Here is a 57671-nt window from a genome sequence, read left to right as displayed (position 1 = left end):
ACGCAATATCATCGCAGAGGTCCATCAATTGCGCTTCCAATGTGGAACAACCCACAGGCATTTTCCAAATGTCACGCAGCTCCTGAATGACGTCCCACTCTGCCCCGTAGACACCCTTGAGTCGACCCTCTTCCTCGATCAAAAAAGGATACTTATTGATACCGAGAAGCACGGCCGCCGTTAGGTCCAGGCCACTTTCGCTGCCCGCTCGTTTTTCTAGAAACATGAGAATTCGGAAGTTTTGCGCATTGCCCTCATATTTCAAGCCATGATCCTTCATGAGGATATGGTTAAGTACTTCTTCGCCCTTATGTCCAAAAGGTGGATGGCCAAAGTCATGCGCAATCGATGCACATTCGACCACGGTCGGATCGATGATCAGACCTGGATGCTCTCTTTTGCTTAAAAAAGGATTGGTCCGTTCCAAACGCTTCGCAACTTCCCGAGCAATCTGTGCGACCTCCAAGGAGTGGGTCAGACGTGTCCGGTAGTAATCTCCCGAGCCAGCTCCGAACACTTGAGACTTCCCTTGTAGACGCCGAAAGGTTGGCGATTGAATCAACCTCGCATAATCCCGTTCAAACTCATCGCGTTCTTCACTCCATTTTGAGGAAGCTGCCTCACCAGGCCGAAATTTCCGTATGTTGTTCATATGCTTGCCTCCTCTAGCCCTCTAGCGCTGTAGGGCGCCGTTCTCATCTGTATCCTGCTGTTCAAGCGTTCCTCACACTGCTATCAGTTTATGCGAGAGCATGTACGATAGACACTATTCGAACTCCCGATGCAGCAAGATTATTAATTTAAAAGGATACTATATTCTACATGCCCCAACAAGCATAAGTTCTCGCACAAGGGAAAAAAGGGAATGATGCACAAGACCATTGTCTTTGTGCACATTCCCCGGTGCTCTTATTATTTTAATAGGGATAGAAATTCCGAACGCAGTGTAGCGTCTTTACGGAAAGAGCCGCGTACTGCGGAAGTTACGGTTTGACTGCCGTATTTCTTCACGCCTCTTGCACACATACACATATGCTCGCCTTCAACGACAACCATAACACCATGCGGCTTCAGCACATCAAATAGGATGTCAGCAATTTCAGAAGTAATACGTTCTTGTACTTGCAACTTGCGTGTTACGACGTCAACCAGACGGGCAAATTTGCTAAGACCCGCTACTTTACCGCTTGGGAGGTAACCGACATGAACTTTGCCAAAGAAAGGGGCCATATGGTGCTCACACTGGCTGTAGTAGACGATATCTTTGATGATAACCAGCTCTTCATGCTGCTCATCGAAGGTAACCCCTAGAACTTCCCGAGGATCCGCTGCATACCCTGCGAATATTTCCTCATACATGCGCGTGACACGTGCTGGTGTGTCTAATAAACCTTCGCGATCTACATCTTCACCAATTAAACGTAAAATCTCACGAACATGCTTTTCAATCTGTTCGCGATTTTCCGCAACTAACTCATTTTTATAGTCGATGGATGCCATCTTCTCTACCACTCCACCCTAATTCTTATTTCCGTTTTTGATTGAAGTTCTGGTTCTTCATCATTTGTTGTGCTTTATTCAATTGTTGTTTATTCATGTTGTAGCCCATTTGCTTCGCCATTTTGGCCAGCATCTCAGGATTGTTCTGCATGGATTCCAGTTGTCTCTTTAGATAGAATACACCAATAAAGAATCCGCCAACCAAACCAGCAATCAATGTGAGAATGGGAATGATATAACTCCACATAACTTATGCCCCCTGCTTGTACTTATTTAGAATAGAATGCCTGTTCTATCTATCATATCATTACTGTTCAACGGTTTACAAATTAAAGTACCTGCTCAATGAACAAAGTGGTTTCCTTTGCTAGATCGATTTCTTTGATCTCCAGTACTTTATCCGTCGCATCCTGCTTCACGATCCGAATAATCGGCCGCGTAGGAAGCCCTCTGTGCTGACCAACGACAACACCAGTCTCGCGATTCGTTAATCGAACCGATGTACCTGTTGGATAGATCGAGACAATTTTCAGAAATTGGATCAAAACATCACGATCCAGCTTCGTCTCCGCGAGCGCCAGCATATATTCACAAGCTTCATGCGGCAGCTTGCGGCTCCCCGATGACATATCAAAGAGCAAGTTGTCGTACATATTGGCAACGGCCGTTATTTTGGCATAGAGATGTATGTCCTCACTCATGAGCCCCCTAGGAACACCCGCTCCATTTAATTCCTCATGATGCTGGAAGGCTACATGTGCAATAAGCAGACTGAACTCACGCTTGCTTTTCAACAACTCAAACCCACGCCAGGTATGATGTCTACGCGGATCCTCCGACTCATCGTCGGTTAATAACTCCACTTTGCCTATATCGTGCAGAAGTGCGCCTATGGCCAATTCTTTCAGCTGTGTCGCATTCATCCCCACATTCATCCCAATCAGCACGGACATCATACACACGTTCATGGCATGGATGTACATCTGATTGTCCTGAGACCGAATATCATTCAACTGTACAAGGACATCTCGGTTCTTCATAATCTCATCCAGCAGCGTATTAATGGTCATGCTGACGTTGCGCGAATTAAACTCTTTACCTGACTGAATCGCCGCGAACGTCTGGCCCATTTGGGTCATCACAAGCCGCTTCGTCTCATCCGAAAGTATCTCCGGAATTTCCACATCCGCTAGGTTTGGGTCCTTGATATAAATCATCGTCACACCGATTCGATTCAGCGTATTGATCATAAATACGGTTAATTGCACATTCTCCGAAAGCAAAATAGCCCCATTACTGGCGTAAATCGTACGTCCCAGATATTGACCAGGCTCCACAGAATCCAAATGTACATATTTCATAGGATTCACTCCACATGTTGTAGTTGTTAAACGTCTAGGTTAGCCGTGTTCGTTGTCTCATTTGTTCTAAATCTAATAAGTGCACTTTGGTCGGAAGCCCTCCGCCATAGCCTACAAGATCGCCGTTCGCGCCAATAATACGATGACACGGAATGATGACGGGAATCGGATTTTGATTATTCGCGCCGCCTACAGCTCTTACAGCCTTCGGAGAACCAATCGCTTCAGCAATGTGCTTATAGGATGCTGTCTCTCCATAGGGGATGGTTCGTAACGCTTGCCACACACGCTTTTGGAAATCCGTTCCGTGTAAGTCTATTTCTCCTTCAAAGTCCTCGCGTTCTCCGCCAAAATACTTCATCAACTGCTGCGCGATAGATGCCAATTGCTCGGCACTCTCTTTAAATTCATACTGACCATACCATCGGCTAGCCCATTGCTCACGTTGCACTCGGTTGGTCTCATAACTGCCGAACTCCACCTTACACAACCCTTGTGGGGATGCCACGAGAACAAGAGGACCGATCGGAGAATCCATCTCCGTATAAGAAAGCATCTGGGTCTCCTGAGGCAACTTCATCTTATTCCTCCTGTACGGCCACTGCTTGGCCGTTCTGTGCTGCGATGGCCTTCTCTACGTCCTGCTGCACCTGTGGTTCTTGCTCCGTCGCAGCAGCTCTCTCTAACGCGGCGAAAGCTTCCTCACCGCCGATTCGCCCTAAAGCCCACGCTGCGGTAGCCCGGATCTCCGGGCGAGGATCGCTCCGCAGCAGCTCGCTCAGGACCGGCACCGCGCTGCGGTCCTTGAAATTCCCGAGCGCGATAATCGCGTTGCGCTGGATCGGCTTTTTGCCCCGCCAGGACGCAGCGATGCGTCCGTACTGCTCTTTGAAATCCTTGTTCGACATCGTGAGCAAGGGAATGAGCAGCGGCTTGACCTTCTCGGGGTCAGGCGTAAGCTCGGGATGCTGCGTCCAGTTCATCCCCTTGTTCTTCGGACAGACGACTTGGCACGTATCACAGCCATAAAGTCGGTTGCCGATCTTACGTTTGTACTCGTCATCCACATACCCTTTGGTCTGTGTGATGAAGGAGATGCAGCGACTCGAATTGAGCTGTCCTGGGCCCACTAGCGCCCCTGTGGGACAGGCATCGATACAAATGGTGCAGTCTCCGCATTGGTCCATGATAGATATATCGGATTCGAATGGGATGTTCGTGATCATTTCGCCCAAATATACCCACGATCCCCATTCGGGGGTGATGACGGCGCAGTTTTTGCCGCTCCAGCCGATACCGGCTCGTTCGGCTACGGCACGGTCGACCAGGGCACCGGTGTCGACCATGCTTTGTAATCTCACCCCCGGCACGCGCTGGGCGATGAAGTCCTCCAGCTTCGCGAGCCGATCGCGAAGCACGTCGTGGTAGTCGCTCCCCCAGGAGGAGCGCGAGATCATGCCCCGATACGCCCCCGGCTCAGATCGGGGCGGGTTGGTCAGCTTCGACGGGTACGCGACCGCGATCGATATGATCGACCGCGGTGCGTCGAAGCTCAGCTCGGGGTGGACCCGCTTCTCGATATCCGGCTCCTCAAAGCCGGATTCGAAGCCCTTCTCCCTGTGGCGGAGAAGGATATCCTTCAATGCGTGAAATGGCTCCGCGGAGGTGAAGCCGATCTTATCTATCCCAAGAGAGGGCGCGGCTTCCACGATCTCTTGTTGTAATTGTCGCCAATCTATATGCGCTGCCATGGAAACCGTCAACCAGCTCACCTCTCTCTTCATCCCACTCACTCGTATAGTTACACTTATAGCTTTCCGGCCATCTCGAACGGCCAAAGCACAAATTCAGCCCGACCTTGGACAAGACTGGTCGGTATCACCCCGAACATGCGGCTATCCGCACTCGCCGATCGATGGCGATTATCGCCCATGACGAAGATTTGTCCTTGTCCGACAACTGTCGGTCCAAAATCTCCATCTTCAATGGGCGTATCCGCATACGGCTCCGTCACTTTGTCACCGTTTATGTATAAAACCCCTGCACGACCCTGCACCTCATCGCCGGCGACTGCAACCACCCTTTTGACCAGCAACGGGTGTCGGGGTAACGCCAACTTCTCCGGCTCCTCTAGAATAACGATGTCTCCTCGCTTCGGTGCCTTCAGATACGTAATGGCCTTATTCACAAACAGCCACTCACCTTCCCGAAGTGTCGGATCCATCGAATGACCGCGAACCGTCGAAAGGTTGAAGCCGAATTGATGAACGAGGATAACAACAAGAAGAGCTACGAGAATGGATTTCGTCCAATCCCACAGCTCATGCGTAAAACTTTTCGTTTCTTGTACATGCCCTTGCGCAGAAACTGCTTTATTCGAATCTTCTCGTTCTACGAAGAAGCTCATTCAACCGCCTCCACTCTTAAACTTTTCCCATTGTTCATAATAATGGATCACCAAGTCATCTTGAAAAGGAGGCTTGTCCGCATTCACTAGCGCGAGCAGCGCTGCAAGTCCTGCCTTCACTTTCGTATCGACAAGCGGCGAGTAATGATACACGAGTTTGTGACGCTCATATTCTTCTTGATCTACAATATGTACGGTCCGATCCGGCAAGCGAATAACATCCAAATCATAGTCGATATAGGTAAGGATGTGCTGATTCACATACAAGGGAGAGGCGACATTACAGTAATAACGCACGCCGGTCTCCTCCATAAGTGCCACGATGTTAAACCACATTTTCGGAATAAAGAAAGAAACCCCTGGAATGCGACTGACCCACTCCTTGCCGTCCGCCTCTTGAATTTTAGTCTGGCTATTGATGAACACCATCATGCCTTGTTTCTGATGCTCTTCATGGAGCATTTCATGAGGAACCCGCCAATTCGTCAACCACATGCGATGTAGGTGCCCGTCGTGTTTGAAGCTTTTTATCACATACGGCGTGAAATTATTCATGTTCAAAGCTCCTCTGTAAATGGCTGCCGTAACGTACGAAACTATGACTATCTTACCTTCTGATTCGAAGTAAATCGATTAGAAATTTTTCTCATATTTTAAGAAAAGCATATCTGACCCCCAATTGCAATGGCGGCACAGATATGCTTCCTTTAAGGCAAACCTATTTATTTATGGATTATGCCCCAAGTAAACGACTAGACGCTTACTTTCTTTACAATACTCAGCCGATGAGCTGCTCTGGAAAAGTCATCTGCGCTATAGCCAGCAGACTCATACACAGGCAGCACCATTTCATTGTGCACATCTACGGTCACCATAATTTTCTTCACATTCCGCCCGAGAAACCGCTGCTTCATTGCCTCGATCAAAGCTTTGCCAATACCCTTACGTTGATATGCTGTTGCGACTGCGATCCTATAGTAGTAGCCATTGTTATTATCAATCGTGCCGATAATCATGCCTACGACTTGCTCTTCTTCCTGAGCGATTAATACGAGCTCCGTGTCCCACGATAGCTGACGAGCGAAAGCTTCAATCGTCTCCTCATAGCAGGTTTCCGACAGAACGTCTTCTAGAAGTTCTTTAACCGAAGAGGTATCACCTAGCTGAAATGAACGAACATGCATACGGTTCTCTCCCAATTCCATATTAATTTGTAGAGATTAATTTTCTGGTAAAGAAGTAAATACGACAAAAAAACTCGAAATCCTGCTAAAAATGTGGTGAAATTCACAAAAAACTTTGTTTTTTTCGTTTTTTCTCTTGAAAGCGCTTAAATGCAAGCGTTTTCAACAAATTGCCACACAATATACTTAGTTCGTAAGACCTCTCTAGCACCATGTGCATCAGACTTAAATGCGCATAAAATATCGTAAGTCAAGGAACAATGAAAGACAGCATCGTGAAATTGAGAATTTATGGGATGGTGCACATGGAATTAATCCGCCGATTATTTAAGACCGCATCTCGGTTGATCGAGATCAGCTCAGAACATGGTCTGGAAGCACCTGTACCAGAAATGGCCGAAATTTCCCCTAACCTAATGGCAAATATAGAACACCTCGCAACGATTTTCAGCGATACGCCTGATTTAATCGTTCGCACGTTTACTTATAAACAATCCAGCGCTCCAGCAGCTCTTGTCTATCTAGATGGGCTAGTGGATAAAAACGCCATCAATAATAACGTTCTCCACGAACTCATGTTTCACACGACTGCGGATGACAGAGATGAATTGCCTGTCGCTTTAGGACAAATCAAAAGCCTTCTTTCTTGGGAATCCGTAGAAAATGCAATTTTACGAGGTTACAGTATTCTTTTTATTGATGGTCAAGCCCATGCCTTTTCCTTAGAAACCCAAGGTTGGCCTCAGCGAGCTATTGAGGATTCCCAAATAGAAGCCTCGCTGAAAGGCGCACATCAAGGCTTTATTGAAACTGGAAGTCAAAATATTGCCTTAATTCGTCGATACATCTCAAGCCGTGAGCTTAAGATTAAAGAACTTTATGTCGGGAATAGGACCAAAAGTAAAGTTTCCATCTTATATTTGGAAGATATTGCATTGCCAGAGATTCGTCTTGAATTAGAGCGCCGCATCTCCAGCTTGCAAATCGATTGTATCTTAAATACAGGGGAGCTTGCGGAGCTGATTGAAGATAACCCCTTCTCCTTATTCCCGCAAATGATTACAACCGAGAGACCGGATACGGCCGCTTCTCAACTCCTGCAAGGCAGATACTGTCTCGTCGTAGATCGATCGTCGAGTGTATTGATTGCCCCCGTTGGCCTAGCTGCTTTCTTCCAGGGCATTGATGATTACAGTACGCGTTGGCCCGTAGCTACCTTCTTTCGACTGCTTCGTTTCTTCGCTTGTATTATCGCTGCTTTTCTTCCGGCATTTTATATTGCCTGCATTTCATACAATCATGAACTGATTCCCTTAGACTTGATTCTATCCATTGGAGAGTTTCGTTCGGCGGTTCCATTTCCGCCTTTCATTGAAGCACTCATCATGGAGATTATGCTCGAAATGTTAAGAGAGGCTGGCGTCCGTCTTCCTGCGCCGGTTGGCCAAACTGTCGGGATTGTCGGAGGTATCGTCATTGGGCAAGCAGCGGTTGAAGCTGGCATCGTGAGCAATCTCATGGTCGTCGTAGTTGCCTCTACGGCTGTCGCCTCTTTCATTCTCCCCAATTATGATATGGCGGCTTCCGTTCGTTTAATTCGCTTTCCGATGATGACCCTTGCATCCTTATATGGAATCATTGGAATTATGGCAGGTGCCATGGTCATACTGGCTCACCTCATTAGTTTAAAGTCTCTTGGGGAAGCATACAGCACGCCTATAGCACCGCTGCGAATGGCCGACTGGAAGGATGTTTTCATCCGCTTGCCGCTCAAAAAAATGGTTCACCGTCCCAAAAGTGTACGAACGCTTCAAAAACGTCGATATGGCAGTATGAAAAAGGAAGGAGACGACTCTTCATGATTCCAGGCAAAGGCACTCAGATTACACTGTTTCAATATATTTTGATTATTCACAGTGTTCAACTAGGCATTGGCCTTATCCCTCTGCCTGGCGATCTTGCGAGGGGCTGCGGAACCGACGGGTGGATTGTTCTCATCATCGGATGGCTTATTTCTATGATCAGCAGCCTGATTATCATTCAAATTATGAGGTATCACCCCAATGGCACGATTATTGATTTACTGCGTCACTACTTTGGAAAATGGGTTGGAAAAGTAGGAATGGTGATGTTTGTCGGCTATTTCCTCCTCTATATCTTCTTAATTTATAATCGTATGGGGCTGCTAGTTCAGAATTGGATTATGCAGCAAACGAATGTCTCTATACTCATGCTGCTTTTCCTTCTTCCCGCTTATATGATTGCCAGAGGTGGATTCCGCATCATTGGCCGCTATTCGGAAATCATCCTTTTTCTTTCCATCGGCTTAATTTTAACTTCCCTCTATTTATTCAAACATGCGCAATGGATTCATTTGCTTCCCATCCTGAAACATGGCTGGATACCCATCTTACAAACGCTAAGAACCAACATCCTGTCTTTTGTCGGGTTTGAAATTGCCTTCTTTCTATATCCCTACTTAGAAAAAAAAAGTTCAGCTTCCCTCGGCATCTTAATTGCGAATTCAACTTCTTTTTTTGTTTACATGCTGTTTACTTTACTTGCTTTTGTCAATTTCAGTCCAGACGAGATTACACAATACCATAATACGCTCATCTCCTTATTTAAAATCCTTGAGTTCCGTTTTCTGGAACGCTTTGATATTCTAATCCTCTCCATCTACTTGCTGATTATCATAAGAACATTCCTTCCTGTTCTATATGCTGCAGTTATTTGTACGCAGCAGCTTGGGCTCAAAGGACAGCCCCGACTGCATATCCTCCTTATACTTACCCTTATGGTAGGTGTCACATGGGTTTGGAAACCTGGTTGGAATGACAGTATGCGTTTAAGAGATGTTGTTCAGAATATCGGAATCGGAATCGCTTTTGTTTTACCGCCGCTCTTATGGGTCATTCTTATAGGCATGCGTCGATTAAGGAGGTCTTCCCCATGAAACCGATGCGTACAAGCCTTATTTTATTTCCGCTTTTCGCTTTCTTCATTGGGATATCCAGCTGTAAAGATCAAATGCCTTTAGAAAATGTAACGCTTGTACTTATGGTCGGGTTGGATTTGGATAAGGATAATAATCTCGTCATTTATGCATCAAGTCCGGTCTTTAACAAAGAAGCGAAAGAAAAAAATGAAGTGACCAAAGTAACATCGATTAACGTAAGGGATAGTCGCAACGAACTTGACTCGCGCGCTTCAGCACTTGTTAGCGCCGGTAAGATCCAAAATGTGCTCATCAGCAAACGAATCTTAGCTCATGAAGATTGGTTTAAGCTCCTGGACGTCTTCTTTCGTGACCCCAAAACATCAGAAACGGCCAGAGTGATCGCTGTTGAGGGTTCTGTCGAGGAGATTATTAACTTTGCACCACCAGATAAACGGAGACTGTCCATGCATATTGCCAAGCTCCTAGATACCGCTCATATGCGTAACCTTGTGCAAGTCACTACGTTATTTGACCTTCATCGGCAAATGTATGAGAAAGGAATTACCCCCTATTTAACTGACCTCCGCAAGGATACGGAAGTTGTGGCAGCGGGCACAATGCTTTTGAGTAAAAAAGGAAAGTTTGCCTACGCCATAAATAATAAGGAGAACCAACTTCTTCAGATGCTGCAAAAGGAGAAAAATGGTGCTCTATCCTTTACCGTCAAGCTGCCAGATGAGAAAGGCGACTCGTTGTTTGAAACAGGCGCGCTCAGCTTCTATGCTTTGCGTATTAAAAGGGACTTGAAAGTCACCTTCGAGCAGAATAAGTTCGTTTTTGACATCCAATGCTCCATGCCCATTCAATTGACTGATAAACCTTTCACCTTCGATGTGAGGAATGATGCGCCAAAGCTAGAAGCCGAGATCAATCAACAGCTAGAAGCCCAGATGAAATCTTTAGTAAAAAAAATGCAAGAGCATGAAGTTGATCCCATCGGTCTAGGCCTGTATGCACGCGCCTATCAATTCAAGGCTTGGGAGCAGGTACAGGATGAGTGGGGTCACGCGTTCTCGGAAGCTGATGTACGTATACACGTAAAGACGCAAATAAAGAATATGGGGGAAATACTATAAAGCATGTATGAGATGTGTGAAAAAACACCATCTTATAGGAGGATATTCCAATCAGAAAGAGGGTGACCCCTATGTCAGATAACAAGAACGAATTAGATCATGAACTTACGGCGCACGAGTACCCCCGTAATATTCCAGATTTCCAATTCCTAAGCACCAAGAAGCCTGAGGAATGGACCGAAATCGAGCTGCTTCAGCTCCACAGGACCATGAGCGACTTATCTCCCTACCTTCATGAACAAGATACAGCCATGCACAATCAAATCACACGTGAGATGGAGCGGCGCGGTATTTAATAGACGACCGACTTAGTAAACACAAATGTTGCTTTATTAGCTGTGTTCCTTCATAATGAAGTTGAAACTACATAATTTTTAGGAGGTATTTATTCAATGGCACATCAACTACCAGCTCTTCCGTACGCAAACGAAGCTCTTGAGCCGCACATCGACGCAAAAACTATGGAGATTCATCACGATCGTCACCATAACGCTTATGTAACTAACTTGAACGCAGCTTTGGACAAACATCCAGCTCTTCATGACAAATCCCTTAATGACCTGATCGCTGACCTTAACAGCCTTCCTGAAGATATCCGTACAGCAGTTCGCAACAATGGTGGCGGACACGCTAACCACTCCCTATTCTGGGAAACAATCGGACCAGAAGCTGGCGGCGCACCTACAGGCGCACTAGCAGCTGCAATTGACAGCGAGCTTGGCGGCTTTGATAAATTCAAAGCAGATTTCGCTGCTGCTGCAACAACACGTTTTGGATCTGGCTGGGCTTTCCTAGCTGTTGACAAAGCTGGTAAATTGAAAGTATACAGCTTGCCGAACCAAGACAGCCCGATCATGGAAGGCGAAACGCCGGTTCTTGGTCTTGATGTTTGGGAGCATGCTTACTACCTGAACTACCAAAACAAACGCCCTGACTACATCGCAGCTTTCTGGAACGTTGTTAACTGGAACGAAGTTGGCAAACGTTACGACGCAGCGAAGTAATACGGATTTGAGTGGAAGCGACCCCTTCGGGTCGCTTTTTTCGTGCGAGGATTTAACTTAATTTGATCAATCGGAGAGAGGCATTAATAACAGTCACACCATCCACATTGTCTGGAAGAATATCGTCTGATACCCCAACGTTCCTTAATGTGACAATTCCCATTGCTGGTACCGTCACGATCGCCGAACCCGTCATTAAACGATCTAGACTTATACCCTCATCAGCATGAATACCATATTGCGTTGTTGGTTGCACAACGCCATTCACGAAAACGGCATAAGCGCTATTCAGCGAAGAATCTACACCGTAAGTTCTAGTCAGAACCTCGTAGACCACATTATAATCTCCAGCAGTCGTTACAATGAGATCCGTAGAGTTTACAATGTGCGTCATCCCTACCAAAATACCATTGTTATTAAAAATAATGCTATCACCCGAATCAATTTTTCGCGCCGTATTGTTATAGATCTGACCGTAGGTTGGCGCAAAAGAACCTGTCGCCCCAGTGGCTCCTGTTCCCCCAGTTGCACCCGTAGCTCCTGTGGCTCCCGTGGCACCTACGCCTCCAGTTGCACCCGTTGCACCTGTCGTTCCTTCATCTCCCGTTGCCCCCGTCGCTCCTGTACTTCTTGTGGGCCCTGTTGACCCGGTCGACCCGGTTGCGCCCGTAGCGCCTGTTGGTCCTTCATCTCCTGTCGCTCCAGTGATGCCCGTCATTCCGGTTGCCCCTGTCGCTCCAGTTATGCCGGTCATTCCTGTACTTCCTGTGGGTCCAGTTGCTCCTGTGGCTCCTTCATCACCTGTAGCTCCTGTATCGCCTGTGGCTCCTGTCGTTCCTGTAGATCCTGTCCCTCCTGTGGCACCCGTAGCTCCGGTAGCTCCAGTCGCTCCAGTTCCGCCCGTTGGACCTGTTGGGCCTCCTGGATCTCCCGTTGCTCCCGTACTTCCTGTGGCTCCTGTCATTCCCGTGGCGCCTGTGGCGCCTGTCGCTCCCATTGACCCAGCCATTCCTGTCATGCCAGTCGAGCCTGTCATACCTGTGACACCCGTTTGTCCCGTGGCACCTGTAGTTCCTGTCGCACCTGTCATGCCTGTAGCTCCTGTGGCTCCCGTATATCCGTCATATCCGCGCGGGCCCGTTGCTCCAGTATCTCCCTTGTGCCCATGGTGTCCAGTTGCACCCGTAGCTCCTGTTACCCCTGGCATGCCTTGGGGGCCTTGAACACCTGCGACACCCTGAGGACCCTGTACACCTCCAATACCCTGTGGACCCTGAGTTCCTTGTTACTCTAAACTTACTTTGACAACACAAGGAGCGGATTTCTTCCTTCTTGGTTTGCAGCTTGACATCCTTACCTTCTTCTCCTCATCTGAGCGTGAACTAATTCGTGCTGTTCTTTTTAGTTGCCCTTATCACTCTTGTAACACAATGAGTTACACCTCCTGAAAGTTATTGTCCATTATATTCTCACTGTAAAATGCTTGTTTGGGTAAATATAACCATGTAAATGCCCTATTCGACATATTTATCAAAAAATTGGTAATTCATTAAGACTTTAGACTCAGTGCCGAGCGATACTCTTTACGTCGAATCATCTGCGTTGTACCATAAAGTAAATCACCCTACAGCGAAATGAGTTGACGATCCTTGAAGACCATCGTTCCTTTACTTCAACATATTCCCCTTTTTCAAGAGCTCGCTGAAGATGATTTGTTCGGAATTGCCCCTTTGTTTGCTGAAAAGAAAGTGAATAAGGGTACTATTCTTTTTGTCGAAGGTGATGTTGGCGAGGAACTATATTTGATTCAATCCGGTGTCGTGAAGATATACCGCGTTGACGAAGCGAAAGAAATTACACTCGCTTTGTTCCGTGATGGGGATTTTTTTGGCGAAATGTCTCTGCTTAGCAGTGGTATGACTCGTTCAGCAACCGCCGAAACGTTGGCTTCCAGCACCTTTTACGTCCTAAACCGCACGTCATTTACATCATTCTTAGAAAAAAGCCCTAAGCTATGCCTAAAACTCCTAGAAATGACGATGCAGCGATTACGGCATGCCAATGATCAAATCTTTGATTTGACTTTCCTAGGCGTTCGCTCACGCATTATTAAGACGATGATTCGCTTGTCCGAACAGCACGGCATTATGACACCTACAGGTCTTCTAATTGATGTGAAGCTCACTCATCAACAACTGGCAAATTTAGTAGGCACTGTGCGTGAATCCGTCACAAAAGTACTTCAGGAAATGCTGGATGACGAGCTTATTTACATTGACAAAAAGTTAATCACATTAAGAAATATCGAAGCCATTAAGGCTGAAATTCGGTAGTTTCCCATCTAATCATGCTAAGATAATAAAGAAAAGCGACCCAAAGGGCCGCTTTTCTTTATTATAAGTAAGCTGTAAAGGAAACTATCTCTTCGGATTTGGACCATATTGATTATCGTCGGCATCACTATCCTGACAGAAAAACACGAGCAAGATGATGGAACCAATTAAGGGAATTAAGCTTATTAACAGCCACCAGCCACTTTTACCCGTGTCATGTAGTCTTCGAAATGCAACCGCAAGTGAAGGCAAAAGGATAGCTAATGAATAAATAAAGGATAGGACCTGATTCGTTCCGATAATAGCTTCAATAATACCAAGTGCAATTGAAATAATAATATTGATAAGCACAAACATCCAATATTCTTTCCGTCTTGCTCTACCTTGAAAACCAACGTAATTCGATAAGACTTTGAAATACCATTCCATGAACATCAACTCCTTAGTGTTTGTTTACAACGGCATTCTGCGATATCTACACGCCAGCTTTTCTCCTCCATTGATATTCCTTTCAAAGGAATCTCATTCATTTTGTTTTGATATTAACGCAAAAAAGCGACCCCCTCGGGTCGCTTTTTTATGATTTACGCTGTCGTTTTACGCTTCATTACCTTCTTGCCATTCCCTCATAATTCGTACAAACACATTCGGAAAAGCATAATTCTGAAGATCCTCCGGACCTACCCAGCGGTAATGAAAAGGAATCCATTCCTCCCCAGTGCTCGGACGGTTCGCGTCGCCAAGCTTCGCGCGATATACCTTCATTTTCCATACAATATGGCTAAAAATATGCTCCGTATCCATGAACCAGTCCTCAGGCTGGATCCCGATCTGTTCCTGCTCCGCAAGTGCCGCACGAAGTGCCTCCTGGTTGTCCTCATCAGACTGCCAAGCCGTTGTCGCCCATTCGACATGCGGGAGCTCCCACATCCGAGCTAGCAAGCCCTCTTGCGGGCGCTGTCTGATCAACCATTTGCCTGCATGCTCGCCAGTGCCCTCGATCAGTGCGACAGCGCGCAGCTCAGGACGTGGCGGCTTCGCTTTCTTTTTGATGGGCAGCGCTTCTTCCATGCCAGCTTCACGTGCTGAACAATGTGCCATGACAGGGCACGTCAAGCAGTGTGGTGACCGTGGGGTGCACACCATGGCTCCGAGCTCCATCAGCGCCTGGTTGAAGTCGCTGGCAGTTCCGTCCAAGATAAGCTCGCGCGCCAGCTTTTCCATAATCGTCCGTGTGGACGGCTTCATAATGTCTTCTTCAATGAGAAAATAACGCGAAAGCACGCGCATGACATTGCCATCGACCGCAGGCTCAGGCTTATTGTAGGCGATGCTCAGGATCGCTCCTGATGTATAAGGCCCGACGCCTTTGAGCGCGGAGATATCCTCTTTACTCGCAGGGACAACTCCGTCGTAACGTTCGTGTACTTCTCTGACGGCAGATTGAAGGTTCCTTGCTCGTGAATAGTAGCCGAGTCCTTCCCAGGCTTTAAGGACATTTTCTTCTGGTGCGGTCGCAAGCGCCTCGACAGTTGGAAATTGATCAATAAATCGATGAAAATACGGAATTACGGTATCCACACGTGTTTGCTGCAGCATGACTTCGGAAATCCATATATAATAAGGGTTTTTACTTCTTCGCCAAGGTAAATCACGTTTATGTGTCTGGTACCAATCCAAGAGGTTCTTAGAAAAATACATCTTCTGTTCTTCGCTGTACATGAGCTCTCCTTCTCTATGGGGCACGTTCAAGTTATAATGGATGAATGGATATGGTACCATTATACGAGAAGTTCGGAACATAAAACTAGAGGTGAATGTATGCAAACGTCGAAGCAAACTAATTTGACTAAACCAGGGCAACAACAATTAACAAATAAAAGAAGAGATTGGCTGCGCGAAGCTCAGGGACTTATTCCCCTTGTGTTCATTTGGGGCGCCGAGTGGGTGTTTAGCGCTGGAGTTGATTTCGCCCTTTACTGGCGCGATTTGGATTGGTTGAAGCAAGCAGCTTTCATCACCGCTGTAGTGGCTAGCTTGATCCAGATTTGGGGGATGCGCAAATCCTTGAGTCCTGGAAGCACAAGTGATACGGAGGATTCTGTGAAGCATGGCTGGGGGCATCCTATATTTCTAGTGCTGCCAGGAGCACTACTCGTTGCCGCCGTTGCATTATTGGATGCGATCGGTGCTGTAAGTCCGCTGTTTGCGCCTATCTTGCGGGCATTCTTACTCGCAGTCGGGTTCGTTCAGGTTGGCATGTTGCTCGGCAGATCGCTTATTTATGTGGGATTGTGGCTTTTCACGCTAACTGCGGTGATGGCCGTGTGGTATTTAGGCTATTCGGATGTGATTCTCGAGGGAATGGGTGGCATCAGCCTGCTCGTGAGTGGGTATATGCTGCGGGTTTGGGCGAGGTAGAGAGTTAGTTAAACACCAACCCAAACTAACTGGAAATCCTCCAGCTATTTTGAGAGAAATACACGTTTTTCAACGATTAGATGGATTTTCTGCATCTATTTTCGCCGTAAACAGCCACTTTGGCTCCATCGGCTGAAATTAACTGTAGAAAATCCATCTATTTGCTTTTAACTGCCAAATCCCGTGCAATTAACGGCAGAAAATCCAGTTATTTGTTCCACGTAGGCAGACACTCACACCTGCTCAACAATCGCATAAGCCGCAGCCATTGACGCAGTATGCGTAATGCTAATATGTATGCGGTGACTGCCCTGAAGACCTGCTCGCAGCAAAGCCTCCTCTTTCACCTGGCAGACGGGTTTGCCAAATAGGTCAGGCAGCACTTCGATATCTTGAAATCCAATCTGCTTTCCGATCCCGCAGCCAATCGCTTTCACGATCGCTTCTTTCGCAGCGAATCGTCCTGCAACGAATTCCGCGAGCCGTCCGCGACGCTTCTGCGCCAACTCCCGCTCCGCCGGCGTCAAAATCCGCTCCAGAAACCGATCGCCAGACGACCCTTCCAGCATTTTGCCTATCCGCTCAATCTCAACTAAATCCGTTCCAACCCCAATGATCATCGCTATAATGGCCTCATTTCTACTAACGATTCGCTTTGCGTACAATTTAACCGATTCCTCGGCTAAGGTCAAGGGAACCGCCGCGCACAAACACCACAGGTTACGTTAAGGTAAGTAAGTAACCCTATTTTCAGCTCTTATGTCATCCGGCCGCAAGCGTTATACTAGGCATAGAAATTATAGCTAGGAGGCCATCATAGTGAAAATCATGCCACTGGAAAGACGCGGGATTTCAAACAGCCGCATTGTCTTCGGATGTATGGGATTAGGCGGAGATTGGGCCGGCAATCCATTAACCAAGGAAGATTACATCACCGCTGAAAAAGCTGTAGAAGCTGCATTATCAATTGGAATTACGATGTTCGATCATGCTGACATTTATAAAAGAGGGAATGCCGAGACCGTCTTCGGTCAAGTTCTCAAGAATAGACGAGATTTGCGGGACCAAATCATTTTACAATCGAAATGCGGGATACGCTTCCAAGATGAACAGGATCCGCAGCGTTTTGATTTTAGCAAAAACCATATCCTCAGCTCCGTCGATGGCATTCTCGGTCGTCTTGGTGTGGAGCACATCGATATCTTGCTGCTGCATCGCCCGGATCCGCTCATGGAGCCTGAAGAGATCGCGGAAGCTTTCAATACACTGCGCTCAGCGGGTAAGGTTCGCCATTTCGGCGTGTCTAACATGACCTCTGCACAGATGCGCTTCATCCAAAACTCCCTGCCAGAGCCGCTTGTCGTGAACCAGCTGGAGCTGAGCTTGGCGCGCTTGGATTGGATTGAGCAAGGCATTCTGGTGAATCAAAAGGTAGGAGCCAGCGTTAACTTTGCCGATGGTATCCTTGAACACTGCCAGATGAACGATGTTCAAATTCAAGCATGGGGCCCTCTTGCTAAAGGTAAGTTCTCCGGCGGCGCTGCTGAGGATGCGCCTGAAACCGTCAAGAAAACGGCTGCACTCGTTCAGAAGCTGGCAACGGAAAAAGAAACAACGCCAGAAGCCATCGTGCTTGGCTGGCTCATGAAGCATCCGGCACGCATTCAGCCGGTCATCGGCACGTCCTCCGCGCAGCGTATCGTCGCTTGCGAGGACGCGGTTCGCATCGCGGACAACATGACGCGCGAAGAGTGGTACGCGCTGCTCGAAAGCTCCCGCGGCTTGCGGATGCCTTAGCCCGAGTGGCTACTGACAAAGCGCGAGGGAACGAGAGGCCGCTATTTACGAGGAAATGAGCATTATGGACGTCGAAGGGAACGTGAGTGTCTTATTTGACCGATAAATCGCCAAATGTGCTAAAAATCGAACAAATAGAGTACCTACGTTCCTCTCGGAGTAAATTTCGTAGCTTAAGTTCGGATCCCCTTTGCTCAGTTTGCCTGGCTAGTTGCCTAGCAAGTAAGGCTGTCAATTCCCTCGCCCCCGGTCAATGAGCAACCAACATGGCACACGAAAAAAGACCCAAGGCATCATTTTGCCTCGGGTCTTCTTCTATTAGGTTTACTCCGCTACAGGAGCAGCTGTCGGTGTTGCTGTTAACTCTCTCACTGCCGGGATTGCAGTAGGAACTGTTCTTGATCCCTCAGCTGCTTGGGCTGCTGCTCTTGACCGCTCCACTGCTGGCGCAGCTGCAGGGGCTGTTCTTGTCCGTTCAGCTGCTGGCGCAGCTGTAGGTACTAATCTTGAGCCCTCCGTTGCTTGCGCTGCTGCAGCTTCCGACCTTGATCCCTCCACTACTTGCGCGGGCGCTGGTGTTCGTGTTGGCGCTGGACTTGACTCTACCGTTGGTGTGGCAGGTGTCACTGTGTCGGCAACCTTGGTTTCACTGCTTTTATCCACAGATGTATTCGTATTCGTATTTGTCCCCGTTGTTAGCGAACTCGTCTCGGTTGTCTTCTGATCAACAATTGGTGGATTGGATTCAGATGCTGTTTTCTTATCCACACTTGCATTTGTCAACGAGCAGCCACTAATAATGAGAACGGCTGCCAAACCAAGGAACGACCAACGGTATGAATTAAATTGGAACTGTTTTATCATGATAATTCTCCTCTTTAACTGTGACTTGTTTCCAGATAAATGAACATTGCCTGGCACACTTACAGGACGGACATAGGATTCTAATAGTTGAATGAGCGTATATCCGTAATTTTCTCTTTTAGCTGGTTCCAGATAAGAGAGCGCTAAAGCATCGCTTGCAATCTCCTGGTCTTCACGCATCCGTTGATGAGCATACCAGAGGATTGGGTTGAACCAATGAATAGTTAACATCACTTGCATCAGCCAATTAACACCGATATCGTTTCGTTTACAATGTGCGAGTTCATGTAGAAAAACATGCCTTAATTGCTCCTCATTTAAACTGTTGAGAACTGTCTGCGGGATAATTAGCCAAGGCTTCCTGACGCCAAATAACGTCGGCATCGAGATTTTGTCCGAGACCACTAACGTGACAGGTTTATGTATCGACATGAGCTGTTGACACTGAGCGAACAAGTGTAGGATGCCGATATCGGCTATCGGACTCGTTTCTTTTTTTATTTTCAAAGTAAATTTACGGTTAATGACTACGGTATATATCGCAAATAGGACAATGCCCAGCAGCCATATAGACATGGCATACTTGTACATTAGATTCTCTGCTGCGCCGCTATCTTCAAACTCCTCATGCATGCTAATGTCTACTACCGAATCAATCTCGTGAACGCTCCCAGGGTACGATATCCAATTATAAATGCTTAGATTACTTTCCAAGTTCCAAGGCAGGAGCAGTCTAACGAGCACTAATAACCACATGAGATAATGCCATCTAGGTTTAATCCGTTTATGCAGGATGCGCTGAATCAGCAGGATAAACACAACAGTAATCGTTGCCATGAGCGAGACGGATATAATCCAGCCAAAAAGACCTGTAAAAACTTCACTTATTCGGCTCACGTTCACCCCTCCCTTATTTCATAAAAGCGAAACCTTCCTGAAGCAGATCTGCCCGTACTCGGTATCCCTGTCATTTGTTTTTATTTTTACTTTCGAGCATATCTCTTAGCTCTTTGATGTCTTCCTCCGACAACTGCTCCTCTTTCAAAAAATTAACGAGCATCGGCTTAAAAGCCCCGCCATAAATTCTTTTCAGAAAAGATTGCGTCTCCGACTTCACACACTCACCTTCAGAGACCAAAGGGAAATAAGCATAGACCCTGTTCTCTTGTGTAAAAGATATCGCTTGCTTCTGTGCTAACCTGTTGAGCAAAGTGCGAATCGTTTTGGGCTTCCACTCTGTCCGTTCCTGCATAGCATCAATAACTTCATTCGCCGTGCGTGGGGATTCGTTCCAGAGTACCTTCATAACTTCCCATTCGGCATCCGTAATATGAGGGACCGTCTTCACTTCATTTCCTCCTTTCATTTGGATTACAACTGTAATACATAATGAATATTACAGTTGTAATCAACGAGTGTCAAGTCTTGCTGTTTTAAATCTATGTAAATAAAAAAAGACCATCCATGTAACCATGGATAGTCTTTACTCAGCTAGCTAGGTATCAACTTGCCCTACCTTTTAAATGCCTGGGATTGGAACACGTTTGTGTTCGGTCTTCAGGTACTGCTTCTCCAGCTTTTCTTGAATAGCTGGAGAAATTTGCTTGCCTTCGAGGTAGTCGCTGTTATCACCGTAGGTGATACCGAGCTCGTCCTCGTCGGTTTGGCCGTCCCAAAGCCCAGCTGTCGGGGCTTTGTCCAGCACGCTTTGCGGCACGCCGATCTTCGCTGCGAGCGAGCGCACTTGGCGCTTGTTCAGCGTGCTCAGCGGCGTAATGTCAACGGCACCGTCGCCGTACTTCGTGTAGAAGCCGGTGACGGCCTCGGAGGCATGATCCGTGCCTACGACGATCAAACCCAGCTCAAAAGCCAAGGCATACTGCATGACCATGCGCGTCCGTGCCTTGATGTTGCCTTTGCCGCCGCGGCTCACATGCTGGTGAACGCCGATATGCTTGAGTCCGTATTCGACTTCGATGGCAATCTCGTCGACGGACTCTTCGATGTTGTTTTCGATTTGATATTTCAAATCGAAGGCTTTCGCCACCGCGTAGCTATCTTCGATGTCGACTTGTTGGCCATAAGGCTGGAACACGCCGACGGTTTTGTATTCTTTGCCTTTTTCCGCTGTAAGCTCGTCTGTAGCTTGCTTACATAGCCCTGCAGCGACCGCGCTATCAATACCGCCGCTGATTGCGATCAGCAGGCCGTTCGCGTGCGCGCCAAGCACATAATTTTTGAGGAAATCTACACGCTTGCGGATCTCTTCATCAATATCAATTTCCGGTTTAACGCCGAGCTTTGCGATAATTTCAGCTTGTAAACTCATGCAACTCTCCACCTTTTATCTAAATTTTGGAATGATGCCTTCTTTGAGATCTAGTATAGACTTTCGGCTCTCAAATTTCAAAGTGTAACTGGCAGTAATTTCGAAAAACAGCAGACAGGGGCTATGCGGTACGTGTAGATCGTCGATAATATCGACGATCTACACCGGCGGGCCCGCGAAGACGTACGAGTTAGTCGGTTTCTCCGACTAACTCCGCCCGCGAAGCCCCTAAACCCTACGAGTTAGTCGGTTTCTCCGACTAACTCCACCCGCGAAGCCCCTAAACCCTACGAGTTAGTCGGCTTTTCCGACTAACTCCACCCGCGAAGCCCCTGAACCCTACGAGTTAGTCGGTTTCTCCGACTAACTCCGCCCGCAAAGCCCCTAAACCCTACGAGTTAGTCGGTTTCTCCGACTAACTCCACTCGCGAGGCCTACTCACCCGCCTTAGGTGAGCCGCAAAAAGAAAAAGCCCACCCGCTCATCATCAGCAGGTAGGCCTCTATGTTGCCTTGCACTTATTATTTGCAATATTGTTCAAAAGCACCAATCAAATCGCCAGCGATCATGTCCGCGGAACGATCTTCGATTTGGTGACGTTGAATGAAGTGAGCTAGCTCACCGTTCTTGAACAACGCGATGGATGGGGATGATGGCGGGTATGGCGCCAAGTATTCACGCGCTTTCGCCGTAGCATCCTTCTCTTGACCAGCGAACACCGTGTATGTGTAAGTTGGTGTTGTTTCGTTCTGTAGGGCTTTTGCAACACCTGGACGACATTGACCAGCTGCACAACCACAAACGGAGTTCACGACAAGCAACATCGTGCCATCCTTGGATTTTTCAATTGCTTCCTCAACTTGCTCAGGAGTCAAAAGCTCCGTAATACCCAGACGAGTCAAATCTTCTCTCATCGGTTTAACCATATCTTTCATGTATGAATCAAAAGACATTGCCATATGTGCCACCCCTTAGGATTTGATAGTTACTCTTAAAACGTAATGACTACAATTTATATTATACATCCGTTAGCGGTGAAAGCAAAGTCCAATGTCTCTTGATAAAAATAGAAATAAAGCGAAAGCTGTTTAGGCTTCCGCTTCATCATTCTTTTTGCTGGTCGTCGCTTCGGCCGTCACTGAGGCCACATTCTTATCCGCATGGGTGAAAATCCCACTTTGCGGCGCAACGCCTTCTTCAAAGATCTCCCGATTCTGGGCGCTTTGGAAGCCGACGTCCTTGAACGGATGAACCCACTGATCGCCCGCCATGACCTCGGGATTCGTGTCCGACGTCCATTGCTCCAGCGGCGAATTGTTGGACTCATAATCATGATCGCCAATGGTCACGCCATACTCGTTCACGAATGGCGCACGCGGGCCTCGCCCTTGCTCAAACTGAGGTAGAAAGTCGATCTCAAAAGGATCTAGCTCACTTTGATCCTTCGAAAAGGTGGCTGATTTTTTCTTATCTTCGCTCATGTGGATGGGCGGTTGGGGCCGTCCAATTTTTTATCATAGCCCTCTTTACTTACAGGTTTTTTATCACGCTCTTGATTTTGTTGTTCTTGCTGAATTTGCGTTTTGGAATCGTTCTGACTCATATCCATCAGCTCCCTTCTGCCCGTAGTATGTGACAAAATAGGGAGGTTCATTCCAATAATCAGCATGAGCAAATTCATCAACTGCACAGGGGTGAGATACACCGCGGTTGGCTCAGCCAACGCGAAATAGCTTGCGATCATCCCGGCTGTACCGCCAAAGAACAAGGTGTTTTTCAGCAGTTTGCCCGTTCCTAGAACTCGTGTCGAACGAACTATCCATAGTTGCTGCCACACCAGTAGCGGCAGCAACAGGATCGCCAGGTACGCGTGATAGGGATGAAACCTCGATACAGTTCCTTCCACGCCAATTCCCCAAGGCAGCTGGGTGGGTAGTCCGAACGTTGGCATCAACGCCGCATAAAGAAACATCGCAGATGCAGCACCGACAGCAAGCATATCCAGCAACACCCGCCAAGCGATGCCCTGCTTGCGCACTTGATATGTGAGGTAGATGTATGCCAGTACGACACCTACGACAATCTCCATTTGAGAGCCTGCTGTCATAAGCAGCTTCATCGGGCTCTCCCATAGCAAGGATGGCTGCGTCAGAAGACTACCTAAGCGCCATGTAAAAAACACGATCAAGGCACTATTTAAAATCAGATCATCCATTCTTTTTACAACTACCCGCTCATTACCAGGTACTTCAGGTACTTCAGGTACTTCAGGTACTTCAGGTACTTCAGGTACTTCAGGTACTTCAGGTACTTCAGGTACTTCTTGCACATCTGGCATTTCAAACTCTACCCGGCTCCAAAGCCGCACTACACGTCGCATCAGCCAAAAACCAAGTACACAAGCCAACAACAAAGCGACTAACTTCCCCTGCAACTGCAGCGGACCGATTTGTACCACATCAGGCATAGGTGAGTGACCTCCGATTTCGCTTTCCATGTATCATTAACCCACTTAACTTTCGACAAGCCGCTTACTATTTCCTGGGAAATTGTGCAGAAGCGCGTGAACATTTGTCTAAATCCCTCGAACTTACTGGTGAATGATCTCCCGATCTTCTTGTCCCCATCCTATTTCCCGACAAAAGGAAACAACAGCTTCTGATTCTCGTTCGTATACATGTTATCCTTGGTGATAACCTCAGAGCCCGTATCCATCATACGTTTGACCGTTTCGCCGCGATGCGCTTGAAGTGCAGTTTTGACAGCGAGATATCCCATGTTAAAAGGTTTCTGAACAATCGTCCCTTGCAGGATCCCCGCCTCGAGGAAGGAAATTTCATTCATGGAACTGTCGAAGCCGACGAGTTTAATCGTGCGGTCGGGATCCATCTCTTTCAGCGCGCGTGCCGCGCCCATGGTGGATGGCTCATTCAGACCAAAAATACCCTTAATATCTGTGCGGCCCCGCAAGAGCTCCTTCGTCTGCTCATAGGCTCTATCCTCAGATCCATTACTATACAGCGTGTCTAACAATTGTACAGACGTATCTCCTTTTAGACGATCCCGCACGCCATTCTCACGATCCATCTGCGTATTCGAAGTTTTCACAAAGCTAACAATGGCATACGTGGCCGGCCCTTGCACATAGCCTTTCATCGTTTCCACTGCTTTGCGCCCTGCCGCATAATTATCCGTTGCGATGAAGCTCTCTGAAACGCCCCCAGCAAGCCCCGAATCCACTGTGATCAGTGTAATCCCTGCATTTACCGCACGCTGAGCAACAGGAACTAAGCGATTGTAATCCGTCGCCGCCAGGATGATGGCCTTCGGCTTCTCCGCTATCGCTTGCTCCACAAGCTTTATCTGTTCGTCGATTTGAGATTCCGAAGACGTTCCCATGATCTTGATTTCTGCATTGTACTCTTTCGCGGCAGCAAAAACACCTTGATTCAACACCTGCCAGAATTCAACGTGTGGATCAATCGTCTTAGGAATCACAATGATTGCATGGTTCTTAGCACTGAATTGGTTGCCGAATATCAGATACCCCGCGATCCCAATTGCAGCAGCAAGTATAATCACAACAGCACTCACTTTAATTTTCAAAAGAACACCCCACTTCTAGCCTTCACCTTGATCCGAAACGGGCGGAATGGCAGGAAACGTAATCGTGACTGTCGTCCCCTCCTCCAGTTCGCTTTCGAATTGCAATCCGTACAGCTCGCCAAAGTATAGCTGAATGCGGTGATTGACATTTTGCAAACCGAAACCTTTGCCTGATTGCGATTGATGCGTTGTCTTTTGTCGGACAGCTTTCAGCTGCTCCTCGCTCATGCCAACCCCGTTATCCATGACCTTCAATTCGATAACACCATCACGCTTCCGCCCGGTTATGCGAATATGCCCGCTCTCTGCCAAATGTTTCATTCCATGATAGATCGCATTTTCCACCAGCGGCTGTAAAACAATTTTCAAACTACGATCCTCCAACAGATCCGCGTCCACCTCAATGTCATACGTAAATTTATTGCGGTAACGGATATTTTGGATCGTTAAGTAATTCTCAATATGGGCTAACTCTACACGAATGGGAACGAGCTCTTCCCCTTTGCTAATGCTCGAACGCAGCAGCTTGGACAAGGCTGAAGTCATCGTCACAACATCATCGACTTTCCCCATCTCGGCCATCCAAATAATCGAATCCAGCGTATTATATAGAAAATGCGGCTGAATCTGCGCTTGCAAGGCCTTCAGCTCGCTAATTCGCTTGACCTCTTGATCCAGCACCGTCTGGCTCATCAGCTCTTTGATCTTGCTAATCATCAGATTGAACGTCCGAGACAGCTTACTGATCTCGTTGGCACCCTCCACATCGACGCGAATGTCGAAGTTCCCCTTCTCCACCTGCTTCATATGCACTTCGAGTTGTTTGATCGGTTTAGTCAACGTGATCGACAGCCATATTGAAATCGCCAGCGCAATAATAAGCGCAATACCGCCCCACATCGCGGACGTCAGCTGCATTTCTTTTTTGTTCCCGCTGAGGTCACCGGCGTAAGTTACGCCAACCATTTTCCAACCAAAACTCGTGGTACGCACGGTATAGATTTTATTTTCATCCGTCACCACCGTCTCGAACGTGCTATCCGGAGCCTGCATCAATGCGCGAATGTCCTCGGATTTCAAGCCCGAATACAACAGCTGCTGTTGAGGATGATAAATGAGATCTCCGCTTTGATCGAGGATGAACACGTACCCCCGCTGGCCCAACTGAATTTGATTGCATAGATCATTAATGAGGTTAAAGTTCAGGTCAACGAGCAGCACCCCGCTTGCGCCGCCAGGCCCAGGACTTGGCATCTGCTTCGAGATAGATACGACCCATTTATATTCATCTTGATACACATGCTGCACATGGGAGGAGGAAATGACGATATCCCCCTTACTCCTGCTCGCTTTCGTGTACCATTCCTGAGAAATCAGCTCGGCATAGGGCTTAAATTCAGGTGAAACTCGATCCGATACGATAGCGCCATTAGAACCGATGAACACAATGGAAGCGATATCATTTCGCGAGGCGACGATCGTGCTAAAATAGCTGCTGATCTGGCGTTTAAGCTGCTGCGCTTCGGCTTCCTGTGGATTTTTCAATGAGAGATATTGCTTAAGATCGGTGTTGCTCAAAGATAGGGTAGAGATACTCTCCATATTGCCAATGTACGTTTGAATGTTCTTATTCACTTGTTCCATCAGCTGATTTGTATACGTCAGTGACGCATCTGTTACGGCGACCGTCGAGAGACGATAAGCACTATAGCTGAGAATGACGGTTGTACATAAAATTAAACAAGAAAAGGCCAACGCGAACTTTGTATGTATGCTTTTGAATTGAAAGGCATGGTAGACACTTCTCATACATTCAGCCCAGCCTTATTGGCGGCTCTGAACTCCTTCGGGGTCATACCCGTATGTCTTTTGAAAATCACACTAAAATACTGCGGATCCCCATAACCTACCTTCGCTGCGAGTTCGTATGTTTTGAGTTGTGTCGTTGCCAGCATTTCTTTGGCTTTCTCCAAACGGTATCGGGTCACATACTCAATGAAGGTCTCCCCCGTATACGGCTTAAATAGGGCGCTGAAATAACTCATGCTCATATAGATATGATTGCACACGTGCTGCAGCGAAAGCTGCTCATCGGCATAATGCTCATGGATATAGGCAACCGCGGATTCTAACTGCGCCCCTGACACATGCGTACGCTTCTCTGCCAGCCGGTCTACGAAGGCTACACAAATGGCCTCTAGCCATAGCCGCACATCATCTAACGTTTTGCGTGTGTAAAGTTCCATGAACGAGTGATCGCCCAGCACGTCCTCCCCATCCACCCCCGTCTCCACCCCGGCATTCATCAGGGCGACGAGCAGTTTGTGAAGCTTGCCATAACAGGATTCCATTGGGCACGCCGACTTCTTCAAATCGTCGATCCACTCCTGCAGTGTGTTCGTGATGGCTGTCTTTTCACCTATTTTGATCGCTGCGATCAGTCTTTTCTCTGTACGCAAATAGCTCGTGTTATCTTGACTGCTCCCGAACTCCATATCGCCAATCGCTATGATGCGATTATTTCCCAGCATAAAGCGATAATCCAATGCCGTAAGCGCTTCCTGAAATGCCTTCGGCAGCTCCTGCAGTCCCTCACACATGCGGCTAATGCCGACCGTGACCGTCATGCCCAAATACTTCTCAATACTATATCTCGCCTGTTCGGCCAGCGTTTGACTGACGACTTCGACCCGCTCCTCAGCGCCCGAAACAAGCCCGACAAGCTTATCATCACGCGTCCGGAAAACCGCACCGCCATGCTCCTTCTCCACAATTTCATGCAAAATATTATAAGCCGCAAATCGCAGCAGCTCCTCTTCTGCCACTTGGTCGCTGTACAGCTCCCTCCCAAAATCATCAATATCAAGTGCCAGCACGGTATGCCTCGGTCCGGAGCTCTCTAAATCCAGGCCAAACATCGGGAGTTTCCGCTCGATCTCTTCTTTCCGCATGCCGGATGTGACCAACCGTTCCAAAAACCGCTCACGCAGCAAAGGCATGCTCTCTTGAAATTGATGGCGCAGGAACGTGATGTCCTCACGCTGCTTACGCTCCTCGTCCAGCTCGAGACATAGCTTCTGTAGGAATTCCGTGAATTCAGCACTATTGATCGGCTTTAGCAAATAGTCTTTGACCTTTAGTTTAATCGCTTGCTTCGCATAGTCAAAATCCTCGTACCCGGTTACAATGACGACTTTGATCGTGCGATACTTGGCGACAATCCGCTCCGTGAGTTGAAGTCCATCCATGAACGGCATATTAATATCCGTGATGACCACATCTGGTTGCAACCGCTCGACCGCTTCATAAGCGTCTCGCCCATTATCATAATCGCCTACCAGCTGGAAGCCGCAAGCTTCCCAGTTCGTCTTCTTCTTGATGCCTTCTCTGACTTCATCCTCATCATCGACCATGATGATTGTATACATCTCGGTTCACCTCTAGCGAAATCGAATTAGGCTCTCTATATATTGTACACAGCAGTCCCAGTAACTGGCAATGCATGTTCCCTAGTCGATGCACTGACAAACGCACAAAGAGGCTGCACAATTGCAGCCCCTATCGCTTGTATGATTATTTCCCCATGACTTCTACTATGCTTAGGAAGGTACGTTATGACTAGACAAGAAGAATTCAAATTGAATCTCCTGATCCGCTGGAATCTGATATTCTTCATGAACAGGTGCACCCCAGCTATCATCTCCGCCAACACCCATTTGTTTGCCCGCAACGGTAACAACCGTGTAATGAACTTCTGGCAGCTCGAAGGCATGATCCGCATGCTCGAGTTCAAATGCCGTATATGGCGACAAGTTGCATTCTACCGGTGCTAGTGGATCTGATTGAATCGACAATCCGATGCCGGTTACATCCGTCACATTCACACGGCGGACGCCCGTGCGGTTGCCTGATTCCTGTGGAACCAGATATGGCGTAGGCAATTGATTCACGGGACGGCTGAATACACCCAAACGAGCACCGAAATTGCGGTCTATATAATTCTCTTCAGGCCCCATCGCATACCACTCGGATTGACTATAATCCGCAGACATCTTGAACGATACAGCGAGTATTGGCAAATTCGGCAGACCCGCGGCACCTTTGTACTGCGTATTCACGCGAATCGTGCCATTCGCTAATACCGTGTACGCAATGCGAACGGAAACATCCGAGTGAATGCTGAACTTGTAATCGAAAATGACCGTTGCAGAACCTTGTTCTTGGCGTATCTCCCATTTGACGCATTTGCGCGCTAGGCTGGCAGCATACCAAGCTCCGGCCGTAAAGCTCATTGCCGTCCCTTTGTCATTATCCGTCGTAGCCCGCCAGAATAAAGGCGCAGGCGGTGTAGCGATCATTTCGCGGCCCTCGTATTGGAGCGAAACGAGCGATCCTACTTGTTTCGAGAAAATGGCGATAAAGCCTTTCCCTGTCACGCTCATATTGACATCGCCCTCAACGACGATGACTTCGCCAGAAGGCTGCTCATGCAGACGACTTGCCCCAACCACGAACGTCGTTTCTCCAAACGAAGTCTCAAATCCAGCATCCGCCCATAATGTAGCTTCTCTTAGAACTAAAGATGCTTGAATGCAGTACTCACCTGGCGTTCCATCTACATTCGGCAATTCGATTGGCAGACTGAATTCGCTCTGTGCTTCGACTTCAATATTTGCTTGTCCAGCGCCAATTTCTATCCCCTCATGGTACAGACGGTACACAAGTACCAAGTCATCTGTATTCGCAAATAAATTCTCATTCACGATGTTAATATGAGTGCGAGTTGGTTCCAACTTGATATTTTGATACAGGAATTTAACTTCCTGCATTTTAGGTGTAATTTGACGATCAGCAAACACTAGGCCATTGCCGCAGAAGCTGTAATCGGTTGGACGATCTTTGAAATCCCCGCCGTACGCCAAAAACTCACGGCCATTTCGGTCTTTTTTCACAATCGCCTGATCGATATAATCCCAAATAAAACCGCCTTGATACATCGGATATTTGTTCTCAAGCTCCGTATATTTATGAAGGCCTCCGACAGAATTCCCCATCGCGTGCATGTATTCGCAGCTAAGGTACGGTTTATCCGGCTGATTATTCAGATACGCCTCAATATCCGCTGGCTTCGCATACATGCGGCTTTCCATGTCGCTAGTCGCACCATAATTAATGCGATCGTAGAAAACTCCCTCATAGTGTACAAGTCGCGTAGGATCCGTTTCACGGAAATAGTTAGAAACATTCAGAATAACTTGCCCCGCATACGACTCATTACCACAAGACCAAATGAGAATGGACGGATGATTCTTATCCCGCTCCACCATCGAAATCGCGCGGTCCATGACGATGTCTTGCCATTGCATATCGTTACCTGGAATATTCCATGAAGGTTCGATAGCGCCCATCTTTTGCCAGGAGCCGTGCGTCTCTAGATTCATCTCATCAATGACATAGACCCCGTATTCGTCACAAAGCTCATACCAAAGCGTCTGGTTTGGATAGTGAGACGTACGAACGGAATTAATGTTGCTGCGCTTCAACGTTTGAATATCCCACAACATATCCTGCTTCGTGATCGCTCGTCCGCTGCGTGAGTTAAATTCATGTCGATTGACACCTTTGAAAACAATACGTTTCCCATTGATGCACATCAGCTTATCCTTCATTTCAAAACGTCGGAAACCCACCTTCTGGACAATGGCTTCCACTACATGTCCGCTCTCATCGTAGATCGAGATACACGCGGCATATAGATAAGGGCTTTCCGCACTCCAGGGCTGAACATGGCCAGCTGCAAGGTTGAAGCGTAGGTTGTCTTGGCTGAATTCCCCTTCTTCGGAGAGAATCACAAGTCCTTCAGCATCCTTTAATTCAAGCTTTGCGCGAACGGATGACGCTTGTTCATTGCGCAGCTTGAGCTCAATCTCAAGCAGCCCTTGCTCATACGCATCATCCAAATCTGCCTTCACACGCATATCCCATACATGCACTTTAGGTACCGTATACAAGTACACCTCACGGAAAATACCCGACATCCGCCAGAAATCCTGATCTTCCAACCAACTTCCTGTGCTTCGCTGATAGACTTCAACAGCCAGTTTATTCTCACCTTCACGAATATGCGGCGTTAAGTCAAACTCAGCAGGCGTAAAGCTATCTTCGCTGTAACCAATAAATTCGCCGTTAAGCCACACATAGAAGGCCGATTCAACGCCTTGAAAGGAAATATAGACAGGCTTGCCAACCATCGTAGCCGGCAATTCAAAATTTTTCACATAGGAGCCAACTGGATTATGCTCTTGCGAAATGTGGGGAGGACGAAGCGCCTCTACCCCATCCCACGGATACATCGTGTTGACATATTGCGGTTGTCCCCAGCCTTGAAGCTGGATATGACCAGGCACCTGGATATGCTCCCAAGCGCTGCAGTTATAATCCATTTGATAAAAAGACTGCACACGACTTGCGGGGTTAACCGCGTAGTTGAACTGCCAGCGCCCGTTCAAGCTATGCCGCATAGCCATAGGTGCGCCTGCCTCCGCAGACGCCATTTCCTCATAATAGCGATGATCCGAATGGGCTTCCAGCCGGTTCACTTTGAATACTTGTACATCTTGAAGCCACTCCAGGCTAGGTGCCGAATGTTTCATTAATATGCCTCCCGAAAAATAAGACCCACGAAGGGTCTTGATTTACACACTATTTTACAGAACCTACCATACCCGCGACAAATTGTTTTTGCATTAAGAAAAATACGAGTGCTGTCGGCAGTGTTGAGATGACAATAGCCGTCATGATCACCCCAAAATCCGGTGAATAACTAGAGCCCAAATTGGAAATCAACAAAGGAATTGTTCGTTTCTCCGGTGTTTGCAAGACGATCAACGGCCACAAGTAATTATTCCAGCTCGACATAAAGGTAATGATCGCTGCAGCGGAATACGTCGTTTTCATCGTCGGCATGTATACGCGGAAGAACAACCCTAATTCGGTCAATCCATCGATCCGCCCAGCTTCTAGAAGCTCCCTCGCAAACATTTTCGTGCTTTGACGGAAGAAGAAAATGAGAAATGCTGTCGTAAATGTCGGAAGAACAACCGCGTTCATCGTGTTGATCCCGATTAGCGGAACCGCACTCGACAGGCTGGAAAACATTTGGTAAAGCGGCACCATCAACGCTGCGAACGGAATCATCATGGAGACAAGCAGTAGATTGAACACGATATCTTTGGCTTTGCTCTGATAAATTTCGAAGGCATAACCTGCCAGTGAAGCCACCAACAAGGCCAAGATGGTTGTCGTTATCGAGATCTTCAAGGAATTCCAAAGTGCGGGAACGAGATTAATCGATTCGGTCAGTTTATGGAAGTTATCCATGAAATGCGATCCTGGTAACATTCTGCCCTGCGTAACATCGACAGACAGATTCGTGGAACTGATGACCATCCACAGGAATGGAAATATGGATATAATCGCCACAGCTGTAAGGAAGACATAGATGACTGTACGTCTTAGAGCTATCATTTTTTATCACCCGCCAATTTGATTTGAAGGACAGATAACACAATGATCATGACAACAACCGAGTAGGAAACTGTTGCTGCATAGCCAAAATCAGGTGTGTATTTAAAGGAAAGATTGTAGATGTATTGTGATATCGAGAGAGTAGCATTACCTGGGCCACCCTTCGTAATATTCATGATCTCATCGAACAACTGGAGCGTACCAATTGTCGAAGTAATGGACGTGAAGAGAACAATAGGTTTAAGCATTGGGAACGTAATATGGAAAAACTGTTTGACCGGAGATGCTCCGTCAATACGTGCTGCTTCATAGATAGAGCTATCAATGTTCTGCAAAGCGGAAAGGAAGAAAATCATATTATATCCTGTCCAGCGCCATGTAATGGCAAGGATAATCGTAATCTTCGCCCAAAAAGGATCAGAAATCCATGCGATAGGCTGTGAAATCAAGTGAATTTTAATTAAAGCCATATTGATCAAACCATCGTTGCCAAACAAGTATTTGAAAACAACCGAGTAGGCAACAAGTGAAGTTACGCAAGGCAAGAAAATTGCTGTACGGAAAAACCCTTTGAAACGAAGCTTGCTATCATTCAACATGACGGAAATCATCATCGACAGAATGATCATGACCGGCACCTGAATAATCAAATAGATAAACGTATTCTTAACGGCAGTGATGAATGTCTTATCGCTAAAAAGCCGCTTATAGTTGCTTATCCCATTGAAATGCAGATTAGCACCCGCACCTGTTTTAAAGGAAAGCAGCAATGCCTGAATCATGGGATAAAAGTAAAACAAACAAATCATCAATACAGCAATAGCGATAAACAGCCATCCCGTAAGCTTTGCACGGCTACGCATCGAGTAGTTCATTAGATTCAAATCCTTCCTATCATTTACGATGAAAAATTGAAACGCTGTCCCCTGTTTTGCATATTTCGCAATTCAGAGGTCAGCGTTCCATAGGTTAATGGGAAGAGAAACTTACTTAAGTTGGGACTCCGCTTGGGACTGAGCATCGCCGAATACTTTCGCAATGTCTTTGCCCTTCAGGTAATTTTGCATCTCAACTTTGAGAATATCTTCAATCGCATAGGTATGCAGACCATAGTTGACTTTAGGAATTTGAGCCGTCCATGTTGCGAAATCAGAAATCACTTTTTGGCCTCCGAAGAAATCGTCGGCTTTCGTGTAAGCTTCACCTTGTGCAGCAGGTTTATAGGTACCAACAACCCCTACGTCAGTAACTAATTTTTGATACAAATTCACATCAGAACCGAGTGTTTTGCCAAGGAAATCAGCAGCTGTATCTTTGCCCGTGCTGTTCAATACATACCAGGAGCTTCCCCCAAGGTTGGATGCATTAACGGAAGCAGCTGTATTCTTCAACTTAGGAAAAGGAACAACCGCCCATTTGCCAGATTGATCAGCTTGTGACTTAATCGAAGGTGTAATCCAGTTACCTGTCGGAACAGAAGCCACAGCACCGCTGTTGAAACCAGCTAGGAAGGAGTTCCAATCCGAGTTGATTTTAACAATGTTCGCGTTCATGATTTCTTTGTACGTCTCGAAAGCTTCTTTCAATACTGCGTTATCTTTCAGATCCGGGGTAGTACCATCACTTTTTAGATACCAAGCGCCACCAGATTGAATCATCATACGGACTAGGCCCAGATCATTAGGATCTTGTGTAAGCAAGTCTTTACCTGTTTTGGCTTTAACCGCTTTACCTACCTCAATGAATTTCTGCCAGTCAATATTTTTCAGATCATCGACTTTATAGCCAGCTTGTTCCAAATAATCTCTGCGTACGTATAGACCCGTTACACCGGAATCGAATGGTACACCGTATTGTTTGCCGTTCAAGCTTGTTGGACCTAACTTGTATTCAGCGAAATCGGAAGCTTTAATGGATGCGGACATATCTGCAAATGCATCTGGATATGTTTTCAAGAAGCTTTGTGCACGGTAATCTTCAATCAATACAACATTCGGCAGGCCTGACTTTGAACCGGAGTTTAGTCCTGTGTTCAGCTTTTGAATAATGTCATCTTGTGCATATTCGACAACATTGATTTTCACATCAGGATGGTCTTTCGCATATGCGTCTTTCGCTAGGTTCATCGCTGCGATATTAAAGTTCTTATCCCATGCCCAAACTGTAATTTCCTTACTAGTGCTTGCAGCACCGCCGCTAGGAGTAGTAGTTGATGTCGAGTCTGGCGAGTTACTTGAACATGCTGACAATAGCATAAAACTTGCAAGTAAAACCGTAGAAATTTTCTTCTTCATGTGATCCCCCTTGATGAGCTTGTATTGTTGTAAGTGCTTACTTATAAATAATATCATTTGGGCTAAATGTCTTGTTAGAACGAAATTTACTGAAATTAGCGTTTTTATTGTGTCTAAAATCCCTTCCTCCCTCGGTCATTTGTATTATTTTTATATTTTGTATTTATTTTATTTTTTATGCTTCTTATGTGATCTGTTCTGTACGCCATGGAAGGGTAATCGATATTTTCGTTCCTTGTCCCAACGTGCTTGTTATCGCAACGCCATATTCTTCTCCGTACAAAAGAACTAGGCGATCATGAACATTACGAATACCAATCCCTGTGAACAATTGCCTTGCACTTGTGGGGTTCGGCATCTCGTCCGCTTTATTCGAAAGCTCCATGCCATCCCCATTGTCAACGACTTCACAGAGCAGCGTATCCCTCTCTTTCGTGATGATGACATATATATATCCCGTGCCTTTCTTATTAAACGCATGAAAAAAAGCATTCTCGATAAAAGGTTGCAGCATCAAATTTGGCACTTGCGCAGGCAAGCAGTCCGGAGATACGAAGTAATCGACCTTAATCCCTTGGCCATAACGAATCTGATTGATGAACACGTAATGCTTTAAATTCACCAACTCTTGCACAACGGGAATCGTTTCTTTGACATTACTAATCGTATTTTGCAGGAGAGAAATAAGCGCATGAATCGTTTGGGTGGCGGTCTCTTTGCTCCCTCGTTGGACAAGGATGTTAACGGAAGCCAGCGTATTATATAAAAAATGCGGATTAATCTGCTGCTGCAGCGCGGCTAATTCTGCCTTGCGCTGCTCTTTCTGCGTATCCACGAGCTGGCTAATGTAGTCATTTAGCTCATCGAGCATAAAATTAAAGGATCTGCTAAGTTCCCTTGTCTCATAGGTGCCCGTTACCGCCATATAATTATGGAAATTCTTTTTCGTTACCGTGGACATTTTCTTAACAAGCTTTCTTAACGAGAGCGTCAACCTTCGTGTAATCACATATACAATGAGCACAGCAACAGCCACGATTCCCGCAACAATGAAGAAAATCGCTTTCCTATTGAGCATTTGACCAAGTGTTACCTTTTTATCAATGACATTCATGATGTAAAAATCGTACAACGGCAAATCTCCCGCCAATACAATGACATCCTTATCGAACATCTTCATTTCATCCTTGGCCAGACCCTGCTGCTGAATCCTCTGTGCACTGCTTAAGAGCTCTTTCGATGTTGTACCGATCAACTCGGCTCGGTTACTTGAAACAATCAGCCCCTGACGATCCAAGATCATCACATCATTCCCATCACTCGTAAAGCTGGTGTAAATAGATCGCAAATCGCTTTCTTTCAAGATCATATAAAGCGTCCCATACCATTCTTTACTGACAGAATCCGTTAGCGCTTTGGCGGCAACGAGTCCTTGATCCCCAGAACCTGGTGTTCCTTCATCCAAATAGCTGTACAACAAGCGCCCCGGCTCATCCCGCGACGCTTGTGTAATCGGATTTCGCCCTAAATCCGCCGAGGAACCAGACCAGTAGGTACGATCGCTCGTATAGTTTTTGCCATTAATGCCTGAAATAATCATCCCAATGTTCTTGGCTCCAATACCCGACTGGATTCGCTTCATCTGTTCGCTCATACCGAAGGTCACCTTGAAGTTGGTTACCGAATCGCTATCTCCTTCGGTCAGGAAGCTTTTAATCGCACCGCTTTGCGCTGCGTTAACGACAATATTTACATTTGAATAATGAATGGATTCCAGACCGCTTTTAATTTGCTCGATGATTTTGGAATTCGTGATACTAAATGTCTTTACAAAAAGTTTCTCCGACATTTGCACGGTAACCCAAGAAGTTGCCACCGTAACCGTAATCATGCTAAGCACCATAACTAGAAACAATTTACTGAATAAACTTTGATCGGAGATCCTTCTAATCCACGCCCCCATAGTGATGATTCCCTTCTTCTCTATTTTTTTCGATAGTGGCTAGGTGAAGTCCCCATCAACTTCCGAAACACTTTCGTGAAATAACTATGATCCGAGTATCCAACAAGAGAGGAGATTTCCGAAATCGAAATATGCACGTTATCCCTTAATAATTCACAAGCACGTTGGATTCGAATACGATTCAAATACTCATTAAAACCTTCTTTATTATGAATGGTAAAATAATTGGAAAGATACGATGGGTTGAAATGAAAATGTTTGGCCACTTCTGTCAGCGTAAGGGGTTCTGTAAAATGCTCATCCAGATACATTAAAATTTTCTGAATGCCCGGAGAACTCGTTTTATTTCCAGTCACACAGTCTGTCGCCTCATTAAGAAACTTGGCTAGAAGTGCGCGGACTTCCCCAATATGTTTGGTCTCATGAACGGCACGGAAATACTCATATTTTGCTTCATCCAGCGTTCTTGCCTCGTAGTGAAAATGCAGTAAGGAAACAATAATATTGAATAAGCTGTGACCTAAAAAAGATTTAAACTCAAACATATCCGTATCCAGCCTGTCAGGCATGGATTCTACATACTGGCTGAGACGCCCAAAAGCTTGTTGAAATTCTTGACGATTCAGCTCCGCAGTAAACGCCTCCGAATCAAATGTTTCGCCTTTCCCTTCATGCTCCACCAGTTCGTCAGCAAAGAAAAGCTGTTGATCCGACAGGAAGAAACGATGATCCAACACTTTGAGACTATCATGCATATACACGTCATGGAGTTCTGTAATGTTCGTAAAATTCTTGCTAAGTGCGACATAGAAGGATAAACCCGACCTTACGGCTGATTCTACCAATTGCTCTGCCAAATGAATGACATCCATTCGACCAGCATCCTCTATATTCAGCAAAAACCGGATATGGCTGTCTTGATGTGACAGGCGGTGAATGATGCATGGTTCCGTCATATCCTGAACCATCCCGTTCAGAAAAGCATCGATCCATTCCTCATTTCGCTTCAACGAGGATGTGTTATCTTGCCTATCTGCGACTAATAGAACGAAACAAGGATGAGGAAAATGGGTGCTTATCTCTGCACCATCTACCTCCATGGCATAGCCGGAAATCAACTTGTCCAACACATAGTCGACGGACTGCCCTTTTTCATTCGTAAAGTCCAAGTGTCGAAAGGCTGGCATCCCCGCTACCGTCTTTTTTAATACGGCTAACAGCGACCTCGCATCTAATTTGGGCTTTAGTAAATAATCAGCTACACCACTCTGGAACGTAGAACGCACATACTCAAATTCACCGTAGCTGCTGAGAACTACAATTTCAATCTCCGGATATAAACCTTTTACAACCCTAACCAATTCCTCCCCACTCATGACCGGCATAACGATATCCGTCAGGATCATGTTGGGTTCGAGTTGTTTCACCATATCAAGAGCATCCTTACCGTTAGATGCTTCACCGACAATTTGAAAGCCTTCGCTTTCCCAATCGAGAAGATGTCTGATTCCTTGACGGACCAGCATCTCATCATCAACAATTAATACCTTGCAATATGTCTCCATGACTTACTCCTTTGTGGACTATACATAGCTTTCCACTTGTTGAATGAACGATGTACGATCTCTGTCAGATTTTAAATGTAATTGTACACTTTAACAAGAATGAATCAACAATGGTCCCGAGCGCTTAACAACACAGCAAAAAAGCATCATTCACCATGTTAACGTGAACGATGCTTCTAGCAGATCGTGTTTTAGTTCAGAATAGAACGTCGCTTAATGTCGTTTTACTCGTATAGGAGCGGCTTGATATCCGCTGCATCAATGTTTGTTTTGTCATACCAGTGGAAACCGGTATCGATGTTCTTGGCAACTGCTTCACCTTTGATCGCTTGCACAGCTGCTTTCACGGACCAATAGCCGATGCCGATTGGATCTTGCGTAATCGCCCCAGCCATTTTGCCGCTGCGGATGGCAGCCATTTGTTGCTTGCCGGAGTCGTAGCCAATGACGACGATTTTATCTTTCTTCAGCTCGGTTACCGCATTCAGAACACCGATAGCTGAACCTTCGTTGGCACCGAAGAAGCCTTTGATATTCGGGTGGGCTTGAACAATCGCTTTCGCTAAATCAGTGGATTTGAGCTGATCGCCACCGCCGTATTGGGTATCGACGATTTTGATGTTCGGATACTTGGCTTTGATCTGATTCGTGAAGCCATCTCGACGATCAATCCCTGTACGGCTCGTTTGGTCATGTACGACAAGCGCAATTTCGCCTTCGTTACCGATGAGCGCAGCCATTTTGTCGGCGGCGAGCGCAGCAGCCGCTTTATTATCGGTAGCGGCCGTCGTTACCGGAATGTCGCTATCCACACCGGAGTCAAAGCCAATTATCGGGATTTTACTTGCTTTGGCCTTCTCGAGCAGCGGCGTCGCCGCCTTACTGTCAAGGGCAGCGAACGCGATGGCCTGCGGCTTTTTGCCCAGTGCAGCTTGCAGCATTTCAATTTGCTTATCCACCTGCGTTTCTGTTTCAGGGCCTTCAAATGTAATCTCTACGTTGAATTCTTTCGCTGCTTTCTCGGCGCCTTGCTTCACCGCTTGCCAGAACTGATGCTGGAATCCCTTGGAGATGACAGGAATATAGATTTTATCTGACTTGACGGTTGTTGTCGTTCCCGATGTGGATGTCGCTGTTTTCGTTGTGGAACTGCACGCACTCAATAAAATAGCTGACAGCAATACCAACGATGATGCTACAGCAAATGTCTTTGTCCGTTTAAGCACTGTACCTCGCCCCTTGCTCCTCAATTTTTGGTTGTATAAGACTCCTGACGGAGTGAATACCAAGGCTATTTCTTGCGGCGGCGCATCATATCTGCGTATACCGCCAGCACAATGACAATCCCGACAATGACCGTCTGCCACTCTTGCTTCACGGATAAAATACGAAGTCCATTCGTCAGCACACTCATGATCAAGGCACCAATGACGGTTCCAAGGATGGACCCCTTGCCCCCACTTAGGGATGTGCCCCCAATGACCACGGCTGCGATAGCTTCGAGCTCATAACCTGAGCCAAGCGCTGGCTGCGCTGAGTTGAGGCGAGAGGCCATCATGATGCCGGCGATCCCGCTGAACACTCCTGTCAGCGTGTAAATCACGATTTTCCAGTAGTCTACGTTGACGCCGGAAAGCCTAGTGGACTCTTCATTGCTGCCTAGGGCAAAGTTGTAACGGCCGATGATCGTTTTGGTAAGGATGATACTAGCGATGATTGCGGCTCCAAAGAAGATGAGAATCGCATTCGGAATGCCAGGGATTATCGAACCCATTGAAATCTTCGTAAATCCAGGCGTGTCATTAAAATAAATCGGCTTCGTTCCCGATATGACAAGCGATAAGCCCTTCGTCACCATCATCATGGCGAGCGTTGCGATGAAGGGTGGAATTTTCATTTTAGCTACAAGTAATCCACTAATGAGACCGCAGATCGCTCCGGCGAGAATGCCGCCTAGGATGCCGAGCGGCATCGGCAACTGCCACGTCGTGATGATCACACCAGCCATTACGGCTGAGAATGTCATCACGGTTCCAACGGCCAAATCGATCCCCGAGGTGATAATAACGAACGTTGAGCCCAAGGCTAGGACCCCGATAACAGCGGTTGAGAGCATAATGGCGACGAGGTTATCGAACTGGAAAAAGTTGCTCGACGAGATGGAAAAAATGAGAACGAGCATAATTAAGCTGGCGAATGCCAGTAATTTCTGTGCAGCTCCGCTTTGCTTGGACAAGGTGGGCATGGTTTTCTTGTGTGCAAGCCATGTTGACATGAGGCTCCTCCTAACTAATTCGCATTGTGGCGAATTTCATAATGGCTTCCTGTGTGGCTTCATGCTGCGTGAGCTCACCGGTAATACGACCTTCGCACATGACCATGATGCGATGACTCATACGTAATATTTCTGGCAGCTCCGAGGAGATCATGATAATCGATTTCCCCTGTGCCGCGAGATCATCGAGCAGCTTGTAAATCTCGGTTTTGGCTCCCACATCAATGCCCCTCGTCGGCTCATCGAAAATGAGAATATCGCAGTCCCGCAGCAGCCATTTGCCAATAACGACCTTTTGTTGGTTACCGCCAGATAGAAATTTCACTTGTTGGTGAATGGTTGGTGTTTTGATTTGAAGCGCTTCCACATAGTGCTGCGCTTTCTCGCCGATGATGCTGTCTTGCATCCAGCCGAGTCGCCGCGCTTTGCGATAAGAGGCGAGCGCGATGTTCATCTTCACATCCATGTCCACCATGAGCCCGAAGCGTTTGCGGTCCTCGGACAAGTAGCCGATGCCATGCCTTACCGCGTCATGCGGCGCTTGGATACGGACCTGTTGTCCGTGGATGCGAATCTCTCCGGAGTCGATGGCGTCTGCGCCAAATATGGCCCGCGCCACCTCCGTGCGTCCCGCTCCCATCAGGCCGGCGAAGCCAAGGATCTCGCCTTTGGCCAGATGGAAGGACACGTCCTTCACTGCTGAGCCGCGGTTGAGTTTGGAGACCTCCAGAACCGTGGTGGGTGAGCTGTTGTTGAGCTGTTGATTCGGGCTTACGTAAAGCTCGCGCCCTACCATCATTGAAATAATCTGATCGATGGATGTCGAATGCGTCTGCACGGTATCGATATAGCGGCCATCACGCATGACGGTGATGCGGTCGCTGATACGTTTCAGCTCTTCCATGCGGTGAGAGATGTAGACGATTCCTACACCGCGGCTGCGGAGCTGGTTAATGATGCGGAACAGCTCCTCGATCTCTGCGTGCGTTAGCGCCGCTGTCGGCTCATCCATAATCAGCACCTCGGATTGAAAGGATAAGGCCTTCGCGATCTCCACCATCTGCTGCTTGGCGACCGTCAAATCCGCCACCAGCGTTCGCGGGTCTAGCTGCAGATTCATCTGATCTAAGAGCAGCTGCGCTTGCTCGTTCAGCTTTCGCTCATCGACGAATAGCTTGAAGCTATGTCTCGGCTCGCGGCCAATGAAAATATTCTGTGCGATCGTCAAATCCGGCATCAGATTCAACTCTTGGTGAATCATCGAAATGCCAAGCTGCTGCGCTGCTCTTGTATGGGGAAGATTCACTTCGGTGCCTTTGATGAAGATGCGTCCCTCATCCTTCTGATACACCCCTGTGGCTATTTTCATTAGCGTGGATTTCCCTGCCCCATTCTCACCGACAAGCGCATGTACCTCACCGGCAGCTAACGCTAATTGACACTGATGCAGCGCATGTACACCAGGAAAATGCTTCTCAATCCCTTCCATCCGGAGCAAAACTTCCTCATTCATCGTCGATCTCACCTCTGTGATCATTCTACCTTCCAGAAGCTGGAATGAGAGTGGATAAATCTCTTTAAAAACATTGAAAATCTTCTGATTTGGAGTAGGTATGGTAGGTGGATCAGTACAAGGGGGTACATGATATGTGTTTGATGCCTAATGAAAAGTGCTCAGTGAAAAGTGAAAAAGCAAAAAAATGGCAAAGTGAAAAACGAAAAATCCAAATTGCGAAGATAACTGGAAAATATACAGCTATTTTAATCCATTCTCCTAATTTAATTGAAATAACTGGAAATTATACAGTTATTTTCACGTGAAATCCGCATTTCCTGCAGTTACTCGAAAATTAACATCATTTTTTCCAGTTAATCTTTATTTCCGTTGGAAAACCGCTAATTTAGATGTACTTTCTCCATCTAAATGGGGGATGTAGCTAGTCTGAGACACAATACCAGCCGGGATAGGTTGATTTTGCCCGATCAGACTGGGTTGGTTTGGTGACCTCCGCCTCAACGCCAAAAAGCCCCTCACCAGGAGGGGCTTTCAACGCTATCTAGCTGCTATTCGCCAGCTTGACCGTTCAATTTTTCTTTGAGCAGATTCAGCTGCTCATCCACTTTGGCTTGCTTCGCAGTGTCGACCGGCGTGTAGCTGCCTACGCTGCCTGCAGGTACGTATGGCTTGCGAGCGATCTCAGCTTCAACTTCAAGCTGGATAATCTTCTCTTCCATGCGTTGGAAGCCGCGGGACGCGTTGCCGCTCTCAATCACACCGTTGTAGGACACTTGTGCCATTTGTTTCTTCGCTTTAGCCAATTGAGCACGGGATACAAGCTCGTTGCGTTTGTTGCGCATTTTGTAGAATTCATCTTTCATCTCGTGCAATTGTTGTGTCAACTCATCTGCATGTGCTTTCGCAGAAGCGTGTAGATCTGTGTACTCAACAATTTTGTCTTCGTGGTACAGTTTTTCTTCGACTGCTTGGCGAGCAATCGCTTCTTGGCCGTTTTTGATGGCTGCGGAAGCTTTCGCTTCACGGTCAGCTACAAGGCGAACGGATTCCTCAAGGCGCTGCTTCAGCTTGCGCTCACTTGCGATTTGGCGTGCAACTGTTACCTCAGCTTGCGCAATTTCTTGCTCCATATCGCGAAGGTATTGGTTCAACATCACGATCGGATCCTCAATTTTATCTAATACCTCGTGAATGGATGCTTTTGTCATATCTTTCATTCTTGTGAATACTCCCATGGTTTACACGTCTCCTTTTTTACTATCCAATGTTTGTTTTTCAAAGCGAGCAACTTTGGCTCTTAATTCATCTACTTCTCTTTGCAGTGCTTTCTTCTCAATGTCTTTCATCATCTCATCAATGTTGTTTTCCGTTGGTACGTAATCCGCTCTATGAGCAGCTTGGCGGTGATTATGATGATTATGGAGATTTTGGTGGTTATGGTGGTTATGGGATTTATGATTCCATGCTCTCCCTGAATAGTTTTGACGACCATACGAACTTGCATAGGGATCGAATGGGGGCTGATCAAACCCAGGTTCCTTCGGAATAACAATCGCCGCTACAAAGTAGATGAAAATGACGGTCCCTCCGGTGAAAAACGTGGTGATCACGACTAGTAAACGTAATAGTGTGACATCTACATTCATGGCTTCTGCAAGTCCTCCGCATAGGCCCGTTACTTTCTTATCTCTTCGTGAGCGGTATAGTTTGTTCATGATCCTGTGTTCCCTCCTGTTTCAGTCTATTGCGAAGTGCTTCCATTTCCGCATCTACAGCCGGGTTTCCCCCACTATAGAAGCTTTCGCGACCCATCTTCCTAACATCGCGAAGTGTCCTGGCGTGCAGCTCCATATCGGATACGCGCTCTTCCAATCGGCCGAACATCCGCGGTGCCCCATCTTGTGTGACACTGCTGCGAGCATGCATTCTTTGCTGCAAGCGAGCGGACTCCATACGGGCCAAGTAGTAGCTTCGTTTGTCTGCGACTTCTTTGTAATCTGCTTTGAGTTGTTGCAGCTCCTCATCCAGCTCAAGGATGGACTGCTTCGCCTGCTCATAAAGTTCATGGTATTGCACGCTTTTCTCTTCCGCCTGCAGCTTCTCTTGCAGGACGATTCGTGCCATGTGTTCTTCGCCTGCTTTCAAAGCCAGCAGCGCTTGATGCTCACGCTTTTCTTTCGTTTCAAGTGCGGTTAAATATTGCTGCCGAAGTGATGCTGCGTGACTAACGCATTGCTGATACAATCTTTCAGACTGTACAAGCTGCTCACGTTGGTTCGCTAAGTATTGGTCAATCAAGCGTACCGGATCTTCCGACTTCTCTAAATGTTCATTCAAAGTTGCCACGGTTATATCTCTCATCCGCCTAAATAGGCTCATCTTCACTCCACCTTTTTCACACTCTGTATTCAATTCATGTCCAACTTACATTAAGCTGTTCTTCCTTTTAACATGGAAAATCCATATCCAATTAACCCAATTGCAAGAAGAATAATGATCCAACCTGCCAACTTACTGACAAGAATGATGATCCCGATACCCGCAATAACCCATCCAATTTTCTTATCGTTCTTAATTCCTAGGTAACCGAGTCCAATCATAATGAGTGGAATTACTAATCCCATCACTGAGCCTACAAAGTGACCCAAGTGAAAACCTAGCTTATTGAATAGTATCAGTGCGCCGAATGCGATTAGCAGAGCGGCTAACCCTGTGTTTCTTTTCATCGTTTTTCGTCACCGCCTTTCGTTGTTTGTCGTCGTCTTCTTCATGTCTTTATTCTAGGTAAAATTGCAGCTTTCCAAAACGGACCGTGGACGGTATTTGCTCCTAGACCTTAGTCGGGGTGGGTCTACGACCCTTGATAGACAAGCATTCCTTCCATACCAAGTCTGGCACCATGGCAAAAAGGAGCTGCCAGCAGGCAACTCCCCAATCCATCGCATTCAACCTTACGCGGTTTCCTTATCTAACACGTAGACCTTTACGTTCTTTTTCACACCAAACTCTTGTGCTTGGCCTAAATCATTCATGAAGACATCAATTCTAGAGCCGCGAATCGCTGACCCGACATCCTCCGCTTTCCGTATGCCGATCCCCTCAATGAACACTGTTGATCCTAGTGGAATGACGGATGGATCTACGGCAATTGTGCGCCCCTCTTTAGCTTTGATTCCGCTGTAAGTAATGCCGTATGTGGGGTGAGACGCTTTTTTGCCTGTAGATTCAAAACCGGCAGTGTACGCAGTTAGCGTTGTATTAATAACTTTTTTGATAATTTTGGGCTGTCCCTCGGAAGTGGCAACAATGGGAATCGTCAGACTTTGTCCGATCGTCAACTGATTCGGATTTGAAATCGAATTGGCGGAAATCAGATCATCAACGGCAATATCGAAGCTCTTAGCAATTTTGAACAGCGTATCCCCTCGGTTCACTTGGTAGGACGTTGTAGCTTTCTCAATAGCAGTCGGTGTAACTTCTTCCATTGGTTTATCAGAGCTTCCAATCGAAGATGCTGCATAGACAGGCGGCATGCCCCCATCTTCATCACTCGTTGGAAATGAATATACTTTCGTTTGCATGAGCCACAATCCTAGCAACAGAGTAAGGGATAAGGTCGAAATACATAGTTTACGAAACATAGCGATAGCTCCTCCTCGAAAAGTTAATAGAGTTATAGCTACTAGACTTGGCAAAAATAACTATTTATATACCTTTCCTATGAAATAATTGCTAGATAAGTAGAACAATTAAGAGTTAGAATATTCCTTGACAGGAATATTCCTTTTGAGGTATATTGAATTCATGAATACGATATTCAGCGCGCTAGCCGAACCCCATCGTTTGCACATTGTTGAACTTTTGCGAAACGGTCCTTTGACGGTAGGGGACATTGTCGATCGGCTTGGCCTCAGCCAACCTCAGGTTTCCAAGCATCTTCGGGTACTGCACGAGGCAGGGCTGGTCGAGGTGCAGCCAATCGCGAACCGGAGGGTCTATAAACTGCAAACGCAGTCCCTCCAAGCTATGGATGACTGGTTGGGTCCGTTCCGGCGTCTATGGGAAACTCAGTTTGATCGTATGGAAGCTTATTTACAAGCGCTGCAAGCCAAGGAATCGAAGCCGACTGACGAATAGTCTGGCGTGGAGTGACACATTTTAAACTATGGAGGCTTGGTAATGATGAAACAAAATGCTTTTGAAATGACAGGGAACGGTTCTGAGGTTCAATTGGAGATTACGCGTATCGTGAAGGCGCCGCTTGAGCTTGTGTACAGTGTATGGACACAGCCAGAGCATTTGGCAGCATGGTGGGGGCCAACAGGTATGGAATTGACTGTGAAGTCTTTGGACGTTCGTCCGGGCGGCATTTTTCATTATGGAATGAAAAGCCCTGAGGGCTTTGAAATGTTCGGAAGATTCTCCTACCGCGAAGTGGAAGCTCCTACGAAATTGGTGTATGTCACTTCCTTCGCAGATAGCGAGGGGAATATCATTCGTGCGCCATTCAGCGCTGTTTTTCCACTAGAAATCATAACTGAATTGACGATGACTGAAGAAGACGGCCATACCGTTATCACCATGAAGGGCGGCCCAATCAACGCGACAGAAGAAGAAATTGCCTTCTACGCTTCGATGAAAGGTTCTATGGAACAAGGCTTTGGCGGGACGTTCAAGCAATTGGACGAATACTTGGCGAAGTTCACGGGTTAATTATAAACAAGAAAAGAGCCCTCAGAAGTTTGATTCTGGGGCTCTTTTTATTCTACTTTATACAGCTGCTTTGCGCAGCAATCCATAAGAGATGATCATGTAGACGCCTACCATCGGGATCATCCACCAGAATAAGTCCATATAGTTATTGGCTAACCAATGAGCAATTTCAACCCATAGCCCGAAATGCGTCAGCGTATAGGACGTGATTGTCCCTATCAATAACGCCGCTGTAAAAAAGATGTACATGGACATGCTGCCAAATCGGCGATGCAAGCTCGAAATGGTAAATCCAATGAAGTACAAATTTACTAACAGGATGATATTAATCCCGACGATACCGATGAACGGCAGGTCTTTCAGAAAGCCTAATTCAAATAAATGTAATCTCACATACCAACCATCCGTCGCTTGCTCAATGGCAGAAAGAGTGGTTATGGCAAGCCCTGAAATCGTGTTAACTAGCAGAACAGTCAATGCTGTACCGAAGAAATAATCCTTTCTGCGGATACTAAGACCGATGGCAAATGGGAACGTTTCTTTAAGCGTTAGCGTGCCCGTTATCAATGTGTAGATAAAGATGGAGGCAATCGCACCCGTATTCACAACTTCACCATCATTCAATGAAGTAGCAATTACAGCATTAATCAGAAAATTAGCGCCCAAGATAGCCCATGGAACTAGAAACCACGTGAACTTGTTCCTTAGATGCATCTTTACGACTTGGTTGACTCGATTCATAAAGATTCAGCCCCCTTTCCTGCAACTTGTGTGCGTGTAAGATGAACGATAAGCTGTTGGATGGAAACTGACGTAAATTCGATTCCCAATTCTTCGGCGTATTTACGATCTTCCACGGAAAGAGCACCGATGATCGTTGCTGTTGCAGCCGAACCAATCGCCGTTCGTTCCAGCACTTCTTTCCCACGTGTAAAAGCGTCTACCGCTGATTTCAAGCCAGAAACCATACAAGCTCTGCCGCGAAGTGCATCGGCGTCTTCATTAAGAATCAATTTCCCGTTATCGATCACGAGCACATGCTCCAACAACCGACTCACTTCGTCAATCAGATGCGTGGAAAGGATGACAGTACGCGGATGTTCTGCGTAATCTTCCAGCAAGCGGTCATAGAACAGCACTCTAGCTACAGCATCCAATCCCAGATACGGCTCATCAAAAATCGTCAATGGCGCGCGGCTTGCAAGCCCGACGACAATCCCTACGGAGGACAGCATGCCTCGGGACAGTTTTTTTATTTTCCTTTTAATCGGAAGTCGAAAATCTTCTATTAATGCGTTAGCATAAGCGTCGTCCCAGTTTGGATATAAGGATCTGGCCACCGCCATCACATCATTAATACGGAATGTATCCGGATATTTCTGGCTCTCTTTAATAAAACAAATCTGATTCAGCACTCGGTTATTTTCAAAAGGCTCCTCACCAAACACCGTAAGCTCCCCGCTAGTCGCAAACTGCTGGGCGGAAATCATATGCATGATGGTCGTTTTGCCAGCGCCGTTTCTGCCGAGCAGGCCATAGATTTTGTTCGCTTCTACCGTGAAGCTGACCCCGTCAACAGCCTTAACTTTACCATAGGACTTCGTAAGTCCTTTTACCTCAACTACGTTCGTCATCAGCCCTTCTCCCCTCTCCGCACCATTTCCGTCAACTGCTCCACCGTTATGCCCAGCTTCTCAGCTTCTCTAACCATCGTCACGACATATTGCTCATAAAAGAGTTCTTTTCGCTTTTCCATCAGCTTGATCCTCGCTCCCTCCGCTACAAACATGCCAATGCCACGCTTCTTGTATAAAATCCCTTGGTCCACCAGCAAGTTAACTCCCTTAGCTGCCGTTGCCGGATTGATCCCATAAAAGGCTGCAAATTGATTTGTCGAAGGTACCTGCGATTCTTCCGGCATGCGTGATTCGATAATGTCATCTTCAATCTGCTCTGCGATTTGCACAAATATCGGGCGGCTATCGTCCATCATTAGTCCCACAATTCTCACCACCACTTTCGTCACTGCATTGGTTAGTTACTCATGTAATTAACCATACAACCAAATAACATTGAAGTCAAGCGAATTACAAAATTTGGGTAGTTAAATAATTTCTTTTTTGCAGGGGAATACCAGTAGGGCGTGGGGTGGGAGCCGATCGAGGTCAAGATTCAGGATCAAGAATTGGTTGAATAAAAGAAGAGCTGGTTAAAGACATAGAAAAGAAAAAGCGCATAACGACACACTTATTGGAAGGTAGGGTTTCTATGTTTCTATCTATCATCATACGGAGTAGTTTGGTTGTTTTGTTGGGGTTAGCATTGCTTAACCCTGTAGGGGAAGGAATAAAGTCTACTCGCGCATCCCAGCATGCTGCTGTGCAAATGGCGTCGCAAACCGCTGCTACACAAGCTGAAGCACAAACCACTGCCACACAAACAGAGCCGCAAACCGCTGCCACACAAACAGAACAGCAAACCGCTGCACCGTTGTTTTCCTTCTCGGTGATGAGCGACGTTCATATCATATCGTCGGATTCCTCTTCTCAGCTGCTTCTGCGGCAAGCGCTCGCGGATCACCATGAGCTGCGCCCAGACAGCAAGCTGCTTGTCTTGAACGGTGATCTCACGAATGGCAGTGAGAGCGATTATCGCAGCTTATTGGCGCTGCTAAGCCGCCAGCCCCATGCCCCTGTGCAGGCGACCATGGGCAATCACGACTACTACGGCGTGTGGCGCAAGCCGGATGGCAAAATGGATTACGCGAAGATGAATCCTTCGTGGAAAAGTCGTGATGCGGTCGCGTTATTTGACCGCATGATGGGTTACGACAAGCCGTATCACGAGCTTGTCGTGGAGGGCTACCGCTTCCTATTCCTTAGCGGGGAAGCGTACAGGGACGTTGACGCATCCATCGGCGAGGATGCGTATCTCTCCCCCGCGCAGCTCAGCTGGCTGCGCGAGCGGCTTACAGCGGCGAGCTCGGCGGATGCCAGCAAGCCCGTGTTTGTGTTCCTCCATCAGCCGCTGCCTAGCACGCTGGATGGCACGGATCTGGAGCTGGGCGTCGTCCAGCACAAGGAACTGCGTGCGCTGCTGGACGCGCACCCGAACGTCATATTGTTCAGTGGGCACACCCACTGGAACGTTGAAACGACCAGCCAAGTGAAGCAGCTGAAGTTTCTTGCCGCTTCCAGCGCCTCCATCCGCGAGGTATGGAGCGCAAAGAACGAGCCCGAGACACAGTCGCTCAGCCAGAGCTTGATCGTCGACGTCTTCCCGGAACGCGTCGTTATTCTGCGCCGCGAGCATACTGAAAAGCGATGGATCGAGCCATCCATCGCCAAGGGGTATGACGTGAAGTAGCATCAACACCGATGCTCCGAACTTGCAGTTCGATTTTGCCCACTTATTTGTGGGCATTGGAGGTGTAATGCCGCTGCAGTTCGATTTCTCCAACTTAAATCGCCTTTTATGAGCGTTCACCACGACATTCGGCCAAATAGTTCGGCGAAATCGAACTACAATGCTTTCTCTCGCCGCTTTGGCTCATTTAAGTGGGCAAATCGTGACTATCCGTTAATTTAGCTATATCTGATGGACTTACCGAAATAAAAAAGAGGCACAGTACCTAGTTTAGGTCAGTGCCTCTTATCTTATTTTGATCCATAATAGTGATTTGAGATATCCAGACCATAAGCCAGGATTCGGCAGTTCTTGTTTATCTAAGCCCTGTTCACGGCTCTTTTACTTAAATTGCTTCAACAGACGCTTCGCTGTACCATTCGGTGTGTTGATCACTTCGTACATATTGACGACGATGCCGGAACTCACTTGCTCGTTTTTCAAGCCAGATATGGTGACCTTTTGGCTGCCGCTCGTTAATTTAGCCGTGCCCATTAGAGCAGCATCTTGTGTACCAACAATACGACCTAGGGAATCAACCATCTCGAATTGGATACCAGAGAAGTTCGAATCCACAATCACTTGATCCTCGTGGGTAATATCCATGTCTAAACTGAGCACATACGAATAAGTTCCGCCGCTATACGTCCATCCAATCGAGCTGTCATTGATGGTAAGCGAGAATGGATAGATCGCAATGGTATCGCCTGTCTCTGCTTCCTGCATAGCAACTTTAAATGTCCCTGCGGACACACTGCCTTCAGATACGGACTTATTGTCATACACATTCAGGGCAAAGGATTTATCATCATCCCCACCCTTATTAGGCAGTAAATAGGAATAGCTAACTACATAAGAACTGCCTGGCGTGATTTGTGCAGCGGCCGCACTTTGACGAGAGCCCGTGTAGGCGTTGCCTTTATTATCAATGAGCTCATTCTGAAGCTCAGGCAGCGCGAGTGTGCTCGTGCCGTTGTTGGTAATTTTGTATTTGGCAATCGCTGTTTTGTAGCCGAGATCATCATTCTCATGAGCATGTAGCTCAACGAGTGATACATCGAGATTAGGATTCACGACACTGCTGCCCAGAACAAGCTTGGTCCCAAGCTCATAGTCGACCGCTGTGGTAAAGCCGTTTTGGGCTTCACTCGCACCTTTGAGCAAGAACACTGCCACAGGCTGTTGCCCTGTTGTTGTCGTTGATCCGCTTCCCGTCGTTGACCCGCTTCCCGTCGTTCCTGTACTGTTACCCGTCGTTGATCCGCTTCCTGTATTACCCGTTGTCCCACTTCCCGTAGTACCGGTCGTCCCGCCGCTTCCCGCTGAGCTGCCCGTGCCCGCGGAAGCTTTCTGCCACAGCACCAGCTGTGTCGTATTTGGATCCACGCCTGTTGGCAATGTCGCATTGAAGTAATAGGTCGCCGTCTCCTTCGGCGCCAAAAATCCGTTGCGCGCACTATTATCTGACGATGACACAGATGAACCGGAGTCACCAAATTGGTAGGAGGCCGTCAATGAAGGTACAGGTGCGACGACTTCCCCATCATTGCTCAGAGTAACCACAGTCTGAACGTGCACACCATCCGCTTGAATCGAATAGGTAGAGGAGCTTGCTTTCGCTGTTACATTTTCGCCATCTTGCTGCCCAGCATAGCTTGTTTTCGTACCCAAGGCTACCGTATTCAGTGACGAATTCATACTCATGGTCCCCAAGGAGACATCTTCCGTTTGATTTAAGTAATAATATTCCAAATCTAATCCACTAGTCGGCATACCTTTGGAAATGAGTGTTTTAAGTGTCAACGTATCGGACTGATTCGGCAAAATAGCCGTATCCGCCCCACTCGCAACCGAACCAGTGTATTTCAAGCCGTTAGCATCCACTAGGCGTACGAGCAGATTTGCTGGCACCTTCACACTGCTAGCTCCTAGGTTTTTCGCTGCTACCTGTGTATACATGTACCATTTGCCATTTTCCGTCACACGTACGCTCTGGCCTAGCTGAAAGGCAAGGGACGCATCACTCGCGAGTGTGCTGTCTAGCGTGCGTAAGCTAATGATTTCCTCAGGCGTTTCCTGCTGCCCCTCTTGAATGACCGAGGACACCGGCAGCTCACCGAGATGATTCATGAAATCTGATTTATTGTAATCCCAGCGGAATACATCGACTTGCAGATCAGCAGCGTTTTCACCAGCAGGTAAATTTGCGTAGAATCGAAAGCTCTCTTCTTTTCCGCCACTCACAAGACCGCTCTTCTTCTCACTCAGATTAGCTGTATAGCTATGACCAGCGCCATCTGTTACGCGTACGCCATACTTGTTAAAATCAAGCGTCTGACCTTCCCCATTATGGAACAGCACTGAAAATTGCAAGGATGACGACGAAAGTGTCGCTTTATTTAGCATAAAATAAGAGTCCTTCGAGATAAAAACGCCCTCATTAGCAGCATGTGCGGAAGGGGCTGGAGCTGCCCATGAGGCAGCCATTAAGCTTCCTGTCAGCAGCACGGCCAGACTTGTTTGTTTCATTGAGATTGATGTTAGTTGACGAATCATGGTACAAACCTCCTGTTGCCTAATCGTAACGCAGAGCGTCGATAGGTTTTAATTTCGATGCTTTATTGGCTGGATATAAACCGAAAATGACTCCAACAAGTGCTGAGAATAAAAATGCGTAAAGACCCACGTTGATCGATAGACTCGTCTCTTGGCTTGGGTTGATATACGGCCAAGCCAGTGACAAGCCTATCCCTGCCACTAAGCCAATTAATCCGCCCATCCCACTAATCAGGGTAGCTTCGACTAGGAATTGCAGCAGAATATTCCTCCGCTTCGCCCCAATCGACTTCCGAATACCGATCTCCCTTGTTCGCTCACTCACGGTGACGAGCATAATATTCATAATCCCGATCCCGCCTACGAGCAAGGAAATCGCAGCGACAGCAACCAATTGGTTAGTCAGCGTGCTAGACGCCGTTTGTCTTGCGCTAATGAGCTCAGACGAGTTCAAAATATTGTAGCCTGTCGTGCTTTTAAACTTCTGATATAAGTAAGCCTCTACTGCGAGCTGTGCACGTGACACCATGTCGCCTGAGGATGCTTCCACGTATGCTGTCCGGATGTTACCCAATTTAAAGTCCCGGCTCATCGTAGGCAACGGCACTAACACGGAGCTATCCAACGAAGTTCCGCTCGTATTGGAGCCCTTCGTTTGAAGAACACCGATAATCGTATACATGTAGCCTTTCACATTAATTTCTTCGTCGATCGGATCTTCCTTGCCAAAAAACTTCGCAGCCACTTCGCTCCCGATAACCGCAACATGATTGCGGAAATCCAAATCTGCCTGAGCGAGGAAACGTCCGCTGGCCATCTTCCCTTTTTGCAGCTCCAAATAACGGTCATTCGTTCCGATCACATTGTAGCTCTCCGTTGTGCGGTCGAATTTAATAGAGCTGTTCTGCGTCATCGTGGGTGCAATCGACGAGATACCCGCTGTGCCCTCCAGCGTCATGAACTCATCGTAATTCAACTGCGTCGCTCGCCCGTTCCCCATCAAATTGACCGTCAGGAGATTCGTTCCCAGTCCTTCATATTGCTTCTCGATGGCTTTGGATGTCCCCTGACCGATCGACACGAGCGTGATCACGGATGCAACCCCAATAATAACGCCCAGCATCGTCAAAATGGTTCGAAGCGGATTGGAACGAATCGTGGCCATCGCCATCTGGAAGAGTTCCCATATTCTCATGAATGCGCCTCCTCTAGCTTAGGCACTTCAACCGACCAAGCATCATTGCGGATATCGCTGACGATTTCACCATCTCGCAATGCCACTACGCGCTTCGCGTTATCTGCAATGTGATGATCGTGGGTGATTAATACGATTGTATTCCCTTGTTGATTTAACTCTTTGATTAACTCGAGTACCTCGATGCCCGTCTTCGAATCCAAGGCACCTGTCGGCTCATCGGCAAGAATCAGCGAAGGGGAGATGGCCAACGCTCGCGCGATCGCAACCCGCTGCTGCTGTCCGCCTGAAAGCTCACTCGGCTTGTGATGTCCGCGTTCTCCCATCCCTAGTTTCGCCAGCATCTTTTTCGCCTGTTCTTTCCGTTGCTTAGGAGGGATACCCGCATAAATCATCGGCAACTCCACGTTCTCCATCGCTGTCAGCCTTGGCAACAGGTTAAACTGTTGAAAAATAAAACCGATCTTCCGATTGCGCAGTGAAGCAAGCCCGTTGTCTGACATTTTTTCCGTTGCCACGCCATCCAATATATAAGATCCTGATGAAGGGCTATCGAGCAGCCCAATCGTATTCATCAACGTCGATTTGCCTGATCCGCTGGGACCAATAATGGCGACAAAATCGCCTTCCGCAATATGCAGCGTAATCCCGCGCAAAATCTGGAGTTCCTCCGCACCACGGGTGTAGCTCTTCGTTATTTCATTTAGCTCAATGATATTCATCCCATTAGCTCCTTTCCGAGCGAGGCTAGCTCCTTATTGTCGTCCGCCACCGCCGCCTGCGCCGCCACCTTGGAAACCACCTCCGCCTGCTCCACCACCGCCTTGGAAGCCTCCTGCTCCGCCGCCCGGGAATCCGCCCGCTCCACCTGGGAAGCCTTGCTGTTGCTGGTTCGTAGTGGTTGTCGCTCTACGTACTGGCATGACAACTTCTTCGCCTTCTTTTACACCATCAAGCACTTCAACTTGTGTTTTGCTTCGAATACCTACTTTTAGCTCTCGCTCTTCCGTTGTACCATCGGGCTTCTTCACCGTAACCGTCGACTTACCTCTAGTTGTCGTCACCACTTGAATTGGAAGTACGAGAATATCCTTCTTATCTTGGATGAGGATTTCAGCCGTCGCCGTCATGGCATATTTCAAATCATTCTGTGCTGTATTCGGAATCGCCACAACCGCATCATAGGTCGTAACACCGTTCGTCGTAGTCCCCACATTGGAGACGGAAGTTACTTCACCTGTGAACGTCTTCCCTGCAATGGCATCTACCTTGACGTTAACCTTCTGTCCTACTTTCACGCTGGTTAGATCGAGCTCATCTACTGCGATTGCGAGCTGCATCGTGCTTAAGCTTGCTACTGCGCCAAGTGTCGTGTTCGCATTAATTTGCGCGCCAACTGGATAATTGCGTAGTACATTATTTTTACTATTGGCAAAATCCGCCGAGAACACGCCATCAAACGGTGCTTTGATCGTTAATTGATCTATCTTTTGCTGAGCATCGCTGACACGGATTTTCTGGCTATCAATCGCGGATTGTTTGGCGACAATATTCTTTTGGAGGTCGTCGTTAAAAAGGGTCACGATGAGATCGCCTTGTTTAATCGTATCGCCATCTTTGAATTTCAACGTTTTCACCGTACCGCTGGCTTCAGAGAAAATCGAAGCCGTACGCACATAGGCAAGCGCAGCCTGATCGGAAGACTCCACTTTGGCAGCGCCGCTGCCAATGCTGCCTTTGACTTTTAGCCCAGCTGAAAGCGTGCCATCATTATCGACCAGTACATCAACAAGCACCACTTTATTCCCATTTGCGTCTGCGCTAATTTCATGGCCAATTGTATCCACTGTTCCAACTTTAGATAACAAGTACCCATCCACGCTCAGCTCCACGGGGTCGCCTTTTTTCAATTGCACAGCCTCTTGCAGCGAGAATGGCAACTTCACCTTAAACTGCGTTGTATCTGAAATCGAACCGATCTTTGTCGTCTTATTCACTTGACTGCCAACATCAAAATTAGCATTCAACGTAATCTTGCCCGACATCGGAGCGGATACGCTCATGTTTCCTTGCTCAGACTGAAGCTCGCTTAGATCACTCTCTAACTGCTGTAAGCTCACTTGTGCTTCCTTGAGATTCGTTTCCGTTGACGGGACAGAAAGCTCGACGAGCACATCGCCTTTTTTGACAGCTTGATTCTGGGTTAAATTCATGGTTTTGATGATCCCTTCAATCGGAATCACAATGTTTTGTTTATCCTTAGCGTCCAATTGGGAGGTACCCGAGACAGCCATGGAGATAGCTCCTTTGGTCACTTTCATCGTTGTTTGTTGAGTCGCTGCTGCCGCTGGCTTCGCCTTACTATGTACATAATAATAAGTACCTGCCCCACATAGGATGGCCGCTAGGGCTACAATGAGCCACCTTTTCTTACTGCCTACTTTCATCCGTCATAACCCCTCTCACGGTTTACCCAGACACTCATTGCCTAGGTCGTACAATCTTCACATGATGTAGTCTACTAGGGGCGACTGAAACCTGTCTGAGCGTAGGCTGAAAGTGAGTTGAACGGAAGCTGAACGTTTGCTGAAAATGGGGACGAGTTGCGCGCCGGTTCCACCACTAAAATTTCTACCTTGCCGCTCCGTCCGTCGCTGCCAACTGACACTAACACTGCAACAACCCACTTCCGCCGCCGTCGCCCGAATAACTGGAAAACCTCCATCTAATCATCTGATTTTCAGTCAAATTTGGTGATTAGATGGATAATATACATCTATTTCTTCACTTTTTGACGTTTTTGGCTTGATAGCTCGAAATTAGCTGTACTTTTTACAGTTAGTAGAATGAAATCGAGATTTCAATCCCAATTAACTGTATGTTTTCCAGCTAGAATGGCTGAGCTACTTTAAGATCTCCCACCCAGTAACCTTGCAGCGAACCTTCCACTTCAGCACGCACAAGCACAACACATAGACAAAAAGCCGCTCACATTGTGAGCAGCTTCCTATGACTTCCCCTTAGTTTGTAGCTGTCGAGGCAGATGTTGTTGATTGTTTGGAGGCATTGCGATCTGGACGACCTTCGCCACCTTCAGGGCGTTTAGGTGCTGTACCTTTTTCCTCTACAGCCTTCTTGATGGCATCCGTCATGCCGTCCTTGATTTTACTAATTAAATCATCTTCACTAATCCCCTTCGCTGTTGCGATATCTACAAGGGATTTGCCGGACTCCAGCTCTGTTCTCAACTCATCTTGCGTAATACCTAGAATAGTTGTGATAAGCTCTGGATTGCCGATCGGTCCGATACCGAAGCCGCCAGGGCCTCCTGGACCTGCTGGGCCACCTTTACCTCCTGGGAAACCACCTTTGAAGCCCGTGCTATCAATTTGCTTCGTTAATTGGTCGCTCAAGCCTTTAATGATCTCATCAGCCTTCTCTTGTGTCAGCTTGCCAGCGGTTACTTCAGCTGTAAGGTTAGCTGTTTCGGCTGCTACGAGCTTGGACAAGTAATCTTCCTTTGTCAGTCCTTTTTCAACAGCAAAAGCTGCTAATGTTTTATCAGCCTTAAGTGCTTCTTGCACAGCACTTTCTTCAACGCCTAGAATTGTTGCTGTTTCTTTGATTACGTTACCGCCATGGAAGCCACCACGATTGCCCATTTGTCCACGGCCTTTATCGCCGCCTGGGAAACCACCTTTGAAGCCCGTGCTATCAATTTGCTTCGTTAATTGGTCGCTCAAGCCTTTAATGATCTCATCAGCCTTCTCTTGTGTCAG

At 47.2% G+C, this 57671-nt stretch carries 55 protein-coding genes and 1 pseudogene (1 of these 56 running past the window's edge); 12 read left to right on the top strand and 44 right to left on the bottom strand.

Annotated elements, in window-relative coordinates:
- The 9 genes from J2736_RS29535 to J2736_RS29495 form a co-directional block, all read right to left on the bottom strand.
- Positions 1 to 652, bottom strand: the beginning of a protein-coding gene (locus tag J2736_RS29535) for a deoxyguanosinetriphosphate triphosphohydrolase family protein (RefSeq protein ID WP_310502169.1). It extends 674 nt beyond the left edge of the window; only the first 652 of its 1326 coding nucleotides appear in the window; its start codon is at positions 650 to 652; its stop codon lies off the left edge, out of view.
- A 260-nt stretch (positions 653 to 912) separates the two neighbouring features.
- Positions 913 to 1500 (bottom strand): GTP cyclohydrolase I FolE, encoded by a 588-nt coding sequence (folE, locus tag J2736_RS29530; RefSeq protein WP_310502168.1) that lies wholly within the window; start codon positions 1498 to 1500, stop codon positions 913 to 915.
- 25 nt (positions 1501 to 1525) lie between these two features.
- On the bottom strand, positions 1526 to 1747 hold the full coding sequence (locus J2736_RS29525; protein ID WP_310502167.1) for a YneF family protein: 222 nt from the start codon (positions 1745 to 1747) through the stop codon (positions 1526 to 1528).
- 82 nt (positions 1748 to 1829) lie between these two features.
- Positions 1830 to 2861, bottom strand: coding sequence for an HD-GYP domain-containing protein (locus J2736_RS29520; protein WP_310502166.1), 1032 nt, complete (start codon positions 2859 to 2861; stop codon positions 1830 to 1832).
- A 34-nt stretch (positions 2862 to 2895) separates the two neighbouring features.
- Positions 2896 to 3441, bottom strand: a complete 546-nt coding sequence (locus tag J2736_RS29515) for a methylated-DNA--[protein]-cysteine S-methyltransferase (RefSeq protein ID WP_310502165.1) — start codon at positions 3439 to 3441, stop codon at positions 2896 to 2898.
- Position 3442: 1 nt separating this feature from the next.
- Positions 3443 to 4645 (bottom strand): tRNA epoxyqueuosine(34) reductase QueG, encoded by a 1203-nt coding sequence (queG, locus tag J2736_RS29510; RefSeq protein WP_310502164.1) that lies wholly within the window; start codon positions 4643 to 4645, stop codon positions 3443 to 3445.
- 23 nt (positions 4646 to 4668) lie between these two features.
- Positions 4669 to 5268, bottom strand: coding sequence for a signal peptidase I (lepB, locus tag J2736_RS29505; RefSeq protein ID WP_310502163.1), 600 nt, complete (start codon positions 5266 to 5268; stop codon positions 4669 to 4671).
- Complete coding sequence (locus J2736_RS29500) at positions 5269 to 5823, bottom strand: DUF402 domain-containing protein (protein ID WP_310502162.1); 555 nt, start codon at positions 5821 to 5823, stop codon at positions 5269 to 5271.
- 197 nt (positions 5824 to 6020) lie between these two features.
- Positions 6021 to 6452: a GNAT family N-acetyltransferase gene (locus J2736_RS29495; protein ID WP_310502161.1), complete on the bottom strand. Its 432-nt coding sequence runs from the start codon at positions 6450 to 6452 to the stop codon at positions 6021 to 6023.
- A 305-nt stretch (positions 6453 to 6757) separates the two neighbouring features.
- Between J2736_RS29495 and J2736_RS29490 the strand changes: the two genes are divergently transcribed.
- From J2736_RS29490 to J2736_RS29470, 5 genes are all read left to right on the top strand, one after another.
- Positions 6758 to 8314: a spore germination protein gene (locus J2736_RS29490; RefSeq protein WP_397341915.1), complete on the top strand. Its 1557-nt coding sequence runs from the start codon at positions 6758 to 6760 to the stop codon at positions 8312 to 8314.
- On the top strand, positions 8311 to 9408 hold the full coding sequence (locus J2736_RS29485) for a GerAB/ArcD/ProY family transporter (protein ID WP_310502159.1): 1098 nt from the start codon (positions 8311 to 8313) through the stop codon (positions 9406 to 9408). Before J2736_RS29490 ends, J2736_RS29485 begins: the two co-directional genes overlap by 4 nt.
- Positions 9405 to 10529 (top strand): Ger(x)C family spore germination protein, encoded by a 1125-nt coding sequence (locus tag J2736_RS29480; protein ID WP_310502158.1) that lies wholly within the window; start codon positions 9405 to 9407, stop codon positions 10527 to 10529. Before J2736_RS29485 ends, J2736_RS29480 begins: the two co-directional genes overlap by 4 nt.
- A gap of 71 nt (positions 10530 to 10600) precedes the next feature.
- Complete coding sequence (locus J2736_RS29475) at positions 10601 to 10825, top strand: hypothetical protein (RefSeq protein WP_310502157.1); 225 nt, start codon at positions 10601 to 10603, stop codon at positions 10823 to 10825.
- Between the two features lie 96 nt (positions 10826 to 10921).
- Entirely contained in the window at positions 10922 to 11533 is a 612-nt protein-coding gene (locus tag J2736_RS29470) for a superoxide dismutase (protein WP_028555379.1), read from the top strand.
- 478 nt (positions 11534 to 12011) lie between these two features.
- Here J2736_RS29470 and J2736_RS34375 read toward each other — a convergent pair.
- Positions 12012 to 12740 (bottom strand): annotated as a pseudogene (locus tag J2736_RS34375) (BclA C-terminal domain-containing protein); the annotation flags it as partial.
- A gap of 442 nt (positions 12741 to 13182) precedes the next feature.
- Between J2736_RS34375 and J2736_RS29460 the strand changes: the two are divergent.
- Positions 13183 to 13866 (top strand): Crp/Fnr family transcriptional regulator, encoded by a 684-nt coding sequence (locus J2736_RS29460; RefSeq protein ID WP_310502155.1) that lies wholly within the window; start codon positions 13183 to 13185, stop codon positions 13864 to 13866.
- Positions 13867 to 13950: 84 nt separating this feature from the next.
- Here J2736_RS29460 and J2736_RS29455 read toward each other — a convergent pair whose 3' ends face one another.
- Positions 13951 to 14295 (bottom strand): DUF805 domain-containing protein, encoded by a 345-nt coding sequence (locus J2736_RS29455; RefSeq protein ID WP_310502154.1) that lies wholly within the window; start codon positions 14293 to 14295, stop codon positions 13951 to 13953.
- Positions 14296 to 14463: 168 nt separating this feature from the next.
- Positions 14464 to 15588, bottom strand: coding sequence for an A/G-specific adenine glycosylase (gene mutY, locus J2736_RS29450; RefSeq protein WP_310502153.1), 1125 nt, complete (start codon positions 15586 to 15588; stop codon positions 14464 to 14466).
- A gap of 99 nt (positions 15589 to 15687) precedes the next feature.
- On the opposite strand from mutY, the gene J2736_RS29445 reads away from it, so the two are divergent.
- The gene (locus tag J2736_RS29445) at positions 15688 to 16287 is read left to right on the top strand and encodes a hypothetical protein (protein WP_310502152.1); all 600 of its coding nucleotides are present in this window, start codon (positions 15688 to 15690) and stop codon (positions 16285 to 16287) included.
- A 233-nt stretch (positions 16288 to 16520) separates the two neighbouring features.
- Here J2736_RS29445 and acpS read toward each other — a convergent pair whose 3' ends face one another.
- Positions 16521 to 16907 carry a holo-ACP synthase gene (acpS, locus tag J2736_RS29440; protein ID WP_310502151.1) on the bottom strand — a complete coding sequence of 129 codons (387 nt, stop codon included), beginning with the start codon at positions 16905 to 16907 and terminating at the stop codon, positions 16521 to 16523.
- 199 nt (positions 16908 to 17106) lie between these two features.
- Here acpS and J2736_RS29435 point away from each other — a divergent pair, with 199 nt between their 5' ends.
- Complete coding sequence (locus J2736_RS29435; RefSeq protein ID WP_310502150.1) at positions 17107 to 18084, top strand: aldo/keto reductase; 978 nt, start codon at positions 17107 to 17109, stop codon at positions 18082 to 18084.
- Positions 18085 to 18408: 324 nt separating this feature from the next.
- Here the strand turns inward: J2736_RS29435 and J2736_RS29430 are convergent, their stop codons facing one another.
- The 18 genes from J2736_RS29430 to J2736_RS29345 all read right to left on the bottom strand — a co-directional run bounded on the left by J2736_RS29430 (position 18409) and on the right by J2736_RS29345 (position 42020).
- Entirely contained in the window at positions 18409 to 19845 is a 1437-nt protein-coding gene (locus J2736_RS29430; protein ID WP_310502149.1) for a M56 family metallopeptidase, read from the bottom strand.
- A gap of 70 nt (positions 19846 to 19915) precedes the next feature.
- On the bottom strand, positions 19916 to 20254 hold the full coding sequence (locus tag J2736_RS29425) for a BlaI/MecI/CopY family transcriptional regulator (RefSeq protein ID WP_397341913.1): 339 nt from the start codon (positions 20252 to 20254) through the stop codon (positions 19916 to 19918).
- A gap of 213 nt (positions 20255 to 20467) precedes the next feature.
- Positions 20468 to 21277, bottom strand: coding sequence for an ammonia-dependent NAD(+) synthetase (nadE, locus tag J2736_RS29420; protein ID WP_310502147.1), 810 nt, complete (start codon positions 21275 to 21277; stop codon positions 20468 to 20470).
- A gap of 521 nt (positions 21278 to 21798) precedes the next feature.
- Positions 21799 to 22236 carry a BrxA/BrxB family bacilliredoxin gene (locus J2736_RS29415; protein ID WP_310502146.1) on the bottom strand — a complete coding sequence of 146 codons (438 nt, stop codon included), beginning with the start codon at positions 22234 to 22236 and terminating at the stop codon, positions 21799 to 21801.
- 129 nt (positions 22237 to 22365) lie between these two features.
- Positions 22366 to 22758 carry a DUF3905 domain-containing protein gene (locus tag J2736_RS29410; protein WP_310502145.1) on the bottom strand — a complete coding sequence of 131 codons (393 nt, stop codon included), beginning with the start codon at positions 22756 to 22758 and terminating at the stop codon, positions 22366 to 22368.
- Positions 22755 to 23744, bottom strand: a complete 990-nt coding sequence (locus J2736_RS29405) for a hypothetical protein (RefSeq protein ID WP_310502144.1) — start codon at positions 23742 to 23744, stop codon at positions 22755 to 22757. The genes J2736_RS29410 and J2736_RS29405 overlap by 4 nt, the downstream gene beginning before the upstream one ends.
- 161 nt (positions 23745 to 23905) lie before the next feature.
- A complete protein-coding gene (locus J2736_RS29400; RefSeq protein WP_310502143.1) occupies positions 23906 to 24883 on the bottom strand; it encodes a substrate-binding domain-containing protein in 978 nt (325 codons plus the stop codon).
- 15 nt (positions 24884 to 24898) lie between these two features.
- Positions 24899 to 26692 (bottom strand): cache domain-containing sensor histidine kinase, encoded by a 1794-nt coding sequence (locus tag J2736_RS29395; RefSeq protein ID WP_310502142.1) that lies wholly within the window; start codon positions 26690 to 26692, stop codon positions 24899 to 24901.
- Positions 26689 to 28311: a response regulator gene (locus J2736_RS29390; RefSeq protein WP_310502141.1), complete on the bottom strand. Its 1623-nt coding sequence runs from the start codon at positions 28309 to 28311 to the stop codon at positions 26689 to 26691. Before J2736_RS29390 ends, J2736_RS29395 begins: the two co-directional genes overlap by 4 nt.
- A gap of 171 nt (positions 28312 to 28482) precedes the next feature.
- Complete coding sequence (gene lacZ, locus J2736_RS29385; protein WP_310502140.1) at positions 28483 to 31536, bottom strand: beta-galactosidase, LacZ type; 3054 nt, start codon at positions 31534 to 31536, stop codon at positions 28483 to 28485.
- 49 nt (positions 31537 to 31585) lie between these two features.
- Positions 31586 to 32410, bottom strand: coding sequence for a carbohydrate ABC transporter permease (locus J2736_RS29380; RefSeq protein WP_310502139.1), 825 nt, complete (start codon positions 32408 to 32410; stop codon positions 31586 to 31588).
- Positions 32407 to 33273 (bottom strand): carbohydrate ABC transporter permease, encoded by an 867-nt coding sequence (locus J2736_RS29375; protein WP_397341884.1) that lies wholly within the window; start codon positions 33271 to 33273, stop codon positions 32407 to 32409. Before J2736_RS29375 ends, J2736_RS29380 begins: the two co-directional genes overlap by 4 nt.
- A gap of 123 nt (positions 33274 to 33396) precedes the next feature.
- Positions 33397 to 34704, bottom strand: coding sequence for an ABC transporter substrate-binding protein (locus J2736_RS29370; RefSeq protein WP_310502137.1), 1308 nt, complete (start codon positions 34702 to 34704; stop codon positions 33397 to 33399).
- Between the two features lie 184 nt (positions 34705 to 34888).
- A complete protein-coding gene (locus J2736_RS29365) occupies positions 34889 to 36667 on the bottom strand; it encodes a sensor histidine kinase (protein ID WP_310502136.1) in 1779 nt (592 codons plus the stop codon).
- A 20-nt stretch (positions 36668 to 36687) separates the two neighbouring features.
- Positions 36688 to 38232, bottom strand: a complete 1545-nt coding sequence (locus J2736_RS29360) for a response regulator transcription factor (protein ID WP_310502135.1) — start codon at positions 38230 to 38232, stop codon at positions 36688 to 36690.
- A gap of 224 nt (positions 38233 to 38456) precedes the next feature.
- Entirely contained in the window at positions 38457 to 39458 is a 1002-nt protein-coding gene (locus J2736_RS29355; RefSeq protein WP_310502134.1) for an ABC transporter substrate-binding protein, read from the bottom strand.
- 65 nt (positions 39459 to 39523) lie between these two features.
- On the bottom strand, positions 39524 to 40507 hold the full coding sequence (locus tag J2736_RS29350; protein WP_397341880.1) for an ABC transporter permease: 984 nt from the start codon (positions 40505 to 40507) through the stop codon (positions 39524 to 39526).
- A 10-nt stretch (positions 40508 to 40517) separates the two neighbouring features.
- Entirely contained in the window at positions 40518 to 42020 is a 1503-nt protein-coding gene (locus J2736_RS29345; protein ID WP_310502133.1) for a sugar ABC transporter ATP-binding protein, read from the bottom strand.
- Positions 42021 to 42154: 134 nt separating this feature from the next.
- Between J2736_RS29345 and J2736_RS29340 the strand changes: the two genes are divergently transcribed.
- Positions 42155 to 42328, top strand: a complete 174-nt coding sequence (locus J2736_RS29340; RefSeq protein WP_310502132.1) for a hypothetical protein — start codon at positions 42155 to 42157, stop codon at positions 42326 to 42328.
- Between the two features lie 243 nt (positions 42329 to 42571).
- Here the strand turns inward: J2736_RS29340 and J2736_RS29335 are convergent, their stop codons facing one another.
- The 5 genes from J2736_RS29335 to J2736_RS29315 all read right to left on the bottom strand — a co-directional run bounded on the left by J2736_RS29335 (position 42572) and on the right by J2736_RS29315 (position 45664).
- The gene (locus tag J2736_RS29335; protein WP_310502131.1) at positions 42572 to 43258 is read right to left on the bottom strand and encodes a PspA/IM30 family protein; all 687 of its coding nucleotides are present in this window, start codon (positions 43256 to 43258) and stop codon (positions 42572 to 42574) included.
- Positions 43259 to 43261: 3 nt separating this feature from the next.
- Positions 43262 to 43738 (bottom strand): PspC domain-containing protein, encoded by a 477-nt coding sequence (locus tag J2736_RS29330; RefSeq protein ID WP_310502130.1) that lies wholly within the window; start codon positions 43736 to 43738, stop codon positions 43262 to 43264.
- Positions 43707 to 44402, bottom strand: coding sequence for a PspA/IM30 family protein (locus J2736_RS29325; RefSeq protein WP_310502129.1), 696 nt, complete (start codon positions 44400 to 44402; stop codon positions 43707 to 43709). The genes J2736_RS29330 and J2736_RS29325 overlap by 32 nt, the downstream gene beginning before the upstream one ends.
- A gap of 50 nt (positions 44403 to 44452) precedes the next feature.
- A complete protein-coding gene (locus tag J2736_RS29320) occupies positions 44453 to 44749 on the bottom strand; it encodes a LiaF transmembrane domain-containing protein (protein WP_310502128.1) in 297 nt (98 codons plus the stop codon).
- A 225-nt stretch (positions 44750 to 44974) separates the two neighbouring features.
- A complete protein-coding gene (locus tag J2736_RS29315; protein ID WP_310502127.1) occupies positions 44975 to 45664 on the bottom strand; it encodes a 3D domain-containing protein in 690 nt (229 codons plus the stop codon).
- A gap of 163 nt (positions 45665 to 45827) precedes the next feature.
- On the opposite strand from J2736_RS29315, the gene J2736_RS29310 reads away from it, so the two are divergent.
- A complete protein-coding gene (locus J2736_RS29310; protein ID WP_310502126.1) occupies positions 45828 to 46160 on the top strand; it encodes an ArsR/SmtB family transcription factor in 333 nt (110 codons plus the stop codon).
- 42 nt (positions 46161 to 46202) lie between these two features.
- The gene (locus J2736_RS29305; RefSeq protein ID WP_310502125.1) at positions 46203 to 46736 is read left to right on the top strand and encodes an SRPBCC family protein; all 534 of its coding nucleotides are present in this window, start codon (positions 46203 to 46205) and stop codon (positions 46734 to 46736) included.
- Between the two features lie 57 nt (positions 46737 to 46793).
- On the opposite strand, the gene J2736_RS29300 is transcribed toward J2736_RS29305, so the two are convergent.
- Genes J2736_RS29300 through J2736_RS29290 form a run of 3 tightly spaced genes read right to left on the bottom strand, consistent with a single transcriptional unit; the run spans position 46794 to position 48729 of the window.
- Complete coding sequence (locus tag J2736_RS29300; protein ID WP_310502124.1) at positions 46794 to 47477, bottom strand: hypothetical protein; 684 nt, start codon at positions 47475 to 47477, stop codon at positions 46794 to 46796.
- Entirely contained in the window at positions 47474 to 48370 is an 897-nt protein-coding gene (locus J2736_RS29295) for an ABC transporter ATP-binding protein (RefSeq protein ID WP_310502123.1), read from the bottom strand. Before J2736_RS29295 ends, J2736_RS29300 begins: the two co-directional genes overlap by 4 nt.
- Positions 48370 to 48729, bottom strand: a complete 360-nt coding sequence (locus J2736_RS29290) for a GntR family transcriptional regulator (protein WP_397341911.1) — start codon at positions 48727 to 48729, stop codon at positions 48370 to 48372. The genes J2736_RS29295 and J2736_RS29290 overlap by 1 nt, the downstream gene beginning before the upstream one ends.
- Positions 48730 to 49121: 392 nt before the next feature.
- Between J2736_RS29290 and J2736_RS29285 the strand changes: the two genes are divergently transcribed.
- Positions 49122 to 50102 (top strand): metallophosphoesterase family protein, encoded by a 981-nt coding sequence (locus tag J2736_RS29285; RefSeq protein WP_310502211.1) that lies wholly within the window; start codon positions 49122 to 49124, stop codon positions 50100 to 50102.
- A 381-nt stretch (positions 50103 to 50483) separates the two neighbouring features.
- Here J2736_RS29285 and J2736_RS29280 read toward each other — a convergent pair whose 3' ends face one another.
- The 5 genes from J2736_RS29280 to J2736_RS29260 all read right to left on the bottom strand — a co-directional run.
- Entirely contained in the window at positions 50484 to 52697 is a 2214-nt protein-coding gene (locus tag J2736_RS29280; protein ID WP_310502121.1) for a hypothetical protein, read from the bottom strand.
- Positions 52698 to 52716: 19 nt separating this feature from the next.
- Entirely contained in the window at positions 52717 to 53892 is a 1176-nt protein-coding gene (locus tag J2736_RS29275; protein ID WP_310502120.1) for an ABC transporter permease, read from the bottom strand.
- Positions 53889 to 54614 (bottom strand): ABC transporter ATP-binding protein, encoded by a 726-nt coding sequence (locus tag J2736_RS29270; RefSeq protein WP_310502119.1) that lies wholly within the window; start codon positions 54612 to 54614, stop codon positions 53889 to 53891. The genes J2736_RS29275 and J2736_RS29270 overlap by 4 nt, the downstream gene beginning before the upstream one ends.
- A 33-nt stretch (positions 54615 to 54647) precedes the next feature.
- On the bottom strand, positions 54648 to 56339 hold the full coding sequence (locus J2736_RS29265; RefSeq protein WP_310502118.1) for an efflux RND transporter periplasmic adaptor subunit: 1692 nt from the start codon (positions 56337 to 56339) through the stop codon (positions 54648 to 54650).
- Positions 56340 to 56912: 573 nt separating this feature from the next.
- The coding region (locus tag J2736_RS29260; RefSeq protein WP_310502117.1) for a hypothetical protein at positions 56913 to 57671 on the bottom strand (759 nt) is incomplete at its 5' end.

Origin of the sequence: Paenibacillus qinlingensis, from assembly GCF_031455095.1 — a bacterium.
GTDB lineage: Bacteria > Bacillota > Bacilli > Paenibacillales > NBRC-103111 > Paenibacillus_E > Paenibacillus_E qinlingensis_A.
The sequence above is the reverse complement of the archived record's forward strand: the minus strand, read 5'-3'. Positions and strand labels throughout refer to the sequence as shown.

Bases quoted from the DNA above. Each gene is read 5' to 3' on its own strand.
- folE (WP_310502168.1), bottom strand. From the start codon at position 1,500: ATGGCATCCATCGACTATAAAAATGAGTTAGTTGCGGAAAATCGCGAA.
- J2736_RS29525 (WP_310502167.1), bottom strand. From the start codon at position 1,747: ATGTGGAGTTATATCATTCCCATTCTCACATTGATTGCTGGTTTGGTT.
- J2736_RS29520 (WP_310502166.1), bottom strand. From the start codon at position 2,861: ATGAAATATGTACATTTGGATTCTGTGGAGCCTGGTCAATATCTGGGA.
- J2736_RS29515 (WP_310502165.1), bottom strand. From the start codon at position 3,441: ATGAAGTTGCCTCAGGAGACCCAGATGCTTTCTTATACGGAGATGGAT.
- queG (WP_310502164.1), bottom strand. From the start codon at position 4,645: ATGAAGAGAGAGGTGAGCTGGTTGACGGTTTCCATGGCAGCGCATATA.
- lepB (WP_310502163.1), bottom strand. From the start codon at position 5,268: ATGAGCTTCTTCGTAGAACGAGAAGATTCGAATAAAGCAGTTTCTGCG.
- J2736_RS29500 (WP_310502162.1), bottom strand. From the start codon at position 5,823: ATGAATAATTTCACGCCGTATGTGATAAAAAGCTTCAAACACGACGGG.
- J2736_RS29495 (WP_310502161.1), bottom strand. From the start codon at position 6,452: ATGCATGTTCGTTCATTTCAGCTAGGTGATACCTCTTCGGTTAAAGAA.
- J2736_RS29490 (WP_397341915.1), top strand. From the start codon at position 6,758: ATGGAATTAATCCGCCGATTATTTAAGACCGCATCTCGGTTGATCGAG.
- J2736_RS29485 (WP_310502159.1), top strand. From the start codon at position 8,311: ATGATTCCAGGCAAAGGCACTCAGATTACACTGTTTCAATATATTTTG.
- J2736_RS29480 (WP_310502158.1), top strand. From the start codon at position 9,405: ATGAAACCGATGCGTACAAGCCTTATTTTATTTCCGCTTTTCGCTTTC.
- J2736_RS29475 (WP_310502157.1), top strand. From the start codon at position 10,601: ATGTCAGATAACAAGAACGAATTAGATCATGAACTTACGGCGCACGAG.
- J2736_RS29470 (WP_028555379.1), top strand. From the start codon at position 10,922: ATGGCACATCAACTACCAGCTCTTCCGTACGCAAACGAAGCTCTTGAG.
- J2736_RS29455 (WP_310502154.1), bottom strand. From the start codon at position 14,295: ATGGAATGGTATTTCAAAGTCTTATCGAATTACGTTGGTTTTCAAGGT.
- mutY (WP_310502153.1), bottom strand. From the start codon at position 15,588: ATGTACAGCGAAGAACAGAAGATGTATTTTTCTAAGAACCTCTTGGAT.
- J2736_RS29445 (WP_310502152.1), top strand. From the start codon at position 15,688: ATGCAAACGTCGAAGCAAACTAATTTGACTAAACCAGGGCAACAACAA.
- acpS (WP_310502151.1), bottom strand. From the start codon at position 16,907: ATGATCATTGGGGTTGGAACGGATTTAGTTGAGATTGAGCGGATAGGC.
- J2736_RS29425 (WP_397341913.1), bottom strand. From the start codon at position 20,254: ATGAAGGTACTCTGGAACGAATCCCCACGCACGGCGAATGAAGTTATT.
- nadE (WP_310502147.1), bottom strand. From the start codon at position 21,277: ATGAGTTTACAAGCTGAAATTATCGCAAAGCTCGGCGTTAAACCGGAA.
- J2736_RS29415 (WP_310502146.1), bottom strand. From the start codon at position 22,236: ATGGCAATGTCTTTTGATTCATACATGAAAGATATGGTTAAACCGATG.
- J2736_RS29410 (WP_310502145.1), bottom strand. From the start codon at position 22,758: ATGAGCGAAGATAAGAAAAAATCAGCCACCTTTTCGAAGGATCAAAGT.
- J2736_RS29405 (WP_310502144.1), bottom strand. From the start codon at position 23,744: ATGCCTGATGTGGTACAAATCGGTCCGCTGCAGTTGCAGGGGAAGTTA.
- J2736_RS29395 (WP_310502142.1), bottom strand. From the start codon at position 26,692: ATGAGAAGTGTCTACCATGCCTTTCAATTCAAAAGCATACATACAAAG.
- J2736_RS29390 (WP_310502141.1), bottom strand. From the start codon at position 28,311: ATGTATACAATCATCATGGTCGATGATGAGGATGAAGTCAGAGAAGGC.
- lacZ (WP_310502140.1), bottom strand. From the start codon at position 31,536: ATGAAACATTCGGCACCTAGCCTGGAGTGGCTTCAAGATGTACAAGTA.
- J2736_RS29380 (WP_310502139.1), bottom strand. From the start codon at position 32,410: ATGATAGCTCTAAGACGTACAGTCATCTATGTCTTCCTTACAGCTGTG.
- J2736_RS29375 (WP_397341884.1), bottom strand. From the start codon at position 33,273: ATGCGTAGCCGTGCAAAGCTTACGGGATGGCTGTTTATCGCTATTGCT.
- J2736_RS29370 (WP_310502137.1), bottom strand. From the start codon at position 34,704: ATGAAGAAGAAAATTTCTACGGTTTTACTTGCAAGTTTTATGCTATTG.
- J2736_RS29365 (WP_310502136.1), bottom strand. From the start codon at position 36,667: ATGGGGGCGTGGATTAGAAGGATCTCCGATCAAAGTTTATTCAGTAAA.
- J2736_RS29360 (WP_310502135.1), bottom strand. From the start codon at position 38,232: ATGGAGACATATTGCAAGGTATTAATTGTTGATGATGAGATGCTGGTC.
- J2736_RS29350 (WP_397341880.1), bottom strand. From the start codon at position 40,507: ATGTCAACATGGCTTGCACACAAGAAAACCATGCCCACCTTGTCCAAG.
- J2736_RS29345 (WP_310502133.1), bottom strand. From the start codon at position 42,020: ATGAATGAGGAAGTTTTGCTCCGGATGGAAGGGATTGAGAAGCATTTT.
- J2736_RS29340 (WP_310502132.1), top strand. From the start codon at position 42,155: ATGTGTTTGATGCCTAATGAAAAGTGCTCAGTGAAAAGTGAAAAAGCA.
- J2736_RS29335 (WP_310502131.1), bottom strand. From the start codon at position 43,258: ATGGGAGTATTCACAAGAATGAAAGATATGACAAAAGCATCCATTCAC.
- J2736_RS29330 (WP_310502130.1), bottom strand. From the start codon at position 43,738: ATGAACAAACTATACCGCTCACGAAGAGATAAGAAAGTAACGGGCCTA.
- J2736_RS29325 (WP_310502129.1), bottom strand. From the start codon at position 44,402: ATGAGCCTATTTAGGCGGATGAGAGATATAACCGTGGCAACTTTGAAT.
- J2736_RS29320 (WP_310502128.1), bottom strand. From the start codon at position 44,749: ATGAAAAGAAACACAGGGTTAGCCGCTCTGCTAATCGCATTCGGCGCA.
- J2736_RS29315 (WP_310502127.1), bottom strand. From the start codon at position 45,664: ATGTTTCGTAAACTATGTATTTCGACCTTATCCCTTACTCTGTTGCTA.
- J2736_RS29310 (WP_310502126.1), top strand. From the start codon at position 45,828: ATGAATACGATATTCAGCGCGCTAGCCGAACCCCATCGTTTGCACATT.
- J2736_RS29305 (WP_310502125.1), top strand. From the start codon at position 46,203: ATGATGAAACAAAATGCTTTTGAAATGACAGGGAACGGTTCTGAGGTT.
- J2736_RS29300 (WP_310502124.1), bottom strand. From the start codon at position 47,477: ATGAATCGAGTCAACCAAGTCGTAAAGATGCATCTAAGGAACAAGTTC.
- J2736_RS29295 (WP_310502123.1), bottom strand. From the start codon at position 48,370: ATGACGAACGTAGTTGAGGTAAAAGGACTTACGAAGTCCTATGGTAAA.
- J2736_RS29290 (WP_397341911.1), bottom strand. From the start codon at position 48,729: ATGATGGACGATAGCCGCCCGATATTTGTGCAAATCGCAGAGCAGATT.
- J2736_RS29285 (WP_310502211.1), top strand. From the start codon at position 49,122: ATGGCGTCGCAAACCGCTGCTACACAAGCTGAAGCACAAACCACTGCC.
- J2736_RS29280 (WP_310502121.1), bottom strand. From the start codon at position 52,697: ATGATTCGTCAACTAACATCAATCTCAATGAAACAAACAAGTCTGGCC.
- J2736_RS29275 (WP_310502120.1), bottom strand. From the start codon at position 53,892: ATGAGAATATGGGAACTCTTCCAGATGGCGATGGCCACGATTCGTTCC.
- J2736_RS29270 (WP_310502119.1), bottom strand. From the start codon at position 54,614: ATGAATATCATTGAGCTAAATGAAATAACGAAGAGCTACACCCGTGGT.
- J2736_RS29265 (WP_310502118.1), bottom strand. From the start codon at position 56,339: ATGAAAGTAGGCAGTAAGAAAAGGTGGCTCATTGTAGCCCTAGCGGCC.